We start from the raw sequence: 57,671 nt of genomic DNA, 5'->3' as shown, positions 1-57,671 counted from the left end.
ATACGTCACCTCAGTAACTAAAAGGGAAATACCTGTGGCACCCCCATCAATAAATCTATTGGGCAATAAAAAACTTTCAAGTCCGAAAGCAGCCGCAATTATGCCAAAAAAGATGAACAAACCATCTTTAATCATGGTGTTAGCCACTTTATTTGGCCTTCTCGATTGTAATAATCTTCTTTCTTCTAAAACATCTTTTTCACCTGTATCCATACATATCGCTTTACAGGTTTTCTGGATTGATGGCTAAGCTTTTGAACAGTTTGGCTTTTGTGCTAAAAAACTTGTTCTGAACCTCATTCTGCTTAAGTTCTGCGTCAATAAGCTTACTCTCCCTTGAATTAATCAAAAACAATGAACTTTCACCAAAAGTGAATTTGCGCTCCTCGGCACTTAAAAGGGTATTATAATCTCGAACAATATTAAATATCAAGTCGTTTTGAAGTACGTATGAATCCAGCTCACGATAAATAGCTAAAACCTTGTTCTGAATTTCGACTTGTGCATTATCACGATCAAACTGGGCATCTTGCAATTTAAATTTAGCCAACTTTAAATCGCCACGTTCCTTTCTAAGAAATAACGGAAAACGGAAGTTGATACCACCTTTGTAGTTATCAGTAACCAAGCCATTAATTTGTTCAGGTTGGTCCGTCAAAAAATTATACTCCACGTCAATTATAGGAAGTAGTTTGTTTGCTTTTAAGCGTTTCTCAACCGTTAGGCCATCAATCTTAAAATCTAAAGAGCGTAGTTTAGGATGGTTGTCTAAGGTAAAACTGTCCAATGGCTTACCCATTATCTCTAGCGTTACGTCAATATCATCTTCAACATTTATATCGGGCACTACATTAGCTTGTACCTCAACCGGAACATCATTGATCCACAAAAAGTTAGATAATTCTAAGGTTTTGTTCATCAACCTAACTTTAGCCTGTTCTAGTCCCAATGCTCTATTTTGAACGGCAATCTTTGCTTCTACGGTATCAATTTTTGCAATATCTCCGGCCAAAGCCCTTTGCCTTACGCCTTCAAAACGAGTTTGTGAATTTTCTAAAAAATTGTTGAAAATTTGGGCGTCGTTGTATGCCTGCAACCAATCAAAATAGGCCAATGATGCTTCAAAAAGAATTTTGTTGACCAACAAATCTTGATCCGCCTTAGTTTGCTCCCTAAAGAACTTTGCCTTTCTTAAGGTAGCCATTCGTTCGTTAATCCAAAAACCTTCACCTAGAGCCATGGAAATTCCCGCACTGTACAACCCATCTATGGGGACGGATTCACTTAAATTGAGAAAATCCCCTTGATTTTGCTCAAAATTACCTTTAAGTTCAATTCCAAAATAAGTGGGTATTTTAAAGGTAGCATTCAATCGGTCCCAATATTCTGTCCCTTTTAATTGCTTTCTATCATAATCAACCTCAATTTTAGGATCAAATCCGCCACGGGCTTTCATTAAATTGGCTTGCCCAATAGAGATGGTCAATTGTGCTTGTTTTGCTATGGGGTGGTATTTTTTCACGTACCCCAGATACTCATTAAAATTGAGTACAAGCGTGTCTTGTTGCGCATTACCAATTAAAACAATTAAAAATGCTACTATAAAGAGGAGCCTTTTCTTCATCATTTCTTTTTGGCCTTGGCCATATCGTTAGTGGGTTGATAATAATTTGGCGGGAAACCGTTTAACTGTCTCCAAAGTTCAAACCAAATAGGTACATCTTCTAATAAGGCAATAGTATCTGCACCTGAACCTACTCTTAAATCTTTTGGCCATTCATGATCGTTTGGGTCGGGAGCTAACAATATTCTATATTTTCCATTATCGCTTATAAAGGTTTCTATGGCGACTACTTTGCCTGCATAAGTACCATAAGAAACATTGGGCCAACCGCTGAATATGATTGCGGGCCAACCATCAAACTGTATACGCACCTCTTCTCCTAAATGCACCAGAGGCAGATCAATTGGCTCTACAAATGTCTCAACAGCTAAATCATAGTCAGAAGGCATTATACCTACAAGTCTATCACCTTCTTTAAAGGTTTCCCCTATTCCTCCTTGAATAGCTCGATTGATATAACCATTTTGGGGCGCTCTTATGTAATACAGGTCATTTCTAATGGAGTAATTACTAAATTCATTCTCTAATTTTGTTACCTGCGCTTCAGAATCGAACTGGTTGGATTGCGCCGTAAACATGTCGCTCTGGGCTTTCGAAATCTTATCGGTGTATTCGGCTTGAACCCGATTTATTTCAACTCTCGCATTAATTACATCATTTTTACTAGCCAGCAATTTGTTCTCTTGAGAAATCAATTTGGCCTGCGTCTCTTGCAATTTCAAACGCTTTTCTTCGACGTCGGTAACGGCTTTCAAACCCTCACTTTCAAGCTGGTCAGTACGATTGAACTGTCTTTCGGCTATCATAATATTGGTTTTAGCCGCCTCTAAATCAATACTATCACTTTGTACTTTAAGCTTTGATTGCAAAAGTTTGTTTTTTGCTTGCTCTAACTTCAAGCTTCGCTCATTAGACAAAGCACCGATCTGTGTATTCAATGCCTTCACCTTGCCTTGATAAGAAGTTACCGACATCTCTTTGGCTTTAATCTGCTGACCGGTACGTTCGACCAACCTTGGGTCAAAGTATTCATTCTTGATTTCAGAAATAAATAGTATGGTATCTCCTTTTTTAACATAGTCACCTTCACGTACGTACCATTTTTCAATTCGCCCAGGAATTGGAGATTGTATGGTCTGTGGTCTTTGACCTGGAGTTAAAGTAGTTAAATACCCTTTGCCCGTTATGTTTTGTGTCCATGGTAAAAAAAGCACAATCAATCCAATAATGGAAAAGGCCAATAAAAAACGATTGAACTGCTTAAAATGCCTTTTATGAAAGACTTTCTGCGCAGCTTTGAAACGAGAAAGATCAATTTTCTCGTTCAATTTGTTAGGAGAAATATTAAGCATCTTTATTCGATTTTTCGTTAATTAATTTACCGCTATCCATAGTTATAATTCGCCCGCATCGCTTAGACCATTGTTTATTTTCGCTAACGATAACAAGTGCCCAGCCATTTTCGCTATCGCTCAAAAAGTCCATGATTTCATTCGCCTCATTTGTATTAAACTGATCTAAAGGGTCTTTCAAAACCAAAAGCTTCGGTTTTCTTACAATACTTCTGGCTAAGACAATTTTTTTGGATACTGTAAAAGGAATTTGTTTTCCTTCTGGATAAAGCACCGTTTTTAACCCGTGCGGTTGATCTTTTACAAACTCGGTAAGCTTCGTTTTTTCTAAAGCCCAATACACATCTTCGACAGTAACTGAATCATCACCAAAAGTGATATTATTCAGAATAGTACCTTCAAAAGGGGTTTCTTCACTTAAAGATTGCCCCAAATGCGAGCGATAATAGTTCAAATTAATGCCCGTAAGCGCAACATCATTAACGAAGATTTTTCCCTCATCTGGCTCTAGAATGCCTGCAATGAGTCTTAGTAAAGTAGATTTACCTGAACCACTAGGCCCTTGTAATAATATGGAGCAAGTTGGGGTAATGGTAAGTGAAACATTGTCAATAATCTTTTTATCCCTATCTGGCACATGATATGAAATATCATCTAACTCAACAGTAAATCCTTCATTTTCTTTGAATGGTTTTTCACCGGTCTGTGGTTCTAATTCTTTATCGACCACTTGACCCAATTTCTCTAAAGAAGTCAATAAATCATAAAAGGTTTCTAAGCCAAGAATCAACTTTTCTACAGAGCTAATGACCAATAAAATGATAATCTCAGCAGCTACAAACTGCCCTATATTCATTTCTTGGTTCAAGACCAAAAGGCCTCCTATTAACAAAAGGCCCGCAGTCACCAATACCTTAAAACCTATCATTTGAATGAACTGAAGCACTAAAATCTTAAAATGACTTTCACGGGCATCTAAGTAGTTAGCCACTAGCGTGTCATTCTTATCAATGGCGTGCGTGGTCTTACCAGATAGTTTAAAGCTTATAATTGATCGCGCAATCTCTTGAATCCAATGGGCTACCATATACTTGTTCTTTGACTCATCAAGACTTGTTTCTAATCCTTTTTGAGCAGTAAACTTGAACACAACATATATTAATAATAATAAAAGCAGACCATAAATTATGAAGAACGGATGATAGAAGGAAAGCAACAAAAGTCCAAAAATTATCTGGAGCAAAGCTGCGGGGAAATCAATTAATATCTTAGATAATCCCTTCTGAATCGTAAGCGTGTCAAAAAAACGATTCGCCAGTTCAGGCGGATAATAATTACGAAGCTCACTCATTTTAATTTTAGGAAAACGATATGAAAACTCAAATGATGCTCTTGTAAAGATTTTTTGCTGAACATTTTCAATAATACGTATTTGCATGAGCTGTAAAAGCCCAACGAAAGCAACACCAAGCGTAACCAAAACGACCAGCACGATCCATGAAGTACTTACTTGCGCCCCTTGTATCAAATTGATAATCGCTTGAATACCTAAAGGCAGCGAAAGATTCACCAAACCAGCGAAAATCGCATAATAAAAAACTTGAAAAACATCTTTTTTGTCAAGTGACAACAATCCAATAAGGCGCTGCCATGAGGTTAAAATAGTTTTAGCCATTAGTGTTGGTTTGATTTAGGGTGTTAAAGACCAATTCTGACATGAATTTGCCCGGCGTGTTGGTTTGATTGCAGTCTGTAAGGGTTTGGAAATGATCTTTCAAAAAATGTTGATGTAAAGACCCTTCAAGAATTGTACTTGCCAAACTTGAAGGGTACTTATAATTAGGTTCAACAGCTTTGATCATCTCCTCAAGCCTATTGACCATTCTTTTGTAAATAACAAAATAGCCGTCTTTGTTTTCTTGATCAACTTCTTTGGTTAAGAATGATTTTGAAGATTCATTAATGACAATTTTATTTAATAGCACTTCATTAATATGCGAATACGCATTGTCTTCTTGAATTGTTCTAGTGACTATATCAATTGCACGAGATAATTTTTCAATGGGATCTGATATACTGTTGGTTGCAAAAACCAACTGATACTCTAACCAGCCCCAGTACCAAGAGGTTAAATAGACCAACAACTTATGCTTGTTCTCAAAATATCTGTAGATAGAACTTTCATTAGAACCTATTTTACTGCCCAGTTTTTTAAAAGTGAAACTCTCAAAACCAATTTCATCTATCATTAAAATACTATGCTCCACTATTCGCTTACCCAAATCTGAAGATTCTGGGTCTTTCAAATAGATTTTTTCATTTATGGCAATCTTAATAGTCTGCAGTAACCTTTCCATTCTTTCAAATTTATATTTACAAAACTAATAGTAATACTTTTATATCATAATTGTTTAACTTTCTTTTAACGGGGTAGTACGTCCTATTATGCGAATAAATTATATATTTACTGTTCTAACTTTCAGCCTATGAAGCAATTAACTACGCTAATCTTATTTTTCTTCTATATCTCATCAACAAATGCACAGCAAGATGAATTTCTTAAAAGATTTGATCACTTTAGAGAAAGCCGGGGCAATGTTGAGAGTGGATTGATATTGACGTTACCATATCAAGAAATGGTGCGCCTAGAGAGTAATTTAAATTCCAATTCTGGCTTGGGGCCAACGTTCAATTATTACGGAATCGTGGTAGTAGTGGACCAAATGAATATTTTGCCTAATGGAGAGAAACAGCTAGTGTTACGAAGGGAAGACGGTCTTAATTTTTATGGATATAGGCCCACATTGAAAGCAGTTTTGGCAAAAAATGATTTCGAAACCCAAAATTTAAATACAAATTAAAGAGACATGAAACGTATCTTTTTCATTTTAGTAATACTATGTGCTACCGTTAGAATGCATGCACAGGAAGACTTTAGTGATTTGGTTAAAATAGGCGACCAACTAATCATTTCTAAACCCTCCCAAAACAGGTATCAATTTATTGATATCCCTAGGAAAAACTTTATTATCAAAAGGGGAGGTATAGCAAATATGGGTTCTTTAAAAAATATGATAGTTACAATTACAGAGATTGGTGATAGTGACAATCCTAAAGTTAGGTTTAAAAAGTCAAGCGGCGGTAAATTCTTTTTGGCTTATAGGACCTTAACCGCCAATCTTAATGGTGCTATCAACAGTGGCGAACTAAAAATTCAAAGCACTAGCAACAAAGATTCGCTTGCAAAATAGTTTTGCTCTCCAAAAAACACCTACTCAATTTGGCTATCGCTAGTAGTCAAATATAGGTGGGTGCTTATATAAAACTAATTTATGTTATTATGGTTCTGCACAAAATTTATTCTAATTTTTTATTGATGAGGCTCGCATAAAATGAACCTAAAAAAATTTAATCCCTTTAAACAGCATACAACCAACATCGCTAATGAAGTTATTCAATTAGTCACAGGAACGTTCAGCCCTGCTGAGGCGGCTGACCTATTACTATCACTAATTAATTATAAGATTAAGTTTCATTCCGTACAAATTCCAAACTTACAGAGTGATGAAAGCGCCGTGATTGAGAAATCTGAAAAGAGAATTGAAGAACTAAAAAAGGCAAAGCATAAAATGACACAATTGATTCTAGATGCTCGACAAAAAGGTCAAAACCTTGAAATAAATAGCATCATAGAGATTACGATCAAAGAGTAGTTCTACCCATATTCTTTTTTCGCATATGATTTAAACCAATTGAATTCCGTTTGTATGATACTTTCCTTCTCTTCCTTTAAATATTTTAAAAAAGTCTTCGCTACAGGCGAAAATCGTTTAGATGACATCCAAATAAGGTTCCAATTTGTTTTAATGGGTAAGCCAGGCAGGTTATAAATTTTTAAGCTATCGTTCATCAACTCATTCTTTATGCCAATAAGCGGCATAATGGAGTATCCAAGACCCGCTACCACTGCTTGTTTTACGGCTTCATTTGATGTAAGTTCAACCTTTTTTGAAACCTTAATGTTTTTTGAATTCAAATAGTTCTCCATGGCCATTCGTGTTGCCGAACCGTTCTCCCTAAAAATTAAGGGTGCATTGGCCAGAGATTTTAAACGCCGCTTTTTATCTATTTTCAAACTGTCTTCACTTCCCACCAAATAAAGAATATTTTCCATGAGTTCTACTTTGTCAATATTCAAATGTTTTGGCAGTACAGATACTAATGCAAAATCAACTTCATTATTTTCTAAACTTCTTATGACCGATGCTTTATTGGTAACATCCATCACTAAATCGACCTTAGAATGCTTCGTCATAAAACCAGATAAAAAATAGGGCATTACATATTTACCGGTTGAAACCACAGCAATTTTTAATTGACCCGCTAGGTTACCCCCATATTCTAATGTTTTATAGTTTATCGCATTAATTTCGCTCAATACTTTTTCTGAGGCCAAAGCGATCTCTTTTCCAAATTCCGTTAAATATAATCTCCTACCTACTACTTCGGTCAGGGGGATTGGGAACTGATCTTGAAAATTTCTAAGCTGAATTGATACGGCTGGCTGCGTCAAATGAAGCTCTTCAGAAGCCTTTGTAATACTCTGATTTTGAGCAACTTTTACGAATATTCGAAGCTGGTTCAAAGTATAGTTCATAAATATTATTTATATAATTCATTATAAATATAAATAATTATAAATGAATTAATTAGTTCAACTTTGTCAAAAATTTAGAAATATGTTGTTCAAACTTCCAATCGCACAAAGACTTGCCCAGAAGAAAGAAACCTCAAATCTAAATGACACACTTTACCCAATTTATTTTGTAGTAATGGGATTCATTTTTGGCGGTGTCTTAATGCTATCTGCGTTAAATAATTTTCTCTTTTTTAAATGGCTAACAGTTTCTATGGCCATTGTATTAGGCTTAATGACCATTCATTTAATAGGAAATCAGCAAACAAAAAAATACAAATCATAAAAATAGAACACATGGAAACAATGATTAAAACAGATCAAAAAATTCAATTGGTAGATGGCAGTTTTACTGCATCCGAAGCTTCAGATGTAATTCTTGCACTGCTTGACGAGAAAATAAATTTTCACAAGTTACAACGCATATCATGGTGCGAAGGTAGCTCTGAGGCAGATACCAATTATCCTGATGGTAGAATCCAAGAATTGGAGAACGAAAAAAGAATAACTAAAGAGTTTATAAAAAGTGTAAGAAACGAAGGTAAAAGATTAAGAATCGATGGTGTTCTTAAAATTTCCCTCGAAGAATAGTACATGGATTTACACCTGCTGATTGACAACCTGACCAACCCAGCTTTATTATTTTTCTTTTTAGGAATAATTGCCGTTCAGCTTAAGAGTGATTTAGAAATCCCTCCTAATTCATCAAAATTCATCTCCCTTTACCTCCTTTTTGCTATAGGATTTAAGGGCGGGCTAGAACTCTCACATAGTGACCTGAACATGGAAATCATTTGGTCACTGATTTTTGGGATTGTTCTTGCCATTCTGGTACCTATCTATTCCTACCTCATATTGAGAAGAAGGTTCTCGGTAGAGAATTCAGGAGCTATTGCAGCTGCCTACGGATCTGTTAGTGCGGTAACCTTTGTTACCGCACTTTCTTTTCTAGAGATGGAACAAATTGACTTTGGCGGCCATATGGTAGCGGTAATGGCTTTAATGGAAGCGCCTTCAATTATTGTTGGGGTACTTTTAATGTCTTTTTTCAAGAAAGAAAAGCCCAAGAATGGAGATATTAAAAAAGTACTTCATCATGCCTTGACCAACGGTTCAGTGCTATTAATTCTAGGCAGTCTAACAATTGGCTTTTTAGCAAACGAACAGCAAGCAGAAGGTATTAAACCCTTTACCACCGATATTTTTAAAGGTTTCTTGGCGGTTTTCTTATTGGATATGGGTATTACAAGCGGAAAGAAGCTAAAAGACTTCATTAAAAAAGGAGGGTTCGCTTTAGTATTTGCCCTCGTTGTACCCATCGTAAACGGCATTTTTGTAGGATGGTTCAGTAAGTTTATTACCGAAGTTGAAGGTAACCGCTTTCTATTTGCCATTTTAGCAGCCAGTGCCTCATATATTGCCGTACCTGCGGCAATGCGATTAGCAGCACCCAAAGCAAACCCAAGTTTATATCTGCCAATGGCTTTGGCTATCACATTCCCTTTTAACATCACCTTGGGCATGCCGCTTTATATGTATATTGTACAAAACTTTTAGTAAAATATGCAAAAACATAAATGTGGTTGGTGTGTAGGTGATGAACTCTACGAAGCATACCATGACAATGAATGGGGAGTACCCTTAAAAGATGATGATTCGCTATTCGAATTCTTGGTTCTAGAAACTTTTCAAGCTGGATTAAGTTGGATTACCATTCTTAGGAAACGAGAAAACTTTAGAGCTGCTTTTGACAATTTTGATTACAAGAAAATTGCCAATTACACCCAAGACAAAATAGACTCTTTATTGCAAGATGCGGGCATTATTCGCAATAAATTAAAAGTTAATGCTACGGTATCAAATGCTCGGGCGTTTATGCAGATTCAAAAAGAGTTTGGCAGTTTTAGCAACTATATTTGGGGTTTTGTCGACCATAAATCCATAAAAAACGCTTTTGCAAACTATAAAGACGCCCCGGCCAAAACCGAACTTTCAGACACTTTGAGCAAAGATCTTAAAAAAAGAGGCTTTAAGTTTGTGGGCAGTACCGTGGTATATGCCACCATGCAGGCAATCGGTATGGTCAATGATCATGAAACCGGTTGTTTTAGATATCATCAGGTTTAACACATTTGTATTATATTTTTTCCGTTTAGTAAATCGGCAATCAAACAAAACAATTTTTGTTACTTTAGCAAAAACCACGTTAATCTTCACATATTTTGGGAATTCTTACTATTATTTCGTTTTTAGGGTTTACACTTTTTGTAGCAGTCGTTGCTTGGTATGCAACGCGCAAGACCGATGAAAAATCAGCTGATGGCTATTATCTTGGAGGTCGAAGTCTTGGAGCGATTACCATTGCGGGATCCTTGTTACTGACCAACCTTTCGGCCGAACAGATCGTGGGCCTCAATGGACAAGCATTTGCCGAAGGCCTAATGGTCATGGCATGGGAGACATTGGCAGCCATAGCCATGATTTTCACAGCCATTTATCTCTTGCCAAAATACATGAAGAAGGGAATAACCACAATTCCTGAATTTGTAGAAAAAAGGTTTGACCAACAGACCAAAGCCTTATTATCCGTTCTTTTTCTATTTGCATATGGCATCGTGCTATTGCCGACCATATTATATTCAGGATCATTAGCCTTCAGTACCATGTTCGACCTGCCTAATGTAATGGGTGTTGCGCCATGGACCGTAATCTGGATTTGTGTAATTACCATAGGATTGATTGGAATGGTGTATGCAATTTTTGGAGGGTTAAAAGCGGTTGCTGTTTCCGATTTGATCAACGCCATAGGTCTTTTGATTGGCGGATTATTAATTCCTGTTTTTGGGTTGCTACTAATAGGTGATGGAGACTTGGGAGAAGGCTTGGGAATCTTATGGGATACCAATCCCGAAAAATTTAAACTAAAGGGAGCCGTTGATTCTTCCATTCCATTTGGTACCATTTTTACGGGAATGATGCTGGCCCAAATCTACTATTGGGGTACTAATCAATCTATTTTGCAAAGGGTTTTCGGGGCTAAAAGCCTTAAAGAAGGGCAAAAAGGAATGTTATTGGCCGCCTTTGTGAAATTTGTAATCCCCATTATAGTGGTATTACCTGGTATCATTGCTTGGCATGTTTTTGAGGGGCAATTAGATAATCCCGATCAAGCGTATCCGGCTTTGGTGGCAAAAGTATTGCCAGGAGCTTTTACTGGCTTTTTCGCAGCAGTACTTTTTGGAGCAGTATTGAGTTCTTTTAACAGTTTGCTAAATAGTAGTGCTACTTTGTTCGGTTTTGACTTATATCGAATGTATTTTAAGAAAGATGCATCAGAGCTTGATACCGTAAAAGCAGGTAAAACATTTGGTATCGTATTAGGCCTTATTTCTATGACCATTGCTCCTTTTATTGCTTTCGCCCCCGACGGTTTATTCAGTTATATTCAACAATCATTGGGTAGTTTGAGTGTGCCTATTTTAGCGGTGGTGATGACAGGTGTTTTGACTAAAAAAGTACCTGCTATTGGTGCCAAAGTCGTTATGATCGGTGGTGTACTTTTGTATTTAATAAGCCTACTCTTTTTAGAACCCCATTTTAGAGATACTGCTGTTTCAATCGCCCAATCTCAGGGAATCACGGACCTCAGTGAACTTAGTATAATCAAGGCAGAAGCCTATCCGCATTACTTACATGTCATGGGTATTTTATTTGTCTTCAATGTCATTGTGATGCTTATTTTTGGTAAGATTAAGCCTAAAAAAGTTGTGACCGAAGAAGAGACTACTGATGTTATAGACATTACTCCATGGAAATACGCCTTTATTGTTGGAGCCATTATCTCTGTATTGGTTATAAGCACCTATTTCATATTTTCCTAATTGCTATTTAGATTTCTAAGTTATCAATGAAAAAAACTTGGTGGAAAGAGAGTGTGGTATATCAAATATACCCGCGTTCATTTAAAGATACTACCGGAAACGGTATAGGTGATATTCATGGTATCATCGAAAAGCTTGACCATATCAAATCGCTAGGCGTTGACGTCATCTGGCTATGTCCGGTTTATGAATCGCCCAATGATGACAACGGCTACGATATTAGCCACTACAGAAAAATATCTGATGATTTTGGCGGACAAGAAGCCTTTGATGAGTTATTAGAAAAAACACACCAAAAAGGTCTTAAACTGGTCATGGATTTGGTCGCCAACCATACCTCAGATGAGCATTATTGGTTTACTGAGTCAAAGAAATCAAAATCTAATCCTTATCGCGATTATTACATCTGGAAAGATGGTCAAAATGACGGTCCACCAAACAATTGGGAGTCTTTTTTTAACGGAAGTACTTGGGAGTATGATAGCACGACCGATCAATATTACTTGCACTATTTCACTAAAAAGCAGCCTGACCTTAATTGGGAGAACCCAAAAGTTCGAAAAGAAATCTTTGATGTCGTTGAGTACTGGTTTAAAAAAGGGGTAGATGGATTTCGTATGGATGTGATTTCATTGATTTCAAAACCAGATGGCTACCCTAATTCTGAACATGAAAAGTTTCAGGAAACCATCATCAATTATTATGCAAATGGACCAAAAATTCATCAGTATCTCCATGAGATGAATCAAGAAGTGCTCAGCAAATATGATATCATGACCGTAGGTGAAGGTCCGGGCATTGATTTAGCAAATGGACCTTTATATGTTGATGCATCGCGAGAAGAACTCAATATGGTATTTCATTTTGACCATATGTTCATTGATTGCGGTGTTGGTGGAAAATACGACCCCATACCCATTGATTTTAAGACTTTTAAAACGGTTTTCAATAATTGGGACAAGGCATTAAAAAATAAAGGTTGGGGTAGCATCTTTTTGGGCAGCCATGATTTTAGTAGAATGGTCTCTCGTTTTGGAAACGACCAAGAGTACCGTAAACCTTCTGCCAAACTTTTGGCGACCTTGTTGCTTACGCTAAGGGGAACCGTTTATGTATACCAAGGTGATGAGATAGGGATGACCAATGTCGCTTATGACAGCATTGAAGATTATAACGATGTAGAGACCCTAAATGCTTGGAAGGCAGCTGAAGAAGAAGGCCAAGACATGGAAGAATTTCTCCATATTGTTCATATACAAAGTAGAGACAATGCCCGTACCCCAATGCAATGGAGTTCTGATGCCAATGCGGGTTTTACCGAGGGAATACCATGGCTTAAAACCAACCCTAATCATAAGAACATCAATGTAGCGACCCAAGAAAACGACCCAAATTCCATCTTGAATTATTATCGGGACATGATTGCCTTTAGAAAGGCAAACAAGACCTTTGTCTATGGGGATTATGAATGCTTAGATTTAGATAATCCGTCTATTTACGCCTATAGACGATGGGATAAAGCAAATGAATTTTTGGTGCTTCACAACTTTTCTGATAAGAAAATCCATTGGGGCTACGATTTGAACGAAGACAACTATAAAGTTCTTAAATCTAATATGGCTCAAGGACAACAAGCTAATTTTGAATTGGAAGCTTGGCAGACTAAAATCTTAAAACGGATATAATCGCCCTTAATTCTGTTTTTTCAAAATTTCAATGAAATCTTTACGGGATATTTCTTGAGCTCCTAAACTCTCTAAGTGTTTAGTATGTAATTGGCAATCTATAAGCAAGTAGTTTTGTTCTTTAAATTCGTTCACCATATGTATAAATGCATATTTAGAAGCATTTGAAACCAAACTGAACATACTCTCACCGCAAAAAATGTGGCCTAAATCAATACCGTATAGGCCACCCACCAATTCATCATTTTGCCAAACCTCATAAGACTTTGCAAACCCTTTTTCATGTAGGTTGAGATAGGCCTCTTTCATTTTTGGAGTTATCCAAGTACCCTCTTGCCCCTTTCTTTTTTGTATAGCGCATTGCTCAATAACCTGTTCAAAACAAGTGTTCTTGGTCAATCGAAAATCAGTATCGCGAATCACTTTACGCATACTTTTTGAAACCTTTATTTTTTCAGGAAAAAGTACCATTCTAGGGTCGGGGCTCCACCAAAAAATAAGGGCATCTTCATTAAACCAAGGGAAAATGCCACTTTGGTACGCCAACAGTAAGCGTTCAGGCGATAAATCACCCCCAACAGCAAGTAAACCATCTGAATTCGCATTGGACACAGGCGGAAACTCCAAGCGGTCACCTAAAAAGAATAAAGGATTATTCTTTCCATTGTTTTCCATGGATGCAATTTTTTTATAAAGCTATGTATTTTACGCGAGAAGTTGTTTCAACTAGGGAATTATAGTCGTTGTTGGCAAATCGTTTATTTAAGTTAAAGTAATATATATAGTCATGTTCCAAATAATGTGAAGTATTATTGGCGGTCCGACGGATTTTGATTTGAAATATAGTATTCCCGTTAAGATTCCTAAAATAGAGGCGGCAAAAGACTGATAAAAATTCGGCTCTAACATTCCCTCATTGTAAATAAAATTAGTCAGATGTATTGCTCCAAAAAGAACAGATGTGACTAAAATCGAGATTAGGGGCATATATTTTTCTTGAAGCCCTTTTTGAATATAATGTCTGAAGAAAAATTCCTCGGAAAAAGGAATAATCAACATACCTGCAATCGAGTTCAATTTCATTAACTCGCTAAAATCTAATTGAAATTGAAAAAGATTAATCGGTATTTCTTGGTAATAAAGAATCTTCAGTATTTCCTGAATAAATGGAGCAGATATTCCTAGTAATAAGGCAAAAAGATAAAATTTAAAAAATGTTTTAGAGATTACTAATCCGTGTAATCCGTTAACTCTGTATAGAAAATAGAGGATAATTAATAACTGAGGCAATGAATTGATGAACTTAGACCTTAGAATCAGTTCAAAAATGTCAAAGTGTACGCCAAACAGAACCCATGTACCTATCAATTCCAAAATAACTAAGAATAGAATTGTTTGGAATATCGACTTAGGTATTGTCATATTTAAATACTTTGCAACTGTCTCGGCTATTTTTAGCGCGGGATTTCAAGGCACTTTATTTTCCGTTTATCGATTTTTCAATCTAGTGTATTTACTCTAATATTCTCACTTTTAACAGCATTACTTATAGCTCTAATTCAGCAAAGGTATTGCCATTATTCACATAAGATTTGTCTAAAACTTTCTATTACAGGCGAAGGATTTGCAGATTCTTGAGCATAAATAATCGATTTAACTTGGTCTGATAAGATTTTTGCAGCGTTTTCTTTCCTTATATATTCTCCGAAATCTTCAGAAATAAAAGTCGAAGAATAGGTCAGCACAAGATTGATAACTGGCAAAATTTCTGCAATCAAGTCATTTAGACTTTTATTCTTTGCTTTAGAGTAGTTTGGTGTAAAACCAATTTGGCTCAAATCAACATTTTTGCCTTGAACTACGTCTAGTGTTTTACCAAATACACTAATAAAGAAGTATTTGAATCTTAGGTTTCTTAGTAATACTAACTGTTTTTGTTCAAGTTCAATTATCGAGCTGTCTGATTGTTTTCTCTTTAATTCATTTCTCCTTTCGTCCATTGCTCTAGCAATAATGTATGCGAACAAAAGATGTTTAGCTTTCTTATCTTCAAAAGCTGTGCGATACATTTTATCACTTTCAAATACACCATTTTTACCACCATTTGCTTCTTGAAAATGACCTTCTAATGCAATTGCAGGTTGGGCCACAACTTCAATCCCTAAATGTGAATTATTGTCAAAGCCTCTTTTCAGAGAATAATTATGGCCAAAATTTGAAAACTCTTCTTGAATTCTTTTTTGTTGAGGGTCATTGCTGAACTTATCCCAAGTGGTGATTTTGTTCTGAGTGTTGTTATATTTAACAATTTCGTCAATGGTCTTGTGGTCCGAGCATTCAATCACTCTCGCCAACACCTTAACATTATTAAGGTCAATAGAACCATCGAGTGAACCAATAGAACCTGTAGTTTGAGCTCCGTTTATTATAGAGATTCCTTCAATTTTAACACCAGATTTTTCCTTTGTAATTTTAGTAGTTAGAATTGTAATACCATTATTAAAAACCCAAAAATTTTGAGGTTGTTTCTCTGCTGTTGTTTTTATACCTGAATTAATTTTTTTTCTTCTACTTACACCTAAAAATCCGCGATAATTTGCCGAGAATAGTTCATCTCCGTGGATTAAAAATAAGTCACGAAGCCAATATCCTGGAACGGACATTATACTAGCAGTCCAATTTGGTCCTGTCTCTTGATATTGAATTTTAGCAGGACAGTCTATCGTATCTTGAACAATGATTGACGACTCTTGCACTAAATACAGTCTTTCTGTATTTTCAAGGCCAAGCTCTTTATACAATACTGTAATCTCTAGTTCATTTGGCAAAGAATTAGTTAGGTGCTTGGCAGCTGTATCCAATTCTTTACTTACGTTTACTGATTCTGGTAAATTATGAACATAGAGCAATTCTATCTGGTCGATTTCATTTTCAGAAATTGCTGTTCTGCATTCTTCAATTATTGACTTTAGGTTATCAGGAACTTGGCTTGTATCGCCCGAGATTAACCAAGCAGAAGCAGTATTTAAATCGGATGCTTTATTTGCCGGTGCACTTTCCACAGTTTTACTCGTGTGATATCCTTGTGCAAAAACAATTTTTCTTAGGTCATAATCTAATTTTATGAAATCAATTTTCTTATCGTCGCCACCATCAGTAATTCCTTCTGAACCTAATGTTAATGCAGAAGGATGGTCCATGTATAGGCTCATTACCCAAGCTAAATGTGCATTGCCTACGCCAAATTGGTCAATTATTTCCAGTTGTTTCTTAAATGTATCTAAATGATTCATGCATTTATTTTTTCTGCTTGTGCCCAACTTATTTTATCATAACTAAAATACAGCTTTATTCCTGGTAGATATGCATATTGAGATATTTAGTGTCCCACTTTAGGTTTTGGTTAAAGTTAAATTCTTCTTAGAAAAGAAGCAGACCCAAAATATAAACTATACTACCCACTAGCATAAATAAGAGCGTATATGGAAGAATCTCTTTGGCCTTTAGCTTTGTAATGCCCAGTAAGGGCAATGCCCAGAAAGGTTGCAGCATATTGGTGATTTGATCCCCATAAGAAAGCGCCATAATAGCCTTTGATAAGGGTACGTTGAGCTGCAAAGCAGATTGTAGCACCAATGGCCCCTGAATGGCCCACTGCCCACCCCCACTGGGTACAAATACATTTACAATTCCTGCGCTTAAAAAAGTAAATATCGGCAGGGTGGTTTCGGTACTTATAGAAACAAAAAAATCTGAAATCTGATTGATCATGGCGCTATTGGCCATAATGCCCATAATACCAAAGTATAGTGGAAACTGAATTAAAATTCCGGCAATATCACCAATGGCATCTTCAACAGCGTTTAAAAAACTCTTAAAGCTTCCGTGTAGGAGTATTGCCAAGCCCAACATAAAAAAATTAAGCATATTAGGGGTAATGTTCAGTTGTCGTAGCGCAGGTAAGTATTGCACAAAAAATGCCATCAAAATCAAAACGGCAAAACCTATGGACAGTACTTTTGAATGATCTAATCGTTCCGCCCCCGACAGGTCTTTTTTCTCCAATGGCGTAAAATGATATGCAGGAAGTTCAATTTTTGAAGTTGCAGCCTTTCTACCCAAGTAGTATACCAATACCGAAATAGCGATGACCACTGAACTAAATATCAAAAGATTTGACAAGCTGAATACGGTCGATGAGGTTGAAATGGCGTCGGGTAATCTAGCCAGTAGATTTTCATTGCCAGCCAACAAGCTTTTGATATGACCTGCTTCTGAAGCTTTAATTGGTGCTGAACCACTAATACCCCCATGCCAGACCATAAGCCCAACGTAACCACAAGCACCAATTAATGGGTAATTGATAGGGATAGCCTTTGATTGGGCATATTCCCCAACCTTTCGAGCTAAAATGGCCCCGAAAATGAGGCCTAACCCCCAATTAAAAAACGAAACCAACATGGTGGGCAAGGCAACCAAAACAGCAGCAGTTGAAGTATTCTGAACGAACTTCGTAATACCTAGAATCAAACGTTCCATTGGCTTGCTTAAAACCAAGACATGGCCCAGTACCAAAATCAGCATCATTTGGTAAGCAAAGACCAAAAGACCGTTGTTCCAAATACCGTCTTCCCAATACGAGAGAATGGTAAATAAATGATTGTTTTCCGTTTTGTTTTCAGTAAAGATCAGCGTGAGAACAATGGTCAATACCGTCAGGAGAATCGCAATGGTAAAAGGCGAAGGCAAAAACCTTCTAAATATATTTTCTATAAGCTTTGAAAGCCTCATCCGTTAGAACGGAAGGTCATCATGCTCTTCTTCATTCAAGTTATCAGCTGGCTCAAAGGCTTCCATTGGAGGTACTGGTGGCATACCCTCTGTTGAAGTTTCTTGTTGCAGGTTTTCAATTCTCCACCCTTGAATAGAGTTAAAATACTTGGTCTCGCCTTGAGGGTTCACCCATTCGCGACCGCGCAAATTAATACTGATTTTTACCATTTGGCCTTCACTATAGCTGTTCAACAAATCACATTTGTCTTGCACAAATTCGACCAAAATATGCTGCGGATATTGTTCTTCTGTAGTAATCACCACTTCACGCTTTCTAAAACCATTGTTGCCATAGGTTTTGGTTTCATCTATCATTTTGATTCTTCCTTGAACTTCCATATTTGAGCATTTAATTTAAGGTTCAAAAATACACAAAATCACCAGTTTTCAAACGGTTAAGTAATTCAGGTTTTCAACAATTGTTTGCTTTTTGCGTTATCTTTGATAGCAATACGAATTTTAATGAAATTCAATCCAAAAAAAAGGACTTCGAATGTCATTCTACTGATTTCAGCTTTTGTAATTGTAAGCCTAATCCTTTGGAATACAAATATTTTCTTCGAAAAATTCAAACAAGAAGAACGTTTAAAAATTGAGAATTGGGCAGCGGCGCAAGCGGAGATTGACAATGCCCCCGTAGATGAAGAATTAGGGAATCTACCTGTTCAAATTCTACAAAACAATACTTCTACACCAATGATATTGGTGACTAAAGATGGGTCGATAAAAACGCATAACCTTCTTGTAGATGCTGATTTGGATACGATTCAAATCCGAAAGAAAATCAAAAAATTTAAAAATGAGAATGAACCCATTTTAATGAGGTATAAGGGGGAAGAGCTTGCCACCCTTTATTATGGCAATTCTGAAGTACTCAACAAACTCAAATACTATCCCGTTGCCCTATTACTGATCATATTTCTTTTTGGTACGGTAATTTTCTTCTTTTTTAAAACCAACAAGGCCTCAGAACAAAACAAATTGTGGGCCGGTATGGCAAAAGAAACCGCTCACCAAATAGGTACACCTTTGACCTCGCTTTTGGGTTGGAATGAAATTTTAAAATCAGAGAACATCAATCCGGATATTACAAAAGAGATTGAGAAAGATATTGACCGCTTGCAGACGATTACGGAGCGTTTTTCAAAAGTAGGTTCCGTTCCTGAACTGAAACCCCATGATATTGTCTCTGAAACCGAAAAAGCCTATCAATACCTAAAAAGACGAAGTTCAAAGCTTATTCATTTTTCGTTCAGCTCTGATATTAATGAACTTTCAGTGCTTTTAAATCTACCCTTATACAATTGGAGCATAGAAAATCTCGTTAAGAATGGTATAGATGCTATGAAGGGCAAGGGAAACATTGCCATTCAAATAGAGCAAAGTGGAAATTTTGTGAACGTTATGATTTCTGATACTGGACATGGAATTCTTAAAAGTGATTACCAGACCATCTTTAATCCGGGAGTAACTTCTAAAAAGAGGGGCTGGGGATTAGGTCTTTCACTCGTTAAAAGAATTATTGAAGAATATCATAAAGGAAAGGTGAAAGTACTTTCATCAAGTAAAGAGGGTACGATTATGCAAATTTCATTTAAAGCGGTTGTTTAGTTATGGCAAAGCAAAAAATGGTGGTTATCAAAGAGGCAGATATTACCAATAACTGTCCTGAATGCTTTAACCAAGAGCTAAAACTTTCCTTTTACCAAAAACACACGTATAATCCCTTTTTTCATAAAACTACTGCAGAGGTTACCAATGAAATCAAGTGTAAAAAGTGTTTCTCAATGATTTACCCCGTAAACTGGACTCCAGATATTGAGCGCGTTTATGAATACTACAATAAATTGGTAGAACCTGATAAAACTTCTGTTCGTTTTACCACGCTATTTTTTGTGCTTATTTTGTTATTCGTAGCATTAGTCGCGGGTGCAATCTATATGCATTTTGAAGGTATTATTTAAGCTGCTTTCTTATTAATGCGGCCGTAGTTTCAAACTCTTCTTTGGTCATATTCTCTTTATTTTGAAAAGTAGCATTTGTCATACTTTGAAGCGGAATCAAGTGCACATGCACATGTGGCACTTCTAATCCGATTACAGTGATTCCAACACGTTTGCAATCAATAGCGGTTTCTATGGCTTTTCCAACTTTTCTGCTAAATGCCATAAGCCCTAAATAAGTGTCTTCATCCAAATCAAAAACTTTGTCAACTTCTTTTTTGGGAATACATAAGGTGTGCCCTTTCGCATTGGGGTTAATATCTAAAAAAGCAAAGAAATTTTCATCTTCTGCAATTTTATAGGAAGGAATCTCTCCATTGATAATTTTCGTAAAAATAGTTGCCATGGCCAGTTGGTTGAAATAAAAAATCCCGACTTAAAAGTCAGGATTAAATATACTATTTTTTGGTTCGATAATCGAGATTTAAATGCTCTGAAGCTTGGCCTTAAGCAGTTTACTCCCTAGGATCTTGTAATCTCTAAAATATCAAATTTCAAAGTGCCGTTGGGCACTTTAATTTCAGCTACGTCACCCACAGTTTTTCCTAGCAGACCTTTGCCAATTGGTGAACTCACCGATATTTTCCCAGATTTTAAATCTGCCTCACTTTCAGCTACCAAGGTGTACTTCATTTCCATACCGTTGGTCTGGTTCTTTAACTTTACCGTAGAGAGTACCAATACTTTTGAAGTATCTAATTGTGATTCGTCAATCAATCTGGCATTTGAAAGTATTTCTTCCATTTTTGAAATCTTCATTTCAAGCAAGCCTTGGGCTTCTTTAGCTGCATCATATTCCGCATTCTCAGAAAGGTCACCCTTGTCTCTTGCTTCAGCAATCGCCTGTGAAGCCTTAGGGCGTTCCACATCTCGTAAATGGTCTAATTCTTCTCTTAATTTTTTTAATCCTTCTGGGGTATAGTATGAAACTTTACTCATAATCCTAAAATTTTATGCAAAACGACACTGAAGAAAACCTAAAAATTTTCCCAATGTCTAGTATTTTTTAATCGAAAAATCCTCTGCCGCGACTATAGAATATAGTTTTTAGCGAGGATTTAACGCAAATATATGCATTTTTTAGTGATTTTTGCATGAAATTACCCACATATGAAAGTACGTTTGGCCCTGATTTTATTGGTGTTAAGTCTATCATGCGATAGCGGTGGCACCAATAGAAATCCATTTTTACAGGAAGTAAGTTTTAGGTTTGATTTGAACTTAAACCTTCCACTTTATTCGAACCTTAACAATATTGGAAATCCTGTTTATGTGAGCAATGATGCCGTAGGTACACGAGGTGCTTTTGTAATGAAAACAGGACTGGATACCTTCTTTGCTTTCGAAGCCAGTTGCCCTAATCACGCACCAAACAATTGCTCAACCATGACTATCGATGGTCAAAACGTAGTCTGTTCATGTGAAGGTTTTACTTATAACTTATTTACCGGGCAGCAATTGGACAGGCCAGATGACGGAGCGCGATATTATGATTTGCTTTTTTATAGGGCAGTTCAAAGTGGAAATTCTGTAATTATTTCAAACTAAATTTCCTAATATTTTATCCATCACCCAACTGGTATGAAGACCAGTAGCACCTGTTGATGGATGAATCATCTCCCCTAAAAGATGCTTTTTCATATTAGCCACATGAAATTGATGCAAATGCTTTGGATGTTCAATAAACACTGATTCTTTTCGAGTTTCGCTCAGTAATTGAATAGGTTCTTCATGCAGCACTGAAAAATGAATCTCTCCTTTCGCTCCTATTATTTTGACCTTATCCAAAGGTTGATAGCTCCCAAAATTCCAACTACCTGAACCTGTTATTCCATTTTTATGGATCCAACTACCAGCGACCGTATCCAATGCTGAGTAAAGACCTTGTTGATTTGAAGAAACGCCGGTGGCTTCTTTTATATCGCCTAATAAAAAGGTAAACAAATCCAATCCATGACTCGCTAGATCATCAAAATAGCCCGCTGGGGCAATCTTGGCGTCCGTCCGCCAATTGTATTTTTCACTTTTATCCAACAAACTTGCGGTACGGGTTTTCACCCAGTGAACGTGTCTTAGCTCACCTATTGCCCCTTCATCCAACCATTCTTTTACTTTTAAAAACCGAGGTAAGGACCTGCGGTAATATGCTATAAAAAATGGAAGGTCTTTTTCTTGAAAAGCATTAAAAATTTCTAAACTATCAGCATAACTGGGTGCCATAGGTTTTTCAATACAACAGGGTTTTCCGGCTTCTGCGACTTTTAATCCATAAAACTTGTGCGTATCTGGAGGGGTAGCGATATAGACCGCATCAATATCTGGATTATCAATTACTTCAGAAGCATCGCTAGTGAACAATGGAACCTTATGCCTTTCTGCATAATCCGCTGCCTTCTCTAAGTGTCTGCACATAACGGCAGTTATCTCAAAACCCTCTGTAAGACGATAAGCAGGCCCGCTTTTCACCTCGGTTACGCTACCGCAACCAATTATTCCCCAACGTAAAGGTTGTGATTTAGAAAAATAAAAGGATGCCATACTTTTTTATTTAAAAATACAGCATCCTTAAAAATTATAAGAAACCCGTGGTGCATTTTGAATAAAAGAAGTTTCCAAAATGTCAGTTCGAGTGATTTTTTTTGATAAAAATCGTATCGAGAACTATTTTAAGAGACCAAAATTCTTATTCTCGATACAAATTTTATGCACTAGGTGTAAAATTTACTCGAATTGACAGAATTTTATGAAAGTGCACAACGGATAAAAAAAGATTAAAAGTTAATACTTGCACCAAGCAAGAAATTGATTCCTGCTTGTGGATAAAAGCCAGCACCTTCAACGGTCATAATAGTGCCCGGGTTACTAAAATCATCATCAAAGGTGAAGAAATACCCATTTGATTCAAACTCAGCATCAAAAATATTGTTGACCAAGCCTGAAAAAACAATACTGTCTAAAAATCCGTTACATTTTAATTCATACTGCACATTGAAATCGGTTTGTGAGTAAGCGTCTAAAATAGACCCTTCAGAATCAATGTTCCCCATATATTGTTCGCCAACAAATTTTGATAATAAGATTAATTGCAGTTCCGGCTTAGGGCTATAGGTAAACATATTACCTGCTATAAAACCAGGAGAAAAAGCGATATTGGTATTTCCCAAATCTTGCAAGACACCGTCACGTTGAAAAACAAAATCTTGATTTTTATTGGTGCTAATAGCAATATTAGGTGTTACCCTAAATTTATCCCCCAATTGAATATTGGCATCAATTTCAAGCCCTAAACGGTAACTATCACCGACATTTGCTCTAAGTGGAGCACCTACATCATTCAATTCGCCCGTCAACACCAACTGGTCTTTATAGTTCATATAGTAAACATTTGTATTTACTTGAACAGTAGTTGCAATGTACCTCCATCCTAATTCAAAATCATTGAGTTTTTCTGGTTTAGGATTTCCATTTTCATAATCATTTCTATTTGGTTCACGATTCGCAACCGCATAAGAAAAATAGAAGTTGTTATTACGATTTAAATCAAAGGTCACCCCAGCTTTTGGGTTGAAAAAGTTGAAGGTATCGTCTACTAATCCAGTATCTTCTCCGTTAGCCTCGTACCCTACAGTTCTATATTGTAAGTCTCCATATAATGACCACTTGCCATTCAATTTATAGTTTGCTTTGGTATACATATTGAAATCTGTTTTGGTGGAATTATCATCATAATAACGATCTCTATACTCACTATTACTGGCAAAACGAGCCCAAATAACCTCGCCAAAATGGTCACCTTTATAGGTGTTCCAACCACCACCAACAATAAAGTCTAGTTTATCTTTCTTGTAATTAGCAGAAAAAACCGTTCCATAAAAATCATTGTCCAACCATCTGCGACGAATCAAATCGGTAGTATTTACCAGTTCTCCATCAACATTTAAAGGTTCAAAGCCATACGTTACAAAGTCGTCATCTTCACGAAACTGCTCAAAAAATCCCCGACCACGAGTATAATGTACCGCTAAGTTTGTGCTCCAATAATTTGAAAGCTGCTCATTCCATAATAGCTGAAAATGGTCTTGTTTGTAATTATCTACTTCATTCTCGTAAAATTGGGTATTTCCATTTTCATCAGTATAAATTCCTGATGGGTTGAACTTTCTATCAGTTTCTAAGGTAGCCCTGTCAATACCATACCAGGCTTGATAGGTGATTTCATGACCTCCAAAAAGCAATGCTTTTATCAAGGTATTATCGTCTTTGTATGCGCCTTGTAAAAAATAAGAATCTAAATCTGATCTCGCTCGGTCAATGTATCCATCTGAAGTTATTCTTGACAACCTACCAGAAATCTCAATATGGTCATTCATCAACCCTGTACTAAACTTCACATTATTTCGCAACGTATTGAAACTGCCAAAAGAAGAGGATATTTGAGCAAAAGCATCCTCAGAATATCCATCGGTCAGTAAATTTAAACTTGCTCCAAAAGCACCGGCACCATTAGTAGATGTGCCTACACCTCTTTGTAATTGTAAGCTCTCGGTAGAAGATGCAAAATCGGGCATGTTAACCCAAAATGTGCCTTGCGACTCAGCATCATTATATGGAATTCCATTAATGGTAACGTTCACCCTAGTAGCATCGCTACCCCTCACTCTTATCCCTGTATAACCCACACCTGCACCTGCATCGGAAGTAGTTACTACAGAAGGTAAAAAATTCATTAAAATAGGAATGTCTTGGCCTAAATTTCTAGGTTTGATGTCTTCTTTTGTAAGGTTAGAAAATGTGACAGGCGATTCTTTGGTGACCCTAACCGCAGAAACAAAGACTTCGTCCAGAACCACTTTTTTACCAATTAAAGAATCTGTTGATTGTTGTTGAGCCTGTGAGGCCATTGTTAGACCAAATATGGCCAGCATTGTGAAAATAGTGTACTTCATCCGTAAATAGTTTTACGAATAAAAGGGGCTATTATTCTAAGTTAAAATTGATTTTTGTCTTGCTATTGACAGTTTTCCAAAATTAGGTCAGCCCTTGCGCCGGCTGGCCCCTCGCTAAAAATGTTCAACGGACATTTTCTTAACGCTCGGTCCCTTAGCAGCATTACCTGCCCAGGTTCATTGGGTATAATCTCAGCTTTTTACAGCACCCCTTAGAGATAGGCGCAAATGTAATATGCAAAATAATATAAACCAAAAAAGATCGCAAAATGCAGTCTTTGGATATCTTGGAATAATGGGTTATTTCAATTTAAACCATCTACCGTAAGAATCTATATACACCGTTCTTCTGGTACCGCTTTTCAGAACCATTATCAACTTAAATTGGTTCTTATCATTTTTATAAACCCCTGCCAATTTTGAGGTAGGGTACTGTTTCAATATTTCTTCAATGATAGGAGGCGTCAATTCACTTGAATCAACTTTCTTAAAATCATCTGATATGATTTCAGTAGCGCTGATAAATATGTCCGTTTTAATAGAATTAGCATAACCATCTATAAGAACAACAAATAAAACTATAGCAAACAGGTGATTTTTCATAATGAATTAGAGATAATAATTTACTGGTAATTAATTACGAATTAAACTGACGAACGGACGTCAACAAAGCTTATAATTTTACCCCTAAACAAAAAAAGACTGCGAATGCAGTCTTTTCAATAGGCTTACCAAAAATATTTTGGGGGCAATGCATCTAAAATGCACTTTTCAGTAAGCCATCTTGGATAAAGCATGGTTAGTGTAGCATAGCATCATCCTTCTTTAATATCATTTGTTTTGTTGAAAAGGTTATCCCCATAATCTTACATTAAAAAAAGGACCGAAATCAAATGAAACGGCCCTTTCAACCAAATCAACCAACCAAAAATCTGAGGACTTATAAAGCTGCCTCAGAGTTTTTATTATCTATATTTTCTGAAGTCTTGCTGTCAACAACAGCATCAACTTTTACCGTCTTTTTTTTAATATTTAGACTTCTTTCAATTTCAGTCTCTTCCATTTCATCTGCAAAATGAGCTCCTATTAACAATAACATCACCGTGATTATTCCTATAACTCCTGATCTTACTAATTCACTCATTTTAACTGTCTTTACTAGTAAGACACCACTATTTTTAAAAAGTCACTTAAAAACAAAAAAACCGCCAAAAGGCGGTTTTTTTTTATAGTAGTAAGTTGTTTTATGCTTGGTGGGAAGGTTTCAATAAATCATTTACAGTTTTTACGGGATTAAAGGTAACCAGCGGAACTTCGACAAAAATTGTGTTCCAAAATGCCATGGCACCGTTCCATAGACCTGGAAGTTCCAATGCCTTCAATTCTTTCCCTTCTTTAGTTTTCCCTGTAATAAATCCTTGTTTCGTGTCTACAAAATTCAATAAATCAAATTTTTCACCCTTGTAATTTCGAACTGCACATACTAAATCTACAGGGTTAAAGTGTGTAGAATTCTTTAATATCGCCACTTGTTCAGAATTATTCATATCAATCTGAGCTGATTCAATAATTTGAAGGGATGTATTTCCTTCTTGGTCCTTAATAAAGAAAGGCCCTCCGCCTGGTTCTCCTTCATTTTTAACCATTCCGCAGATTCGAATAGGACGATTGAGTTTCTCTTTTAAAACGGCAATCTTATTATCCTGTTCTAAATCTGTATAATTTGTTGAAAATCTCACATTTAATTGCTGCTCAAGAAATTCTTTGATTTCTTGAACTTCATCCGCAGCCAGGTTCCCTTTATCAAGATGTTTAGCTTTTTCAAAAGTTTCGGCTTGTACTTTCAGTAACAATCCTGCCAACATTTTTTTGCTGTTCGCAACGTCTTCCAGATTGGCATCAATGACTACATTATCAATATTCTTTATAAAAATAATATCCGCATCTTCATCATTCAGGTTTTCGATCAGTGCCCCATGACCTCCTGGTCTAAAAAGAATGGAACCATCGGAATTACGAAAAGGAGTATTATCCAAAGTAACCGCTAAAGTATCTGTGGCAGGTTTTTGATTGGAATAACTTACTTTAAAATCAGTTTTTGTGACTTCAGCTATTCTTGGTGAAGCACTTGCTTCCTCCGCTTTGAACATAGCATCGTGCTGTTCAGAAATCGTAAAATGCAAGTTGGCTTTTCCGTTAGTTTTAGCATAAAGAGCAGCTTCTTTTAAATGCTCTTCAAAAGGGGTTGCAGAATTATTATAGGTATGGAAAGGGAGTAGCCCTTTTGGGTAAAATCCATAGTTTAATCCTTCTTCCGTCAACATTTCTTTTACAAATTGATGCGCTATTTCCCCTTTAGAAGTTCCATCAACTAAAATTCTACCCATAATCAAATTATGAAACGGTAAGTTTTCCATTCCATCAACAAATTGTTTTACCGCTTTATCATTTGTTCTTTCGATATAATCTGATAAACTTTCTTCTTTCGGATGATACGCATCCAAAAAATTGAACATAGCCTTAAACATACGAGAGGCCGCACCGGAAGCTGGAACAAATTTTAACAAGGCAAGTGATTCTCTATTAGCTTCAAAATACTCGACTAAAGCTCTTTGTTCTTCGTCAGAAAATCTCGATATTCCTTCTCCCACAACAGCCGCTTTTTCTAAATCAACAAAGGGAATACCCTCTTTAAAAGTCTCTATTTGGTCCAATACTTTTTCTCTCGAAATTCCTTTTGAATTGAGTTGTTGTAAATCATTTTCAGTAAAGTCGATCATAGTTTTAATAGTTTTTCTATGTGTTGAACAGCTGTTTGTAAACGATGTTGTTTACTGCCACTTAAAATAATAAAATTACGAGAGTATTGCTTTAACGAATCATGAAAATAAGCGAACATTTTCTCTCTCTCGTTTGGTTTATCCCTTAAATCATCAGCTTCCCATGGCGTGTCGATATTTGTAAGTAAGTAAAGGTCATATGAATTCTGCAAAGCATATTTCTCAAGTATTGGGTCGCACTCCCCTATATAATATGCCTCGGAATATACTTTAGTCTCTAATAAATCGGTATCACAAAAAAGAATTTTATTGGCTTTCTTGCTCAACTTGTTTTCTAATCGCATTTGCCCTTCGGCAATGGGCAATAAATCATGTGGTTCGCAGGTTTTTTGTTCTCTATTCCATTTATCTTGAAGGTATTCACGAGCATATTCGGGCACCCAAAGCGTATTGTAATGTGTAGCTAGTTGTTTGGCTAAGGTTGTTTTTCCGGTAGATTCAGGGCCAAACAATACTATTTTAATAAGGTCTGAGGGCTCTTGTCTAAGTTTGTCTTCCATGCTCGGTAACCATAAATGGCAATGATTGTCAATACTGCAAAAAGCAGTGAACTAAAAATAAGACCTTTATACCAATATAAGGGTACAGTTATAATGTCTCCGATAATCCAGTAAATCCAATTTTCTAATTTCTTTTTTGCCATTAGCCACATTCCAACAAAAAAAATTGCGGTAGTAAAAGTATCAACATAAGCTGTCCAAGTATTATACCTATCCGTAACATAGTATATCAGAAAGACAAAAACTAACGCACTTATAAATAGCAAAAAAGACCAATTTTTCTCTTTTATGCTCGTTTTGGTAATAGGAATAAAATGTGTTTTATCAACTTTTCTTGTCCATAAATACCATCCTATAATACACATTACAAAATAATATGCATTGATAAGCATATCTCCTAGGAGCGAATATTTTAAAAGGATATAAACGTAAAGACCAGTTGCTATAAGACCTGTCGGATACACTAAAATATTTTCCCTTTTAGAATACCAAACACTCAATAATGAAAAAACTACACTAATAATTTCTAAGACTATATCAAGAGTCGGCACTCCGTCATACTGAGAAAAAATCCAATCAAAAATGTGGCTCATAATCGCTACGGTCAGATTTTACCAATTTCATATATAACAACCCTTTATCCATTAACTTAAAAGCAATTTCAATTTCAGATTGCAATACTTCCATTACTTTATGATATTCTCCGAAAACTTGTGTACTCAAAGGATTTTCCAAAATGGTAAGTCCTGAAGCTCTAAGCTTTTTTATAAAATTGATGATATGAAGTTCAAAATCATCTTGCAAGGGCGAAAATGTAAGTTCAACTGAAATGTTCATGAATTGGTATTTGGTGTTCAAAAATACTAATCTATATACTTATCTCTCTAAAATGTGCTGAGCATAAACACAGGTAAATCCTTCAAACTCTAAAAAAGCAATTTCATAATTTGACTTTTGACCTTCATATCTTATCTGTGCTGTTGCTTCTAAATCAGAAAAAGAAAAATCTTGCACATCAATATGCTTTAAAAAACTAAGACCAGGTTGGGCGTAAATTTTATACAATGACTCTTTAGCACCCCAAACAATAGTCAACTTTCTAATAATTGCTTCCGAATTGGCCAAGGTTCGGTACTCTTCAATTGGTGTAAACTTATGCGCTATACGTAGTATTTTATCACGTTGTTTTTCAATATCAATACCTACCTCAGCGGTATCACTAATAATTATAGCCGTAAAATTGTTAGAGTGAGTAATGGAAATATGTCTACCATCATGTAAAAAAGGTTTTCCAAATTCATTATAGAAAACATCTTTATCTTCAAAACCAGCCTCCAAAAACAAATGTCTAATGCTTAAAAAAGCACGACGGTGCAATTCAGATTTCATTCCGAACATGCGGTTTTGGCAATTTTCAGTCAACACTACATTCTGAACAAGCTCATTTTCTGATTCCGTTACCTTCCAAATATAAACTTGGATTGTATTAGAAACTGTTATGGTTTTGTAAATAGGCACGGTCGAAAGTTATGTAATTTGTACCTTTGCAGGCGAAATTGCTAGAAAATAAATCAAAAAAAGATTATGAGCACAAAAACGATTCCGTTTGTACCATTTAAAGTTAAAGATATTTCTCTTGCCGACTGGGGAAGAAAAGAAATAGAGCTTGCTGAAGCTGAAATGCCAGGATTGATGGCACTTCGCGAAGAATATAAAGAAGAACAACCTTTAAAAGGATCGCGAATTGCAGGTTGTCTTCACATGACCATTCAAACTGCTGTATTAATCGAAACCCTTGTTGAACTTGGAGCCGATGTAACTTGGAGCTCATGCAACATCTTCTCTACCCAAGATCATGCCGCTGCCGCTATTGCAGCTGCTGGTATTCCAGTATATGCGTGGAAAGGAATGAATGAAGAAGAATTTGATTGGGCCATTGAGCAAACCCTGTTTTTTGGCGAAGACAGAGAACCTCTAAACATGATTCTAGATGATGGCGGTGATTTGACAAATATGGTCTTGGACCGATACCCTGAATTAACTTCAGGTATCAAAGGGCTTTCAGAAGAAACCACTACTGGTGTTCATAGACTTTATGAACGTGTAAAGAATGGTACTTTGCCTATGCCAGCTATAAACGTTAATGATTCAGTTACGAAGTCAAAATTTGATAACAAATACGGTTGTAAGGAGAGTGCCGTAGATGCCATTCGCAGAGCCACGGATACCATGCTTGCGGGGAAAAAAGTTGTTGTTGCAGGTTATGGTGATGTAGGAAAAGGTACAGCCGCTTCTTTTAGAGGGGCCGGAGCCATTGTAACGGTAACTGAAATTGATCCTATTTGTGCTTTACAAGCCTGTATGGATGGTTTTGAGGTAAAAAAGTTGGAATCTGTGGTGCCGAATGCTGATATCGTTATTACAACTACAGGAAATAAAGATATTATTCGTGAAGAGCATTTTAGAGCTTTAAAAGACAAAGCCATTGTCTGTAACATTGGTCATTTTGACAATGAAATTGATATGGCCTGGTTGAATGGAGAATATGGTAATACCAAAGACGAGATTAAACCACAGGTTGACAAGTATACCGTTGAAGGTAAAGATATTATCATATTGGCCGAAGGCCGTTTGGTAAATTTAGGTTGTGCTACCGGTCATCCAAGTTTTGTGATGAGTAACTCTTTTACCAATCAAACTTTAGCTCAAATTGAACTTTGGAAAAACAGCAGCAATTATGAAAATGATGTTTATATGTTGCCCAAGCATTTAGATGAAAAGGTTGCAAAATTACACTTGGCACGACTAGGGGCTGAATTGACCGAGCTAAGACAAGACCAAGCGGCATATATTGGCGTTACAGTTGAAGGACCTTACAAACCTGAGTACTACAGATATTAATGGTCATTTCTATTTTGATAGAAGTCTAGACTTATACTTTATAAAGTAAAAAACCCCTGTTGAAATCAACAGGGGTTTTTAGTTATCGGTTCAAAAACAAATCGCTATTGATTTAACCATACCTTTCTCAAAGTAATTTGAGTTTCAGTAGCATCTGGGTTCTCAACAAGAGTATTCGCCGTGGTGTATGATTGCTCGGTCACGGTCTTAATATTTATTTCTTCTCCATTTCGCAATAATACTACATCAATTTCTTTACCTGGTCTCCAAGTGAAGACTTCACCAAAAACTTGGTTGGCATTTTGTAAATTGATTTCTCCTCCATCTATACTCTTAATAACATCATTTGGTTGAGCTCCTTTATCAGTCCAGAAACTGTTGTTAGACACTTGTTCATTAAAGATAATCGTACCTGCTTCACGGTCCGCCCCTACAATTAAGTTTCCTGCATTTTGAATGTAATTGGTTTCTACCTGTGCCTCTTTAAAATGAAGCCCTACTTTCTTAAAGAAAACATCATAATCAATAGGAGTGGTACCCACAACATGCTTGTTCAGAAACTCCCCTATCTCTAGATACGTCATAGCGGTAATCTCTTGAATTAAGGTATCATCAACAAAAGGCTTATTCTTTCCATATTTATTTGACAATTCTTTCATCAAGGTTAATAGACTTCGATCGCCATCACTTTGTTCACGCATTAGAATATCAATGCACATACCTATCAATGCTCCCTTCATGTAAACATTAGCGTAATTTTCTTTGTATGGGCTCTCTAAGACATTCTCGCTCATTTGTATGAAACTCATAGCATCATCATAATTGGAGCGTGAATTATTTATTTTCTCGGTAGTTCTTGAATAATAGGTTTCTGGGACAATTAGTTTATCATACACCTGAAAATGCTGTGCAAAATATTCAGTGACTCCCTCATATAACCATAGATGCTTACTAAAAGTTGGATTATTGTAATCAAAGTAATGGACATCTTCGGAGTGCACGGACAATGGCGTTACAATATGAAAAAACTCATGAGCTACAACATCTATCATAGCTTCGGCCAAAGCAGCAGCATCCATCTGCTCTGGTAAGACTACCACCGTTGAAGAGTGATGTTCCAAAGCACCAAAGCCTTTTGCAGCATCTTCTTTTGAAGTATCCGATAAATAAAGTAAAACATCATACCTAGGGGTACTGTTCAAATCACCCAAGTAATTCTTTTGTGCCTGCATCATTTCGATCATTGTCTTTTTAATGTCGATAGCCTTATGTACACTATTCGGAGAAAAGACACTTAGCACAATCTTTATATCACCGACCATAAATTCTTCAACCTCAGTCTCACCGTACATCATAGGGTTGTCAGTAACCTCAAAATACCTGTTGGCCTTAAATACAGACTTCTTTGAGGCACCATCTTCACTTTCAGTAAATTGAATTTCTTGCAGCGGAGAGGTGTAGTTAAATGAGCCCGGTGCAGTCACTCCAATATGATAACTATTGTTTTTTAAATTATCAAAATAGCCTATGAACCCATGTAGGTTCAACATTACTTGCTTAGGTTCAATATTTGTACCTGATGGGGAAAAAGGCACTTCTTCTCCGATACCACCTTGAACCTCTTGATCAAATGTATCGTTAACCAAATATGTTATTTTATCAAGGCTCTTTGCATTCGCTATCGACCATGTGTTCGTATCTACTTTAGTGATTTCTATACTATTTCCTTCATAGTCTATAGCTTGTACATTTTCCACATACTTACCAAAATCAGATACTGCGTAGGTACCTTGAACCACTTTTGGCAATCTATAAGTTATAGTATCGGTAACAAATCGGCCTGGGTCAATTGATACACTTATCTTATCGTTATCAATATTGACCAAATCCAAATCTGAAATGATGGGAGTATTTACAGCAAGATCATTCACCGCGACTTTGGTACCGCATGATGCGATTAGCGTGCTAACACTAATACAAAGGATAATTTTTTTTAACATATTTTTAATCTTTTAATACTAATAACGAGTCAATATACGGAGAAAGCCTTATATCATTAAAATTAAAGCGAACGCCATTTATTTATTTTAAGTATTCTGCTGTTTTAAACCGATATTTGCATACTTAATAGGTCAAAAATGAATATCATTTTAACTGGTGCTACGGGAACTTTAGGTTCTCAGGTGCTTTTTTCTTTATTGGAAACCCGACTTCTAGAAATAGAACGATTGTACTTAATCGTGAGAAAGAAGAATAGAACATTGCCAAAAGATAGGGTTAATACCATATTTGAAAGTGAAATTGTGCCAAGTGCTATTAAAAATAACAAAAAAGCGATTTTAGATAAGATTGTCGTCGTTGATGCCAAACAAGTACTTCAACCCATTTCTTTTATAGATAACAATAAGACCTATTATTTTATTCATTCTGCTGGTTATGTAAACCTTTCCATTGATCCCAATAGTAAAGATGAAATATTCAAGGAGAATTTAACTTTTTCAGCGCAAATTTTTGAAGCATACAAGCCACATTTAGAAAAATTCATCTACATAAGTACTGCCTTTTCCATTGGAAAATTAAGCGGTATGCTCGAGAACAACTATGTTGGTGTTGAGCAAAACGAATACCGAAACTATTACGAAGCCTCTAAGCACGCTACTGAAAAATATTTGGTGAAAGCTGGAGAAAAAGCGAATATTCCCATTCAAATATTACGGCCTAGCGTTCTTGGTGGGAACATTATGGATAAACCTAGTTTCTTCATTTCTAAGTATATGGTATTTTATCTTTTTGCTAAGTTTTTCTACCGCAGTAATTCTTCAGAAACAGTTCGTATTCAAGCGAATAAATTCAGCAAACTAAATATCATCCCTACCGATTATGCAGCAAAGGTGATTACTAAAGTTTTTGATACGGCCATTGAACAATTAAATATTGTGAACTCAAAGGGCACCGATATTTTTCACGGTATTTCCAAAATTTTGGAAACCGTAAATTTTAAAAATTTCAAAATGACTCAAGAGTTGTTGGAAACCGCGAGTGAATTTGAAAGCACGCTAGAGCAATTCTACTATGAAACCATAGGTGTTCATCTGACCCCATATTTGACCGCAAAACCTTATGAATGGGACACCACCCTTTTAGAAAGTATTTTACCCATACCAAACTATAATTTAGAAGACTATTTGGTATCAACCATTGAATATGCCAAGACAAATGGATTTAGAAATCAGAGGTGGTAATAACTACATATCCAACCAACGCTTAAAATTTGTTGTCCGTTCTCTTGAAACAATTACTTGCTCTTCTTCTTTAGGTAGCAGTTTTAGCAATAATCGACTATTAAAATAGCTATGTATTTCTACCACTGCTTGTACCGAGACCATAAACTTTCTATTGATTCGAAAAAAGTGAATGGGGTTTAAAATATTCTCTAGCTGGTCTATAGTATATTCAATGGGAAAAGATTGCCCTGCGTGGGTATGTAAGCATATCATTCCGTCATGTGATTTAAAATAGGCAATATCCTCAACATTAAATGACCTAAACTGATTTCCCACTTTCACCATAAAGCGATGTTTGTACTCTTTATGGAACAGTTGTTTTAAATGCTCCAAGTTTTCTGATGTACTACGACCATTATTCGTGACATTCTTTTCAAATTTCTCTAATGCTACTTTTAAATCATTCTTTACAATGGGTTTTAGAAGATAATCTAACCCATTGTACTTAAAACCACGAATAGCAAATTCATTGTAGGCGGTCGTAAAAATTACAGGAGGATGATTTACTAAACCATCTAAAATATCAAAGCCGTAACCATCATTTAATTGAATGTCTAAAAAAATTAAATCGGGCATCAAATTATCAGAAAACCATTGTGAACCACTTTCAACGGAATTAAGACTTGTTACTATTTCAATATCTGGAGCTAATTCTTGGACCAATTTTGATAGTCTTATTGATGCAAATTCTTCATCTTCAATAATGACCGCCCTCATCTTATGAAACTGCTATTAAATTCATTTCCGTCACCCTTTTATCCAGCAAAGGAATAATAACTTCAAAAAAATCAGTTTCTTCACGCACCAGCACCTGTTTATTCGTGTAAAAGGCATATCTCTTTTTTATGTTTTTAATACCCAATTGTGTTGTGTTTTGCTTTAACTCCCTTTTTTGGAAGTTATTTTTAATAGCTAAAGCATCTTCACCAATTGTAGATATTGCGATTTTTAAAGGTTTCTCTTTACTGTATATATTATGTTTTAACGCATTTTCAACCAACATCTGTAAAGACAAAGTAGGTATCAAATACTGTTCTGGATCAACTTTAATGTTCAAGTCTATAACAACCGCTTGTTTATGGCGCACATCCATCATAAAAATAAAAGCATCCATAAAACCCAATTCCTTTTGCAGGTTTACCAAATCATGTTCTCTATTATCTAAGATATAGCGATAGCTACTTGCCAATCGGGTAACAAAATCAGAAGCTAAATCCCTATCCTCATACATCAGAGAAGTTAATGTATTCAGGCTATTGAATAGGAAATGCGGACTTATCTGGTTTTTTAAAGAGGCGTACTGAGATGCCAACATATCTTTTTGTAAATCTTCAAGGCGTTTTTCCAATTCATCATGATGGTTCATTGCATAATGAAACATGTTTGAAAATATGACCGCCATACCAATTAGAATTGCCCTTGAAAAATCTATGGTAAACTGTTGTATTGGAGTATTAGGACAAGTAATTCCCCATGCGTCTTTAAATGGAAACAGTGCCAAATAGTACACTAAAGCGCACATGGGTATCATAATGGACATATTGATACATACAATCTTTAAACTTCGCTTTAGATTAAGCCTACAATACTTCTTATGTCGTTTGAGTAGATAATCATTTATTTCCCAAGTTAACATAAGCAGAAAAAATGCACTTATATAATAAAATAGACTTGTTGATGAAAAAAAACCTTCATATTCCTTCCCGTCATACTCCATGGTCAGTTTCACTGCAAAGTATACAAAATTGACCACCATCCATCGGAAAAAAAACTTACGAATCCTTCTTTTTGTGAAAATATTGCTCATTTCAACTTTAAAGATACATAAGTCTAATTTGCTCAAAAGAGAAGAACTATCAAGTCGTCAAATTTAATGCTGAACCGTTGCATTTGTTATTAAATTGTGTTTCGTGGCTATTTGCCCATAAATACATACTTACAATTCAATTTGACATTTTAAAGAGAAAATCAGCAATACAAATTGGATAGCCATTGATTATATAAAGAGACAATCCATCTTTGAGTAAATCAAAAAAATCATCATGAAAGGAATTGTCTTTGTGTTTTTTGCTTTAATAGGATTGACAACAACAGCCCAAACAGGAATTATAAAGGGAATTGTACTGGACAAACAATCCGAACAACCTTTAGAAGGGGCTACGATTGAATTATTAAATATAGAAGTTGCCACCGGGGTCATTACCGATTTTGATGGTAGGTTCACTATGACAGATGTACCACTTGGAAGAAAGGCCATTCAAATCAGTTATATTGGTTATGAGAGTACTACAATTCCCAATATTGAAGTCACTACTGGTAAAGATGTTTTTATTACAGTAGCCTTATTGGAATCTTTTAATCAATTGGATGAAGTTGTACTTACAAACAATGCAAACCAAGATCGTGCACTAAATAAATTGGCTACGGTTTCTGCTCGACAGTTCGGTGTTGAAGAAGTCACCCGTTTTTCTGGAGGGCGAAGCGATGTAGGCAGGTTGGCGGCAAATTTTGCTGGTGTTTCATCACCAGATGATAGTAGAAACGATATTGTAATTCGTGGAAACTCCCCTACCGGTCTGCTTTGGCGTTTAGAAGGAGTGCCCATACCAAGCCCCAATCATTATTCTACTTTAGGCACCACTGGTGGTCCGGTTTCAGCTTTAAATCCCAATCTTTTAAAAAATTCAGATTTCATAACCTCAGCCTTCCCTGCTGAGTACGGTAATGCTATTGGCGGTGTTTTTGACCTTGGTTTTAGAAAAGGGAATGTTGATGATTACGAATATACCTTACAAACCGGAATCTTTACTGGTGTTGAAGCAATGGCAGAGGGGCCCTTAGGCGAGAATAAAGGTTCTTTTTTGATAGCAGCAAGATATTCTTTAGTCGGCTTATTGGGGGTTGGTGCCGGTGGTACGGCCGCTACCCCAAATTATAATGACGTTTCCTTTAATATAGATTTCGGAAAAGTCAACAATGGAAGTCTATCCATTTTTGGAATTATAGGCAACTCCGACATTGAATTTTTAGGAGATGATATTAACGAAGATGATTTATTCGCGGCTGCAGATGAAAACACCTTTGTAGAATCTCAATTCGGTGTGATGGGACTAAAATACAATCTTAGCCTCAATGATAATTCATATTTGCGCACTATCATTTCAGGGTCCTACTCGGGCAATAATTTCTTGGCAGATCGCTTTATTCAAAAAGACACTCCACAAGAACGCGTAATTAGATATACAGAAGCTGACAATACAGAAGTCCGATTTGCCTTATCTACTTTGTTCAATTCAAAAGTTAGTAGCAAATTCAGTTATAGAACTGGTATTCTAATTGAAAACTATAATATTGAAAGTCTATTGCTAGACAGAAATGAGCAAGCAGATACTAATGGCGATGGAGACCCGGATTTAGTAACTTTTAGAGATACGGATGAAAATTTGAGTCTTCTGCAGCCTTATATTCAAGGGCAGTTTAGAATAACAGAAGATTTGACTTTAAATGCCGGTCTACATTCACAATACAGTACGTTGAACAAACAGTTTGCCCTTGGGCCGAGAGCTGCACTCAACTATATTATTTTGCCCAACCATTCAATTAACTTAGGTTATGGCCTCCACTATCAAAACATTCCTTTGCCATTGCTTTTCTTAAATGAAAATGTGAACGGTGAATTGATACAGACCAATAGAGAGCTAGACTTTGTGGAGAGCACCCATTATGTTCTGGGTTATGATGTGAAACTTGGTAATGCATGGCGCGGCAAAGTAGAAGTATATCGCCAAGATATTGAAAATGCCGCTGTAGAGTCTACACCAAGTAGCTATTCTACATTAATCGAAGGTGCAGATTTTATATTTGATAATGACCGGGTTTCTTTGGTAAATAATGGAGCTGGGTTTAATCAAGGCATAGAGTTCACTCTAGAAAAATTCTTTAGCAATAGCTATTACGGACTATTGACTGGCTCGTTTTTCGAAAGCAAGTATGAGGGTAGTGATGGTATAGAACGTAATAGCCCTTTTAATAATGGCTATGTGGTCAACTTGCTCGCTGGCAAAGAGTTTAAAATAGGGAAAACCGGCAACAACGTACTCTTTTTCGACACACGAGTCACTACTTCGGGAGGGCGCTATTTTACACCCGTTGACCTATTAGCTTCACAAGAAGCTGGTTTTGAAATCCTAAGAGAAGATGAGGCGTTTAGCCAACAATACGATGATTACCTTAGATGGGATGTCAAGTTTGGAATCAAAATCAATAGCAAAAACAAAAAAAGATCTCATCAACTTTATTTTGACTTCCAAAATGTTACCGCCAATGAAAATGTTTTTGTAAGACGTTACAACCGTTTGACCAATCAAGTGGATCAGGTAGATCAAATAGGTTTCTTCCCAGATTTTGGTTACAAATTTCAGTTCTAAACGTCAAACTAGTAGCAATCAAAAGACAGCAATCATGAAAAAAGAGGATAAAAATTTTCAAGAAAAAGATAAAAAATTAAGGAGCACCACCTTTAGTATAAATAGAAAAAAGCAATTGAGGCCTACTTTTATTTGGTGGGGCTGGAAAACCATATAACATTATGAAAAAAGTCGGATTAGGGTTACTGATTATCGTTCTAGTATTTATAGGTGCGTATTTGTTCAACAATCGAGAGTCAAATCCTGATTTTTTGGATGATGAACTCGCTGAAATTGAAAACTATATCTCGAAAAGAGATTCAAAGAATACGGCAGTTTCACAAGCTGATGTAGCGTGGCATTTAGACCATATGCTCAAAACTATAAACAGAATCAGCGAAGCGGTTGAAAAATCAAATCCTGAAGAGTATGTCTATGGTTTCAGTATCCAACAAGTTGTAGTGCATACCTCGGGAATGATACCTAGAGGAGCAGCACAATCACCGCAAAATGTAAGACCACCCCAAGTGATTGTGACCGACAGTATTTATATACAGCTTCAAGAAGCAAAACAGAACATCACCCAATTAAACTCCTTTGATAAGAATGCCTATTTTGACCATCCGGTTTTTAACAAGCTAGATAGAGATCAAACAAGACGGTTTCTTGCCATTCACACCAAACACCATTTAAAGATTATAAAGGATATTTTGGGAGAGTAATGATTCAATTAACGGAATCGCAGTAATCTCATATGAGCTATGCTAATAGTCATTGAACTTAATCTATTCAAGAAAAGATTAAAGAAGAGGTAAAACCCTTTGTACTAGGTAAGATTGATTATCTTTAGAAATACCAAAGCGTAGCAAAAATGAAAAAAATTACAGCCCTATTATTGATTATTGCAGGCTTAGTGAGCATCGCATCCTGTAAGCCTAAAACAGCAAAGACATCCGAAGCCAATGAAACTTCCAAAGAACTTCCCGTTAAGATCATAGGAGAAGAGGTGACATATGCCACTGATTCCACGAACCTCAAGGGATATATCGCCTATGACTCGAACGCAGAAGGAAAGCGACCTGGCATTCTGATTGTTCATGAATGGTGGGGGCACAATGATTATGTACGGCAACGTGCTGATATGCTAGCTGAACTCGGATATACCGCAATCGCAGTGGATATGTACGGTGATGGCAAACAGGCCGATCATCCAGATGATGCAGGAAAATTCGCTATGAGTGTGATGACCAATTTACCGGAAGCTACTGCTCGTTTTGATGCGGCTTTGAATTTGTTAAAGTCCCATGCCTCTGTAGACATTGAAAAAATTGGAGCCATTGGCTATTGTTTTGGGGGAAGCGTCGTATTGACCATGGCCAATTCTGGAGCAGATTTAGATGCTGTAGCGGCATTTCACAGTGGGGTCCAACTTCCTGTAATGCCAAATGATAAGCTTAAGGCTAAGGTTTTAGTATGCAATGGTGCGGAAGACCCTTTCATAAACCCAGAATCTGTAATCTCTTTTAAAACAGCCATGGACTCTATTGGGGCTAGTTATGAATATATTGCCTACCCTGGTGTAAAACATAGTTTTACGAGCAAAGAAGCTGATGCCAATGGAGAGAAGTTTGAAATGCCATTGGCTTATGATGCCGATGCCGATAAAAAATCTTGGACGAGTTTGCAAAAACTCTTTGCAGAAGCGTTCTAATTCTAAAAACAGTTGAGAAAACTAGATACGCTTTGTGAGTTGTCGGTTAGTGATCCGTTAGACCCAGTTTATTTAAATCATAAAAATAAAAGTTCTTTTCATCGTTCATTGCCACAAAAAGTCCGTTTGAAAAAGTATCGTTTAAAGGAATGGTGACTACCTCACAACCGTCAGTTTCAGATGTGGATAAGTTTACCGCTTTTACAAAAGTATTGTCTCTTCTCGAAAAAATATTGAACTCTCCTTTTTGTTGGTTGGAAACAATGAGATAGCCTTCTCCGTTGGAGTAATTGGCTATGGCAATACCTTCAATATCTTCTAAGAAATGTTCGCCACCAAAACAAGAGATTTCCATATCTCCTTTACTTGGTTCTGCATAATACTTCTTGATACAAACTCCTTCATCAGAATAATAGACAAAGCCTTCTTCGTCATCTACGGCAATAGCCTCAATTTCTTTTTGTCCACTAAACGAGCCAAATTTTCGTACTAACTTGGTTTGTATACCTAAGCTATCTGATTGCAATGCATATTGATATAAATATCCATTTTGAGGCCCTGTCTTCCTACCAACAATGGCATAAATGGTCGAGTCTTTAGGAGATTTATATAAGCCAATGCCCATAGGCAGGTTATGTCCAAACGCCCTGGCATCTTCAAAAACCGCAAAACCTCCTTTATCCAATGGTTTCATTTCTGGTATCGAGAACATTCTAATCTGCTGCTTTTCCCTTTCTGTAAAAACTAGAATATCAGTGCTTGTAGAGTCTGTAAGTCGAAATCCGTATTCTATATCCACATTATTGGGTCGTTGGATATTTCTAATGGTTTTTTCTTCAATAATTTTCCCCTTTAAATCAAAAGCATAAATCGCTCCATTGGTTTCTTTATCCGTACCAAAAATGATGCTTTTAGATGCATCTTCAGGGTTAACCCATATGGCAGGGTCATCGGTATCGTTTAACGTAAATTCAGTAATGACATCTGGTGCAATTGGCGGCAGTGTACTTTTTGAAGTGCATGATGCTAAGGCAGCTATAAAAATTAAAATTAAGCTATATTTTGTTCTGGTCATCTTTTATAATTTTAAGACAAAAGCCGCCCAAAGGCGGCCTTAAAGACAGTATTGTGATCGGCTACTTTCTAAATAAATCGTATTTCAAGCCAAAAGTAAAACGTAAACTATAAAATTCAACTTGCTGTGTTCTTTCACTGATTCCCTGAAAATAACGTAAAGGCTGATTGGTTATATTATTTAAATCGGCATACAACCTTAATTTATTATTTATGGCATAGCTAGCATTAAAATCTAGGAAGAATTGTGTATCGTAATACCTATCTTCAAAGTCATTGCCACCTATTTCATCAATATAAGAATCAGAGAAATTAGCAGACAATCTTGCACTAAATTTCTTGTCTGCATAGCCTAAAGAACCATTGAACATATTTGGAGCCGTATTTGGCAAATCTAGGTCGGTTCGCTCATCTCCATCTTCGTTACGTATGCCGTTGGCACTTGATGTCAAATATGTATAGTTCAAGTAAATGCTAAAGTTTTTTGCAAAGCCTGGCAGAAAATCCAATTGTCTTTGAAAAGCAAATTCTGCTCCGAAAATTGTTGCAGAATCTCCATTCAAAGGTTGAAACAAATCAAAACCTTCAGTATCGGGACCGAAAGAATTGTCTGGGGTTTCCGAAATAAAAGTATATACAAAATCAGTTATGTCTTTATAAAACAACCCTCCAGATATTATCCCAACGCTTTTAAAATAATGTTCTGCCATCAAATCAAAGTTCATTGATGTTGTTGGGTCTAGTTCAGGGTTTCCAATAAAAATTTCATCATCACCGTTCACCACATCTAAAAATGGAGTTAAATCCACATAATTTGGCCGTGCCAAAGTATTTGTCCAAGCAAAACGTAAAATAGTGTTGCTTGAAAAGTCGTATTTTAAGTGAACCCCTGGAAGTATATTAGTATAAGAGCTCTCTTCTGTGATTTCGCCTACTACATTCTCTTCATCTTCAATTTGATTACCTGTTGCAGTAATGTTTGTGTTTTCTATTCTAAGACCAGCTAAGAGACTCAGCTTATCGGAAAGCTTTTGGTTGGTCATGGCATAAGCAGCCCAAACATTTTCTTCTACGTTAAAATTATCCCTTAAAAATTCATCAGGTACCGAATCACCTGCATTGTCATTCAAATCAAGACCCCCTAGCCAAACTTCATCGGGGTATAGACCCGCTTCGTATTGACTACCTGCTAAATAATCGGGGTCAGTATAACTTTTAGCAGGAACATCGGCCAAGGTTGGAAATTGATCTTCCAAATCAAATTCAAAAAAGTTGTTGTCCCTGAATTTCTTCTTAAAACGACCTCTGGCCCCAAACTTAACGATACCATCGCCATTGCCAAAAAAGTCCGTTGGCAACTCAAAATTCAAGAAAAAATTGATGTCTTCTTCTTCAGTATACTGAGTTTCATTGGTGATTTCATCAAATTCAAAACTGCCCAAATCATCAGCATCAGAGGCATTTTCTGCGGTCATTATTGGAAATTCTGGGTCAGTGTTGTTATTCAATACGGAATACTCTGCTACATATTGCGCATAACGCTCATCTAACCGTTCTTCGGAGGCTTTGGCATAAGCAGCCATCCAATTCATTTTTAAACTGCCAAACAAGTGATTTCCACCAAGAGTGTAATTCTGCATACGTTGATCTTCCAAACGTCTATTTTGAATTCGGTCGCTATCAAGCCCACCCTTGGTCTCGCGAGCAATTTCAGCAGGAAAACGCGTCGGCACCCCGTTGGTAATGGTAAAATCATCTATACCAATATCCTCAGCATCCAATATTTCTTGAGCCAGCACAAAACGGTTTTCACGATCATCACGCCAATTGTACATGGTCTTCAAATAAATAGTATTATCCGCGTTAAAATTATAATCAAAATTGGCGGCAAAACTTCTACGAATACGCTGTACCAAATAGGTGCGTTGTTCAGTTACGTTAGTGTAAGGATCTACATCAACTTCATCAATTATGTCTTCACCATCAACGTCTTGTGCTCCTGTATTGAATTCAAATTCATCAGTCCATTCCGCTTCTACATTATCAGAACCAAAGTCATTGTCATTAACAGATGCAGAAACCATCCAGCCGAATTTTCTATCTTTAGTGCGGTCACCAACTAAAAAAGATCCATTTAAGATTCTTCGGTCCGTAATAAAGTTAATTCCAGAACCAGCAGTAGCCGAAAGCCTAAAACCTTGGGGTGCTGTTCTGGTAACTAAATTAACAGATCCGCCAAGAGCATCAGCATCCATGTCTGGTGTTACTGCTTTATTTACTTCAATGGTTTGAATCATGTCAGAAGGAATTAAATCCATCTGAATATTTCTGTTATCTCCTTCTGCAGAAGGAATTCTACTGCCATTTAAAGTAACTGAATTTAGTTGTGGGGAAAGACCGCGTACAATAATATTACGTGCCTCCCCTTGATCTACTTGCATGGTTATACCAGGAATCCGCTTTACAGCATCTCCAATATTTGCATCAGGAAATTTACCAATTTGATCTGTGGAAACCACATTGGTAATGTTCAAATTAGTTTTTTGGGTATTCAATGCCTTTGCTGTTCCGCTTATTCCATAGGCTGAAACCTCAACTCCCTCCAATGCCACACTTTCAGGATTAAGCGTAATATCAACCACAAATGTTTCTCCTGAGCTGACCGTTACTTCTTGTTCTATAGTAGCATATCCTAGATAGGAGATTTCTAAAGTATATGTACTTTCTGGAACGGATACAATAGTGAAGCGACCATCAAAATCTGTTATTGCCCCTTTTGAAATTGAGGAAATAAAAACACTGGCACCTGGCACATAAATACCATTTTCATCTGATATCGTACCTTGAATATTGCCAGTTTGAGCTTTTAGCGTTGTAAAGCCGAGGATTAAAAACAGCGTTACAAAAAGAGGTTTTAATAAGTTGATTGATTTCATTTTAGTTTTAAAATTAGTTTGACTCAAAACTATAATTATCAATTCGTTAGAAGTTAATTTTAAAGGAAACAAAAGGGAAACAAAACTGGTTTTAACAGTAAACAAGAAGGCAACAATTACACTAATTTTACATTGCAATAACAATTGCAAAAAATTAGGGCATAAAATTAGAGTTCGACCATAAAATTTACTAATTCTTTCTTCTGGTCAATTCGCAATTTTTTTCTGAGTCGGTATCGTGCTACTCTAACACTATCTGGGGTCACCCTTAATATTGACGATATTTCTTTTGAGGATAGATTTAAACGCAATAACATACCCAAACGCATTTCTGCTGGCGAAAGATTACTTTGTGATAAGGCTGATAGTTTTTTAATGAAATCGGGGTGGATTTCTTTGAAAAAATTAGTGAACTCATCCCATTCCTTCTCTTGTTGTAGATTAAAATCAATTTCTTTGACCAATTCCTTTATTTTATGACCGGTATCCATATGCTTTCGTGAAGCAATATTTCGCAGCGTTTTCGATAAATCAAATAAAATTTTATTTTTCTGGGATAAATGCAAGCTATATCGCGATAAAGCAGCAGTTTTTAATTTGATTTCATCTTGAAGGTTTTCTTCTTCAATTGCCTTTTTATCAAGTTCAGCCTTGAGCATCCTTTGTTTATACCCCTGTATTTTTCGCTCAGCTTTTCGTTTTCTACTGCTATAATGATATAAAAAGCCTAAAACTACCATTACGGCAAATAGAGTAATCCATAATAACTTTTGATTTGCTTTACTTACTTTATTTTGCTCTTTTAAAAGTTGTATCTGTGCTTCTTTTTTATTGGTTTCATAAACAGTTTGAAGCACATTGACCTGATTTGTGTTCTGAACCTTAAGCAATTCATCATTGAACTCTTCTGACTTTAATAAATATTCATGCGCTTTTTTATAATCTCCATATTTGGCATAAGTTTTCGACAAATCCTTATGAGCACTTTCTAACTGATGGTAATCTTTAATTTTTTGAGCTATTGCTAATGCCTTTTCTGTGAAAAAAAATGCTTCTTCCAAATTTCCGCTCTTTCTAAATACATCTCCGAGGTTATTCAGCACATTGGCTTCTTCTTTATTATTCCGATTTTTAAAATGATTGTAAGATTTAAGAAAATATTTATGTGATTGTTCGTAGTTGTCTAAATCTTCATAAATACTGCCGATATTTTCATTAACTGCGGCTAAACCATTTTGATCGTTAAGTTTCTCAAACAGAATTAAACTTTCTTTTTGGAATTTCAAGGCTTTTTGATATTCTGCTTTTTTCTCAAAACATGCGCCTAACAATCCTTTTGAAACAGCTTGACCTCTTAAGTAGTTTAGATTATTAGCTGAATTGATTCCTTCTTCAAAGGATTTAATAGCCATGTCAAACTTCTTTAAAGAAAAATGCACTTTGCCAATATTGTTCTTGAATATCACATAAAATGTATCTCTTTCTTTAGATTCAACAAGTTTCAACCCCTTATTATATTGGTCAATTGCTTCAGAATACACTCCAGAATAATGATAAAATTCTCCAAGATTAAGATAGCTTAGAAGGATTTTTGTGCTAGAAGATTCCCTTTTAGCTTCTACAAGTTTAGACTTTAGAATAAAAAATGTAGAATCTGTCTTACGGACATAAGGCAATTCTTCATTACTATCTTGAGCTATTGAATTTAAGGGAAAGATTAATGAATAAAGAAAAAAGCTTGTCAGTCCTAAATATTTCAATTGCATATTAAAATGTAATAGAAAGGCTTAAGGACAACTTTTAAAAGTAAAATTATATTATCAATAGGTTATCAAAACATTAAAAAACAAAAACCCTCGTCAAATGACGAGGGTTTATATACTTTAAGAGGTAAGCTATTATGCCTTAAAAGGCTCAATGGAAACATAAGATTTTCCACCAACTTTCTTTTCAAACTTTACAATACCATCAACTTTGGCATGTAATGTATGATCTTTACCAGCATAAACATTCTCACCAGGATTGTGTTTAGTACCTCTCTGTCTAACTAGAATGTTACCAGCAATAGCTGCTTGACCACCAAAAATCTTAACACCTAATCGTTTCGATTCTGATTCTCTACCGTTTTTTGAACTACCTACACCTTTTTTATGTGCCATGATATAAAGTTTTAGTTCTTATTTTATTTTTTCAAAGCTTCAATAAGCTCTGCTTTTTTCATTGATGAAATTCCAGTAATACCAGCCGCTTTAGCCAAATCTTTTAATTCAGCAACGGTTTTTTTACTAAAATCTTCTGTTGCTTTTGGAGCAGCTTCCTTTTTTATTGCTGGGGCTGATTTTGGAGCTGCCTCTTTCTTCGGAGCAGCTTCTTTTTTTGGAGCTTCAGCTTTTGCCTTCGCTGGAGAAGCTTTCTTAGCGCCCTTGGCTACAATGCTTTCCACAACAATTTCAGTCAAAGACTGTCTATGACCATTCTTTTTTCTGTAACCTTTACGTCTTTTCTTATGAAAGACGATTACTTTATCACCTCTAAGGTGCTTAACGACTTTGGCTTCAACAGCCGCACCGTCTATGACCGGGGCGCCAATAGTAACGCTACCATTATCATCTAAAAGAAGTACTTTGTCAAAAGTAACCTTTTTGCCTTCTTCTGTCTGTAAACGGTGAACGTACACTTTTTGGTCTTTTGCAACTTTAAACTGCTGCCCTGCCATCTCTACAATTGCGTACATAATGATTTAATTAGATTATTTACAACTGCCATTTTCTCAAATAGCGGGTGCAAATATACTGCTAAATCCTTAATCTACAAGAACTTTTTGGCCATTTCAAAACAATTATTTTTTTAGGTTGTTTGACGACTTAAAAAGTTGCATGAATGTTAAGGTTAATACAATCGAAGTAGCTATGCCCATTATGGCTACGGTAAAAAAGACTATTCCCTCAAAATTTGTGTAATCTTTTGCCCAAACTTCTGACAATTCTCCTAAAAAAGAACTATTCAGTTCTGTTGCATAAAGTGCAAAAAATATGGTGAAAAGTATTGTTGCGACCACGCCAGTGGTAATCCCTGCTTTAAAGCCACTACCATAACTAAATTTACTTCCTTCTTTAATTTTTGTGTATTTCAGGGTTTCATATATTCCGAATCCAGTAATAATTCCATTAAAAAGACTAAAGAAAACATTGGTGTGCTTGCCCAACAAAGCCAGAATTAAAAAATAGGCAATAAGAACGGCCGCAGTAACCAACCCAAATCGAATAGGCAGTGTTAAATTATTCATATCCAATATTTTATAGTGGACATTTAAGATAAAAAAATATTTAACACGATACTGTTAATAGGCCCACTCTTTTAAACATAAGTGCCATTATGAAGCTTTGAGCTTCACTTTTTTATTGACCAAATACACTCCCAGCAAAATTAGCAAAGAGGCCAATAGTTGTTGAATAGTGAATTTTTCCTCATCTAAAACACCCCAAAAAATTCCAACTATGGGAATGAGATAGGTAACGGAAACGGAAAATACAGCAGATGATATTTGAACCAATCTATTGAACATCACTTTGGCAATACAAGTACCAATAACACATAAAACGACTATATATCCCAAAGAGCTCCAAAAGAAATCACCCGAGGTGACTTCGGTACTAAAAAATCCGGAAAAAGGCAAGACTACCAGCGCTGGAACAATTATGGAGGCGAAATTGCCAACGGCTATACCCATTGGGGTAACATTTTGCAACTTGCTTTTAATAATGTTCGCGTTACAAGCATAGCAAATGGTGGCAACTATTACAAAACCAGCATACCAATAGTTATGATTTGGATTTACTCCTTTACCGAAGAAAATTAAAAATCCAGCTCCTAATAATCCAACCAAGACCCCAATAAGCTGGTTTTTTGTAAATGAGACTCCGAACGCAAAGAGTCCTACAAACAAAGTAAATAGGGGAACCAATGAATTTAAAATTGCGGCAATACTACTATCAATTTCAGTTTCAGCATACGCAAACAAAAACATGGGAAAAAAGCTTCCAATAAAACCTGATATGGCCACCCATTTCCACTCCTCTTTTGTTATTAATCTTAAAGATTTAAATCCTATCAAAAAAAGAAAGAAACCTGCAATAATTATTCGTGCTGAACCTAATTGAATTGGAGTAAAACCTTCCAACCCTTTTTTAATAAGGATATAAGATGTACCCCAGATGATCGATAGTACAAAAAGGTAAATCCATTTTCTATTTTGTTCGTTCAAAATCTTTCTAATTGAAATGCGAAAATCGGGTTTTTAATTCATCTTTGTTTTTTAATTTTATAAATACAAAATCAAAAAAATGAGAATACTTATTTATGTGCTGGTAGTATGCTTTTTGCTTTCTTGTAAAGACAAAAAAGATGTCAAAGAGGGTCCATCTCAGATGGAACAAGTAATGATGGTTCATGACGAAGTGATGCCTAAAATGGGAACACTTTCTAAGCTTGTTGCCGAATTAAAGGCAAAAGTTGATACTACCGAAACCGGTATGCAATACGAAACTTCTATGAAAGACTTGCAAGATGCGAACAAGTCTATGATGGATTGGATGATGGACTTTGGCGATCGCTTTGATTCTGATGAAATATTAAATGGCAAAGAATTAACTGACCAAAAGCTGGAATGGTTGAATGAGGAGCAAGAAAAAGTTAATGCTCTAAAAGAGCAGATTAATTCTAGTATTGAAAAGGCCGAAGCTCTTTTAAGTCAATAGTTTAATTTTTCCACTCTAAACTTTCCATAATCTTACGAATATCGTTTTGCAAATACACTGCCGCTGGTAGAATCGAGTCATAATTTGGCCTAGCATAAAAGTAAAGCGACCCAGTCACAAAATGATTAAGACTATCAGTTGCATAAAATTGAGATTGTGAAGCAGCATTACCTGTTATTTCATAAAACATTCCATAAACCTTTTTGTCTTCATTAATAAAAGGCTGTTCTACAATATTATCTGCTTTTACCGCATGTTCGTAAGACAATTTTTGTGCATCTGTTAAAAGAGTTTCCAAATTAGTATTAACTGATTTATACGTTAAATAAATTGACCCTTTCATTAATGGGTAATCAATCGTATAGCCATTATCATTTTGTCTTTTAAGTATAGCAGTTTGATTGAGATCAAAAACAAAATTTTTAGTGACTGATTGATTATAATTAGCATTAGGAAAATCAAGTCGCAACATGGCTTTTGGCTTGGGTAATACCTCATCTTTACAGCCCACGAACACAAAGAACAAAAATAAAATGATTACACTATACTTCATGGGGCAGTTTTACTTTAATTTGTTTTAAACGTTTTTTATCAAGACTTTCCACCGTAAATACGAAATCATTGAAAATCACTTTTTCTCCTCTTTTGGGGAAACTTCCTGAGATTTCTAACACAAATCCGGCAATAGTTTCAGATTCTCCTTTATTGTTTTCAAATTCTTCTTCATCCTCCAATTTTATAACTCGGTAAAAGTCCTTAAGTGTGGTTTTTCCTTCAAAAACATATGTCTGGTCATCTAACTTCGAAAAAATTAGGTCCTCATCATCAAATTCATCACTAATATCACCTACAATTTCTTCAATAACATCTTCCAATGTTACAATACCCGAGGTACCGCCATATTCATCTACTACAATGGCAAGGTGTTTTTTCTGCTCTTGAAACTCCAATAACAAATCATCTAACTTCTTGTTCTCTGGCACAAAATATGGCTCACGAATCAAGGACATCCAGTTAAATGATCTTCTATCTATGTATGACAATAAGTCTTTAACGTACAGCACTCCAAGCACATTATCCATACTCTCAGAAAAAACAGGTATTCTAGAGTATCCATTCTTTTTAATTTCTTGAATAACTTCAGGGAATTTCATCTCTTCATTCAAGGCAAAAATATCAATACGAGGTCTCATGACCTGTTTCGTATCAGTATTACCAAATGATACTATACCCTCTAATATTTTTTGCTCTTCCTTAGTAGTATCACCTTCTGAAGTCAATTCTAAAGCTTGTGATAAATGATCCACTCCAAAATTCGATTTCTGTCTTCCAAGCTTTTCCTGTAAAAAAAGGGTCGCTGATCGCATGGGTAAACTTAACGGAGTGAAAATCATATCTAAAATTCGAAGCGGTAGTACCATAAAATGGGAAAATTGAACTCGATTTCGGTTCGCATAGATTTTAGGAAGGATCTCACCAAACATCAAAATTAAGAATGTTGCAACTACCACTTCAAGAACAAATCTAACTGAAACTACTCCAAAAATTGTCTGGTCAATTGAAGAAAACAAAGTGTCGCCAATAGAACTGAACAGTAAAACAATGCCAATATTAATGGCATTATTGGCAATCAATATTGTAGCTAAAAGCTTTTTAGGTTTAGCTAACAATTTTATTATCAGCTTACCTTTTACTGTATCTTCTTCTTCAATTTGGTTCAAATTGGTTTGCGAAATCCCAAAAAGTGCCACTTCAGCGCCAGAAATCAAGGCCGAACAAATCAAAAGCACTACTAGTACTAGCACTTTTACGATAAAAATTCCATTAAATGCAAGTATAGTCAACGATAGACTAAAGGGGTCAGGGTCCAATGCCTTACTATTTAATTTTGATGCTTAAAAAGGTAAATCATCATCCTGTTCCGTATTGGCAACAGGCGTTGTGTCTTGAGGGGGCACCGACGGTTTTTGCACTGCTTGTTGACTAGATTGACCTGTCGAAACATTGGTGCCTGCTTCATTTTTATTTGTCAAAAAGGTAAAGTCTTGCACATGTACTTCGGTAGAATAACGTGTATTTCCATCCTCCCCTTGCCACTGTCTGTTCTTCAATCGCCCTTCTACATATACCTTATCGCCTTTATTTAAATACTTCTCACAAATTTCGGCAGCCTTATTTCTTACAATAACATTATGCCAGTCCGTATTGGTTACTTTTTCACCGGTCTGTTTATTCGTATAGGTCTCATTAGTTGCGATAGGAAACCTACCAATACAACCTCCACCCTCAAAATAGTGCATTTTAACTTCATCTCCCAAATGCCCAATCAGCATCACTTTATTTACTGTTCCACTCATAGTAAATCAAAAGTACTAAAATTTAAAACTTCTAATGAAATCTGCAATTAAAACTGGAACGGGATACTGCTCAAGAGTATCATTTGAAATTCCGTTGGATAACATATCATTGCTCTGCACAATCCAAAATTTGGTATGTAAGTGCTGGTGTGAGAGTTTATGAATAATAGGTTTTTCATTAAACTCAGAAATTTCAAAGCCCTTTAAACTAGAAAACACTTTGGCTACTTTTACCTTAATCACATCAAGGCCAACCTGAGTGTCAGTTTCTATTAAAGGAAACTGATAAAGGTTTTGCCAAATTCCTTTTCCAGTACGTTGCTCTAAAATGGTATTTTTATTTGAATCGATTACCACCAAATAGTTGAAATATTTTTGCTTGACCTTGGTCTTTTTCAATTTAACCGGTAGTTCATGTACTTTGTTTTTAGCCAAAGCAACACAACCCTCGCTTAAAGGGCAATGTAAGCAATATGGTTTTTTTGGGGCGCATTGTATGGCACCAAACTCCATAATGCCCTGATTATAGTCTCGAATGTTCGTATGCATTACCTCCCATGCTAAATTTTTGAAATACTTTACTCCTTCAGATGAGTTAATGGGAAGATCAATACCGAAGTATCTAGATAACACACGATACACATTACCATCAACCACGGGCTCAGGTTCATCAAAACAAATAGATGCAATAGCGCTTGCCGTGTAATCACCAATCCCCCTAAGCTTAATAAGCTCTTTATAAGTACTCGGAAACTTCCCGTCAAACTCGTTCACAACAATTTTCGCAGTAGCGTGCATATTGCGCGCACGAGAATAATAACCCAGCCCCTGCCATAGTTTAAGTACTTTTTCTTCGCTTGCCGCTGCCATATCCTTTACTGTAGGAAATTCTTTAATGAACTTCTCATAGTACGGTAACCCTTGAGCTACTCTGGTTTGCTGTAACATAACTTCAGACAACCAAATGTTATATGGATTTTTTGTGCGCCTCCATGGAAGAACTCTCTTATTTTCAGCATACCACGTTAAAATTTTTTCAGAAAAAACCATGAAGGAAAATACTATCGGGTTAAAGAAACAGTTTATATACTTAAAATTTAGGGCTTTATGCAAAACATTTATATATTTGCAAGCCTAAAAAAAACGAAAATATAAATACGAAATGACGAAAGCGGATATTGTATCTAAAATCTCAGAAAAACTGGGTATTGAAAAAGGAGACGTACAAGCAACTGTAGAATCTTTTATGGAGGAGGTAAAAACGTCCTTAGAGAATGGTGATAATGTTTATTTAAGAGGTTTTGGCAGCTTTATTATCAAAACAAGAGCTGAAAAGACGGGAAGAAATATTTCAAAGAATACAACCATCAAAATTCCTGCGCACAATATTCCTGCATTTAAGCCTGCTAAGGTTTTTGTAGAGGGAGTAAAAAGTAACGTACAGGTAAAATAATTTACTAACGAAAAAGCAACGCAAATATGCCGAGTGGAAAAAAGAGAAAAAGACATAAGGTAGCTACTCACAAGCGTAAAAAGCGCCGTAGAGCTAACCGACACAAGAAAAAGTAGTCAGCCGACTACTTTTTCATTTTAATACGTTCTTTGACATTACGGTTTATAAAAATTAGTACTTGATCGGTCGAGTGACCGAACAATATATATGTTTAATCAATCCGCTTTCTAATTAAAGAAACGGATAAAAATCGAAACAGGTGAATAGAGAATTAATCGTAAGGTCTAGTTCTGAAGCCGTCGATTTTGCCTTATTAAAAGATGGAAAACTTATTGAACTTCACAAAGAAGAGGATAACAATAGCTTTTCGGTAGGGGATATTTTCCTCGCCAAAATCAGAAAACCCGTTACGGGCCTAAATGCAGCCTTCGTAAATGTTGGTTATGAGAAAGATGCTTTTCTGCATTATCATGACCTTGGCCCACAGCTAGCTTCTATGCTAAAGTTCATTAAGCAAGCAAGAACAGGAAAACTCAGAGATTTTTCCTTAAAAGATTTTCCATTTGAAAAAGATATTGATAAGAATGGCTCGATAAACGAAGTTATCAAAGCCAATCAATCGTTATTAGTACAAATAGTAAAAGAACCTATCTCAACCAAAGGACCAAGAATAAGCTCTGAGCTTTCAATAGCTGGACGTTACTTGGTTATGGTACCTTTTTCTGATCGCGTTTCAGTTTCTCAAAAAATTGAAAGCAATGAAGAAAAAAGTAGGCTCAAAAGACTTGTAAAAAGTATAAAACCAAAAGGATTTGGGGTTATAATTCGTACTGTAGCGGAAGGCAAAAAAGTCGCAGAGCTTGACAAAGATCTCCAAAACTTGCTGAATAAATGGACAGCAATGTGCAAGACTTTGCATAAAGCCGAACACCCATCAAAAGTATTGGTAGAGCTCAACAGGGCCTCTTCCATTTTAAGGGATGTTTTCAACGACTCCTTTACCGGAATTCATGTTGATGACGAAGAGCTTTATAACAATATCAAAGACTATGTGCACGAAATAGCTCCACAAAAGGAATCTATTGTGAAGCAATACAATGGTTCTGCCCCTATATTTGAAAAATTCGGAATTGAACGACAAATAAAAACCTCATTCGGCAAAACTGCCACAATGAGCAAGGGCGCTTATCTTGTTATTGAACATACCGAAGCTTTGCATGTAATTGATGTAAATAGTGGTAACCGCTCCAATAAAGCTAAAAATCAAGAAGACACTGCATTAGAAGTAAACATGCTTGCAGCTGCTGAGATTGCCAGGCAATTACGTTTACGTGACATGGGGGGTATTATAGTAATTGACTTTATTGATATGACACGGGGTGATCATCGTCGTAAACTATTTGACCATCTTAGGAATGAGATGAAGGATGATCGAGCGAAACACAAAATCTTACCTCCAAGTAAGTTTGGTTTGGTGCAGATTACCCGACAAAGGGTTCGCCCGGAGATGAATATCAAAACAAGTGAAGAGAACCCCAATGGTTCTGGTGCAGAAGTTGAAGCACCAATAGTTTTACTTGATAAAATCAATTTTGATTTGGAGCGAATCATAAAAGGACCAAATAAGAATAAGAGTATTGTATTGAACATACATCCTTTTATAGCAGCTTATTTGACCAAGGGAGCTCCATCCATTCGTCAAAAATGGTTTTTGGAATATAAAAAATGGGTTAAAATTCAGCCTAGAGATGCCTATACGTATTTAGAATATAGATTCAAAGACAAAGAGGGCAAGACTTTAAAATGATAAAAAGCGACTCCATTACTGGGGTCGCTTTTTTGTTTTATATCCTTTGATATTTTGTACTTTACCAGCATGGAAACCAAGCCTAAGACTTGTAAAAACTGTAATGAGAAGCTTCGAAAAGACGATAGGTATTGCAGCAATTGTGGAGCCAAGATCGTATACAACCGAATTACTTTAAAACGCATACTGTCTGATGCGGCCGAAACCGTATTTGGCTGGGATAATAAGTATTTTTATACCCTTCGTTCTTTGGTACTAAAACCTCATATCGTTCTTGAGGATTATGTTTCTGGAGTGCGAAAAAGGTACGTACATCCTTTTACTTTCTTAATAATAGGGGCGACTTTGACCCTATTAACCTTTACTTTTTTTTTGGACCAATTCATGGGTAATCTAGAAGCATTCAACATACGCTTGGTTGAGCGCTATAACGGAATGGGGGTGAAAGATTTAGACTTAGATCGTGTTGATAAAGTACAGGCAGAAATTCTGAAATATTTTAATATTGTTACTCTACTACTCATTCCCTTGTATTCCATATTTACTTATACCATTTATCGCAAAACCTTTAATTATGCGGAACATCTAGTTTTCAATGCTTTCGTTCAAGGTACCGGTTTCATTTTTGCTATCGTTTTCTTTTATCTAAGCCTAATTACCCACCCCATGGTATATTCCCTTACCACCCTGGCCATTTGGTTTATTCACGCCTATATTTTTGGAAAACTATTCCGGTTAAACGTAGGCATGTCATTTTTAAAGCTGATTCTCTTTAACATCATGTCGGCTGTCTCCTTAATAGTTATAGTTGGCGTTATGGTTCTGATAGGGATTCTAATTGCCTATTTAAAATAATCTCCCATGCATTCAAAAGCCTATTCCATAATAGAAGCCACAAAAAAGTTGGAAAGGTACTGTGCCTATCAAGACCGTTGCCATAAAGAGGTTATAGATAAATTAAAAGGGATGCGAATGATTCCCGAGGCTATAGATCAGATTGTCATCCATTTAATCCAAAAAAACTATTTAAATGAAGAGCGTTTCGCCAAAAGTTTTGCCAGAGGAAAGTTCAATATTAAAAAATGGGGTAAAAATCGCATCATAAATGAATTGAAACTTCGTCAAATCTCAAGGTTCAATATAGCCACCGCACTAAAAGAAATTGACACACAAACTTATGATGACACTTTAGATGTTCTTGCAAAAAAAAGACTAGCTCAACTAACGGAATCCGACATTCAAAAAAAAAGAAAGAAGCTTGCAGATTATTTGTTATACAGGGGCTGGGAAAGTGATTTGGTTTATAGGAAACTCCGAGAACTTATTCCAAATACTTAGACCTCAACCGTCTGCTCATCTGCTAAATTAATATTAGAGCCTTCAAAGCTCAAGTTTCTATTGGTTTTGATAATTGCCCTTTCATTCTTCCAATCAATCCACTTTTGACCTTTAATCCTGCGCATCATATTGTCAAAATAGCGCATGATAATTAAGTTATAAACCGCTTTTCCAAAATTCTTTGGTTTTCTGGCAATTGCCCGTAAACTCATTGAAAAACCAGGAGTAATATATCTCATATGATGCCAATACCCTTCTGGAATATAAATAACATTACCATGTTTCAATTTGGTGCTATAACCTTTAGCAAGTTTTAAAGCTGGCCATTTGTTCAAATCAGGATTTGAAAAATCAATATCTTCTCGTACTATTAATGAATGTGGAATTTTATACAAGTACTTTGTTTCAGACTGCGGAAAGAGAATACATTCTTTTTCTCCTTCAAAATGAAAATGGAAAATATTGGCCAAATCTATATCATAATGCATAAAGGTATGCGAACCTTTACCTCCAAAAAATAACATTGGCAACCCCTTCATTAAACTTAGTCCGAAGTCTGGGTAATTATAATCCTTTTGCAGTTGCGGAATTTCTTTTAAGACATTCCATAAAAAAATCCGAAACTTAGTAGGCTTACTTTTTAGTAAGTCCACGTAATCCGCCATTTTCATTTTGGCATGTGGTTCATTAAAACCTTCATCATGAGCGACAGGGCGATCATCATACAATGGAACTTCCTTGTCGCCTGCAATCTCTTTCATATAATCCAAACTCCATTTTGAATACGCAGGCCAATCTTCAATAAATCGCTCAATTACTACGGGCTTTTGCGGCTTGAAATAATCTCGAATAAACTTTTCTTTAGAAAGCGTTTTAAGGTGTGGTATTTGCTCTAGGTTAAGTCCCAAATTTTAGAAATTTAGAAAATCTAAGGTAGTGAACGAATTGCAAATGGGGAATAAGCAATTAATCCTTTAATTATTTCGCATTTTGTTTTGCCAATTCATTACGCTCTATTTTATGTCCAGGTCGAGACCATTTTGGTTTCTCACCTAATGGCTGATATTGCGAATCTTTGGCTTCTACAGTTGCTGGTTGTGATACTTTTGTAAAAGGTTTTTGCGGATTTAATCCTAATAATTTAAACATCTCCATATCTTCATTCACGTCAGGATTTGGAGTGGTCAATAACTTATCACCAGCAAAAATAGAATTCGCTCCAGCAAAGAAACACATCGCCTGCCCTTCTCTAGTCATTTGGGTTCTACCTGCTGAAAGTCGCACTTG

General features: G+C 36.1%; 60 protein-coding genes (2 of these 60 only partly in view). 22 read left to right on the top strand and 38 right to left on the bottom strand.

What is annotated here, in order from left to right; genetic code table 11:
* The 5 genes from RM706_RS06305 to RM706_RS06285 all read right to left on the bottom strand — a co-directional run.
* Window positions 1–135, bottom strand: partial view of a YitT family protein gene (locus tag RM706_RS06305; RefSeq protein ID WP_311350460.1) — the beginning only. The gene continues 705 nt to the left of window position 1, outside the view; the window shows 135 of its 840 coding nt (coding positions 1–135); it begins with the start codon at window positions 133–135; its stop codon lies off the left edge, out of view.
* 88 nt (window positions 136–223) lie between these two features.
* The gene (locus RM706_RS06300; protein ID WP_311350181.1) at window positions 224–1,624 is read right to left on the bottom strand and encodes a TolC family protein; all 1,401 of its coding nucleotides are present in this window, start codon (window positions 1,622–1,624) and stop codon (window positions 224–226) included.
* Complete coding sequence (locus tag RM706_RS06295; RefSeq protein WP_311350180.1) at window positions 1,624–2,976, bottom strand: HlyD family secretion protein; 1,353 nt, start codon at window positions 2,974–2,976, stop codon at window positions 1,624–1,626. Before RM706_RS06295 ends, RM706_RS06300 begins: the two co-directional genes overlap by 1 nt.
* A complete protein-coding gene (locus RM706_RS06290) occupies window positions 2,969–4,651 on the bottom strand; it encodes a peptidase domain-containing ABC transporter (RefSeq protein ID WP_311350179.1) in 1,683 nt (560 codons plus the stop codon). Before RM706_RS06290 ends, RM706_RS06295 begins: the two co-directional genes overlap by 8 nt.
* Window positions 4,644–5,333, bottom strand: coding sequence for a TetR/AcrR family transcriptional regulator (locus RM706_RS06285; protein WP_311350178.1), 690 nt, complete (start codon window positions 5,331–5,333; stop codon window positions 4,644–4,646). The genes RM706_RS06290 and RM706_RS06285 overlap by 8 nt, the downstream gene beginning before the upstream one ends.
* Window positions 5,334–5,462: 129 nt before the next feature.
* Here RM706_RS06285 and RM706_RS06280 point away from each other — a divergent pair, with 129 nt between their 5' ends.
* The 3 genes from RM706_RS06280 (at window position 5,463) to RM706_RS06270 (ending at window position 6,689) form a co-directional block, all read left to right on the top strand.
* Window positions 5,463–5,837 (top strand): hypothetical protein, encoded by a 375-nt coding sequence (locus RM706_RS06280; RefSeq protein WP_311350177.1) that lies wholly within the window; start codon window positions 5,463–5,465, stop codon window positions 5,835–5,837.
* 6 nt (window positions 5,838–5,843) lie between these two features.
* A complete protein-coding gene (locus RM706_RS06275; protein WP_311350176.1) occupies window positions 5,844–6,227 on the top strand; it encodes a hypothetical protein in 384 nt (127 codons plus the stop codon).
* Between the two features lie 141 nt (window positions 6,228–6,368).
* Entirely contained in the window at window positions 6,369–6,689 is a 321-nt protein-coding gene (locus RM706_RS06270) for a hypothetical protein (RefSeq protein WP_311350175.1), read from the top strand.
* 2 nt (window positions 6,690–6,691) lie between these two features.
* On the opposite strand, the gene RM706_RS06265 is transcribed toward RM706_RS06270, so the two are convergent.
* Window positions 6,692–7,633 (bottom strand): LysR family transcriptional regulator, encoded by a 942-nt coding sequence (locus RM706_RS06265; protein WP_311350174.1) that lies wholly within the window; start codon window positions 7,631–7,633, stop codon window positions 6,692–6,694.
* 82 nt (window positions 7,634–7,715) lie between these two features.
* Here RM706_RS06265 and RM706_RS06260 point away from each other — a divergent pair, with 82 nt between their 5' ends.
* The 6 genes from RM706_RS06260 (at window position 7,716) to RM706_RS06235 (ending at window position 13,238) form a co-directional block, all read left to right on the top strand.
* Complete coding sequence (locus RM706_RS06260) at window positions 7,716–7,958, top strand: hypothetical protein (protein WP_311350173.1); 243 nt, start codon at window positions 7,716–7,718, stop codon at window positions 7,956–7,958.
* An 11-nt stretch (window positions 7,959–7,969) separates the two neighbouring features.
* Window positions 7,970–8,263 (top strand): hypothetical protein, encoded by a 294-nt coding sequence (locus RM706_RS06255; protein ID WP_311350172.1) that lies wholly within the window; start codon window positions 7,970–7,972, stop codon window positions 8,261–8,263.
* A 3-nt stretch (window positions 8,264–8,266) separates the two neighbouring features.
* Complete coding sequence (locus RM706_RS06250; protein ID WP_311350171.1) at window positions 8,267–9,229, top strand: sodium-dependent bicarbonate transport family permease; 963 nt, start codon at window positions 8,267–8,269, stop codon at window positions 9,227–9,229.
* 6 nt (window positions 9,230–9,235) lie between these two features.
* Window positions 9,236–9,799 (top strand): DNA-3-methyladenine glycosylase I, encoded by a 564-nt coding sequence (locus RM706_RS06245; protein ID WP_311350170.1) that lies wholly within the window; start codon window positions 9,236–9,238, stop codon window positions 9,797–9,799.
* Between the two features lie 101 nt (window positions 9,800–9,900).
* A complete protein-coding gene (locus RM706_RS06240; protein WP_311350459.1) occupies window positions 9,901–11,553 on the top strand; it encodes a solute:sodium symporter family transporter in 1,653 nt (550 codons plus the stop codon).
* Between the two features lie 26 nt (window positions 11,554–11,579).
* A complete protein-coding gene (locus RM706_RS06235; RefSeq protein ID WP_311350169.1) occupies window positions 11,580–13,238 on the top strand; it encodes a glycoside hydrolase family 13 protein in 1,659 nt (552 codons plus the stop codon).
* Window positions 13,239–13,244: 6 nt separating this feature from the next.
* Here the strand turns inward: RM706_RS06235 and aat are convergent, their stop codons facing one another.
* From aat to RM706_RS06210, 5 genes are all read right to left on the bottom strand, one after another.
* Window positions 13,245–13,913, bottom strand: coding sequence for a leucyl/phenylalanyl-tRNA--protein transferase (aat, locus tag RM706_RS06230; protein ID WP_311350168.1), 669 nt, complete (start codon window positions 13,911–13,913; stop codon window positions 13,245–13,247).
* An 87-nt stretch (window positions 13,914–14,000) separates the two neighbouring features.
* Window positions 14,001–14,660 (bottom strand): CPBP family intramembrane glutamic endopeptidase, encoded by a 660-nt coding sequence (locus RM706_RS06225; protein WP_311350167.1) that lies wholly within the window; start codon window positions 14,658–14,660, stop codon window positions 14,001–14,003.
* Window positions 14,661–14,815: 155 nt separating this feature from the next.
* Complete coding sequence (locus RM706_RS06220) at window positions 14,816–16,531, bottom strand: AIPR family protein (protein WP_311350166.1); 1,716 nt, start codon at window positions 16,529–16,531, stop codon at window positions 14,816–14,818.
* A 127-nt stretch (window positions 16,532–16,658) separates the two neighbouring features.
* Window positions 16,659–18,029: a short-chain fatty acid transporter gene (locus RM706_RS06215; protein ID WP_311350165.1), complete on the bottom strand. Its 1,371-nt coding sequence runs from the start codon at window positions 18,027–18,029 to the stop codon at window positions 16,659–16,661.
* Window positions 18,030–18,032: 3 nt separating this feature from the next.
* On the bottom strand, window positions 18,033–18,410 hold the full coding sequence (locus RM706_RS06210; RefSeq protein ID WP_311350164.1) for a DUF3127 domain-containing protein: 378 nt from the start codon (window positions 18,408–18,410) through the stop codon (window positions 18,033–18,035).
* A 123-nt stretch (window positions 18,411–18,533) separates the two neighbouring features.
* Between RM706_RS06210 and RM706_RS06205 the strand changes: the two genes are divergently transcribed.
* Window positions 18,534–19,682 carry an ATP-binding protein gene (locus RM706_RS06205; protein WP_311350163.1) on the top strand — a complete coding sequence of 383 codons (1,149 nt, stop codon included), beginning with the start codon at window positions 18,534–18,536 and terminating at the stop codon, window positions 19,680–19,682.
* Window positions 19,683–19,684: 2 nt separating this feature from the next.
* Window positions 19,685–20,035, top strand: coding sequence for a hypothetical protein (locus RM706_RS06200; RefSeq protein ID WP_311350162.1), 351 nt, complete (start codon window positions 19,685–19,687; stop codon window positions 20,033–20,035).
* Here the strand turns inward: RM706_RS06200 and RM706_RS06195 are convergent.
* Together RM706_RS06195 and greA are read right to left on the bottom strand one after the other, a co-directional pair.
* Complete coding sequence (locus RM706_RS06195; RefSeq protein ID WP_311350161.1) at window positions 20,028–20,420, bottom strand: HIT family protein; 393 nt, start codon at window positions 20,418–20,420, stop codon at window positions 20,028–20,030. The genes RM706_RS06200 and RM706_RS06195 overlap by 8 nt on opposite strands.
* 116 nt (window positions 20,421–20,536) lie before the next feature.
* A complete protein-coding gene (gene greA / locus RM706_RS06190) occupies window positions 20,537–21,013 on the bottom strand; it encodes a transcription elongation factor GreA (RefSeq protein ID WP_311350160.1) in 477 nt (158 codons plus the stop codon).
* A gap of 171 nt (window positions 21,014–21,184) precedes the next feature.
* On the opposite strand from greA, the gene RM706_RS06185 reads away from it, so the two are divergent.
* On the top strand, window positions 21,185–21,622 hold the full coding sequence (locus RM706_RS06185; RefSeq protein WP_311350159.1) for a Rieske (2Fe-2S) protein: 438 nt from the start codon (window positions 21,185–21,187) through the stop codon (window positions 21,620–21,622).
* Here the strand turns inward: RM706_RS06185 and RM706_RS06180 are convergent.
* The 9 genes from RM706_RS06180 to RM706_RS06140 all read right to left on the bottom strand — a co-directional run bounded on the left by RM706_RS06180 (window position 21,614) and on the right by RM706_RS06140 (window position 29,878).
* Window positions 21,614–22,612: a Gfo/Idh/MocA family protein gene (locus tag RM706_RS06180; RefSeq protein ID WP_311350158.1), complete on the bottom strand. Its 999-nt coding sequence runs from the start codon at window positions 22,610–22,612 to the stop codon at window positions 21,614–21,616. The two genes, RM706_RS06185 and RM706_RS06180, sit on opposite strands and share 9 nt — an antisense overlap.
* 233 nt (window positions 22,613–22,845) lie before the next feature.
* Window positions 22,846–25,020, bottom strand: a complete 2,175-nt coding sequence (locus RM706_RS06175) for a TonB-dependent receptor (RefSeq protein ID WP_311350157.1) — start codon at window positions 25,018–25,020, stop codon at window positions 22,846–22,848.
* Between the two features lie 300 nt (window positions 25,021–25,320).
* Window positions 25,321–25,623: a hypothetical protein gene (locus RM706_RS06170; protein ID WP_311350156.1), complete on the bottom strand. Its 303-nt coding sequence runs from the start codon at window positions 25,621–25,623 to the stop codon at window positions 25,321–25,323.
* Window positions 25,624–25,960: 337 nt separating this feature from the next.
* Window positions 25,961–26,164: a hypothetical protein gene (locus RM706_RS06165; RefSeq protein ID WP_311350155.1), complete on the bottom strand. Its 204-nt coding sequence runs from the start codon at window positions 26,162–26,164 to the stop codon at window positions 25,961–25,963.
* Between the two features lie 100 nt (window positions 26,165–26,264).
* Window positions 26,265–27,800: a DUF4301 family protein gene (locus RM706_RS06160; RefSeq protein ID WP_311350154.1), complete on the bottom strand. Its 1,536-nt coding sequence runs from the start codon at window positions 27,798–27,800 to the stop codon at window positions 26,265–26,267.
* Window positions 27,797–28,360, bottom strand: coding sequence for an AAA family ATPase (locus RM706_RS06155; protein ID WP_311350153.1), 564 nt, complete (start codon window positions 28,358–28,360; stop codon window positions 27,797–27,799). The genes RM706_RS06160 and RM706_RS06155 overlap by 4 nt, the downstream gene beginning before the upstream one ends.
* Entirely contained in the window at window positions 28,315–28,953 is a 639-nt protein-coding gene (gene pnuC, locus RM706_RS06150; RefSeq protein WP_311350152.1) for a nicotinamide riboside transporter PnuC, read from the bottom strand. Before pnuC ends, RM706_RS06155 begins: the two co-directional genes overlap by 46 nt.
* Window positions 28,937–29,197 carry a hypothetical protein gene (locus RM706_RS06145; RefSeq protein WP_311350151.1) on the bottom strand — a complete coding sequence of 87 codons (261 nt, stop codon included), beginning with the start codon at window positions 29,195–29,197 and terminating at the stop codon, window positions 28,937–28,939. The genes pnuC and RM706_RS06145 overlap by 17 nt, the downstream gene beginning before the upstream one ends.
* Before the next feature lie 39 nt (window positions 29,198–29,236).
* A complete protein-coding gene (locus tag RM706_RS06140; protein WP_311350150.1) occupies window positions 29,237–29,878 on the bottom strand; it encodes a 4'-phosphopantetheinyl transferase family protein in 642 nt (213 codons plus the stop codon).
* A 66-nt stretch (window positions 29,879–29,944) separates the two neighbouring features.
* Between RM706_RS06140 and ahcY the strand changes: the two genes are divergently transcribed.
* Complete coding sequence (gene ahcY / locus RM706_RS06135) at window positions 29,945–31,261, top strand: adenosylhomocysteinase (RefSeq protein ID WP_311350149.1); 1,317 nt, start codon at window positions 29,945–29,947, stop codon at window positions 31,259–31,261.
* A 104-nt stretch (window positions 31,262–31,365) separates the two neighbouring features.
* Here the strand turns inward: ahcY and RM706_RS06130 are convergent, their stop codons facing one another.
* On the bottom strand, window positions 31,366–33,261 hold the full coding sequence (locus RM706_RS06130; protein WP_311350148.1) for a M61 family metallopeptidase: 1,896 nt from the start codon (window positions 33,259–33,261) through the stop codon (window positions 31,366–31,368).
* Between the two features lie 138 nt (window positions 33,262–33,399).
* On the opposite strand from RM706_RS06130, the gene RM706_RS06125 reads away from it, so the two are divergent.
* Window positions 33,400–34,503 (top strand): SDR family oxidoreductase, encoded by a 1,104-nt coding sequence (locus tag RM706_RS06125; protein ID WP_311350147.1) that lies wholly within the window; start codon window positions 33,400–33,402, stop codon window positions 34,501–34,503.
* A gap of 3 nt (window positions 34,504–34,506) precedes the next feature.
* Here RM706_RS06125 and RM706_RS06120 read toward each other — a convergent pair whose 3' ends face one another.
* Window positions 34,507–35,262: a LytR/AlgR family response regulator transcription factor gene (locus tag RM706_RS06120; RefSeq protein WP_311350146.1), complete on the bottom strand. Its 756-nt coding sequence runs from the start codon at window positions 35,260–35,262 to the stop codon at window positions 34,507–34,509.
* Window position 35,263: 1 nt separating this feature from the next.
* Window positions 35,264–36,352 (bottom strand): sensor histidine kinase, encoded by a 1,089-nt coding sequence (locus tag RM706_RS06115; protein WP_311350145.1) that lies wholly within the window; start codon window positions 36,350–36,352, stop codon window positions 35,264–35,266.
* Between the two features lie 235 nt (window positions 36,353–36,587).
* On the opposite strand from RM706_RS06115, the gene RM706_RS06110 reads away from it, so the two are divergent.
* The 3 genes from RM706_RS06110 to RM706_RS06100 all read left to right on the top strand — a co-directional run bounded on the left by RM706_RS06110 (window position 36,588) and on the right by RM706_RS06100 (window position 40,662).
* Window positions 36,588–38,972: a TonB-dependent receptor gene (locus tag RM706_RS06110; protein ID WP_311350144.1), complete on the top strand. Its 2,385-nt coding sequence runs from the start codon at window positions 36,588–36,590 to the stop codon at window positions 38,970–38,972.
* Window positions 38,973–39,133: 161 nt separating this feature from the next.
* Window positions 39,134–39,673: a DUF1569 domain-containing protein gene (locus RM706_RS06105; protein ID WP_311350143.1), complete on the top strand. Its 540-nt coding sequence runs from the start codon at window positions 39,134–39,136 to the stop codon at window positions 39,671–39,673.
* A gap of 149 nt (window positions 39,674–39,822) precedes the next feature.
* Entirely contained in the window at window positions 39,823–40,662 is an 840-nt protein-coding gene (locus tag RM706_RS06100; protein ID WP_311350142.1) for a dienelactone hydrolase family protein, read from the top strand.
* Between the two features lie 46 nt (window positions 40,663–40,708).
* On the opposite strand, the gene RM706_RS06095 is transcribed toward RM706_RS06100, so the two are convergent.
* The 7 genes from RM706_RS06095 to RM706_RS06065 form a co-directional block, all read right to left on the bottom strand.
* Window positions 40,709–41,737 carry a phytase gene (locus RM706_RS06095; protein WP_311350141.1) on the bottom strand — a complete coding sequence of 343 codons (1,029 nt, stop codon included), beginning with the start codon at window positions 41,735–41,737 and terminating at the stop codon, window positions 40,709–40,711.
* Between the two features lie 61 nt (window positions 41,738–41,798).
* Window positions 41,799–44,672: a TonB-dependent receptor gene (locus RM706_RS06090; RefSeq protein ID WP_311350140.1), complete on the bottom strand. Its 2,874-nt coding sequence runs from the start codon at window positions 44,670–44,672 to the stop codon at window positions 41,799–41,801.
* A 167-nt stretch (window positions 44,673–44,839) separates the two neighbouring features.
* A complete protein-coding gene (locus RM706_RS06085; protein WP_311350139.1) occupies window positions 44,840–46,438 on the bottom strand; it encodes a tetratricopeptide repeat protein in 1,599 nt (532 codons plus the stop codon).
* 132 nt (window positions 46,439–46,570) lie between these two features.
* Window positions 46,571–46,831: a 50S ribosomal protein L27 gene (gene rpmA, locus RM706_RS06080; protein ID WP_311350138.1), complete on the bottom strand. Its 261-nt coding sequence runs from the start codon at window positions 46,829–46,831 to the stop codon at window positions 46,571–46,573.
* A 23-nt stretch (window positions 46,832–46,854) separates the two neighbouring features.
* Window positions 46,855–47,406, bottom strand: coding sequence for a 50S ribosomal protein L21 (gene rplU / locus RM706_RS06075; protein ID WP_311350137.1), 552 nt, complete (start codon window positions 47,404–47,406; stop codon window positions 46,855–46,857).
* A 105-nt stretch (window positions 47,407–47,511) separates the two neighbouring features.
* Window positions 47,512–47,958: a DUF4199 domain-containing protein gene (locus tag RM706_RS06070; protein ID WP_311350136.1), complete on the bottom strand. Its 447-nt coding sequence runs from the start codon at window positions 47,956–47,958 to the stop codon at window positions 47,512–47,514.
* A gap of 87 nt (window positions 47,959–48,045) precedes the next feature.
* Window positions 48,046–48,936, bottom strand: coding sequence for a DMT family transporter (locus tag RM706_RS06065; RefSeq protein ID WP_311350135.1), 891 nt, complete (start codon window positions 48,934–48,936; stop codon window positions 48,046–48,048).
* A 79-nt stretch (window positions 48,937–49,015) separates the two neighbouring features.
* Here RM706_RS06065 and RM706_RS06060 point away from each other — a divergent pair, with 79 nt between their 5' ends.
* Window positions 49,016–49,429 (top strand): hypothetical protein, encoded by a 414-nt coding sequence (locus RM706_RS06060; RefSeq protein WP_311350134.1) that lies wholly within the window; start codon window positions 49,016–49,018, stop codon window positions 49,427–49,429.
* A gap of 1 nt (window position 49,430) precedes the next feature.
* Here the strand turns inward: RM706_RS06060 and gldD are convergent, their stop codons facing one another.
* The 4 genes from gldD to mutY are packed head-to-tail and all read right to left on the bottom strand — an operon-like array spanning window position 49,431 to window position 52,836.
* Window positions 49,431–49,982 carry a gliding motility lipoprotein GldD gene (gene gldD, locus RM706_RS06055; protein WP_311350133.1) on the bottom strand — a complete coding sequence of 184 codons (552 nt, stop codon included), beginning with the start codon at window positions 49,980–49,982 and terminating at the stop codon, window positions 49,431–49,433.
* Entirely contained in the window at window positions 49,972–51,300 is a 1,329-nt protein-coding gene (locus RM706_RS06050; protein WP_311350132.1) for a gliding motility-associated protein GldE, read from the bottom strand. Before RM706_RS06050 ends, gldD begins: the two co-directional genes overlap by 11 nt.
* 24 nt (window positions 51,301–51,324) lie before the next feature.
* Window positions 51,325–51,786 (bottom strand): single-stranded DNA-binding protein, encoded by a 462-nt coding sequence (locus tag RM706_RS06045; RefSeq protein WP_311350131.1) that lies wholly within the window; start codon window positions 51,784–51,786, stop codon window positions 51,325–51,327.
* Window positions 51,787–51,801: 15 nt separating this feature from the next.
* Window positions 51,802–52,836 carry an A/G-specific adenine glycosylase gene (gene mutY / locus RM706_RS06040; RefSeq protein ID WP_311350130.1) on the bottom strand — a complete coding sequence of 345 codons (1,035 nt, stop codon included), beginning with the start codon at window positions 52,834–52,836 and terminating at the stop codon, window positions 51,802–51,804.
* 112 nt (window positions 52,837–52,948) lie between these two features.
* On the opposite strand from mutY, the gene RM706_RS06035 reads away from it, so the two are divergent.
* The 4 genes from RM706_RS06035 (at window position 52,949) to RM706_RS06020 (ending at window position 56,384) form a co-directional block, all read left to right on the top strand.
* Entirely contained in the window at window positions 52,949–53,239 is a 291-nt protein-coding gene (locus tag RM706_RS06035) for an HU family DNA-binding protein (RefSeq protein WP_010516435.1), read from the top strand.
* A 259-nt stretch (window positions 53,240–53,498) separates the two neighbouring features.
* Entirely contained in the window at window positions 53,499–55,046 is a 1,548-nt protein-coding gene (locus RM706_RS06030; RefSeq protein ID WP_311350129.1) for an Rne/Rng family ribonuclease, read from the top strand.
* A 69-nt stretch (window positions 55,047–55,115) separates the two neighbouring features.
* Window positions 55,116–55,901, top strand: coding sequence for a DUF3667 domain-containing protein (locus tag RM706_RS06025; protein WP_311350128.1), 786 nt, complete (start codon window positions 55,116–55,118; stop codon window positions 55,899–55,901).
* Between the two features lie 6 nt (window positions 55,902–55,907).
* A complete protein-coding gene (locus RM706_RS06020) occupies window positions 55,908–56,384 on the top strand; it encodes a regulatory protein RecX (RefSeq protein WP_311350127.1) in 477 nt (158 codons plus the stop codon).
* On the opposite strand, the gene RM706_RS06015 is transcribed toward RM706_RS06020, so the two are convergent.
* Window positions 56,381–57,292 (bottom strand): cupin-like domain-containing protein, encoded by a 912-nt coding sequence (locus RM706_RS06015; protein WP_311350126.1) that lies wholly within the window; start codon window positions 57,290–57,292, stop codon window positions 56,381–56,383. The genes RM706_RS06020 and RM706_RS06015 overlap by 4 nt on opposite strands.
* 70 nt (window positions 57,293–57,362) lie before the next feature.
* A protein-coding gene (gene bioB, locus RM706_RS06010) for a biotin synthase BioB (protein WP_311350125.1) crosses the window boundary here: on the bottom strand, window positions 57,363–57,671 show its end. The gene runs 777 nt beyond the window's last position; 309 of the gene's 1,086 nt are visible here — the last part of the coding sequence; its start codon lies beyond the right edge, outside the window; its stop codon occupies window positions 57,363–57,365.

Source organism: Croceitalea rosinachiae (genome assembly GCF_031846445.1).
Lineage (GTDB): Bacteria > Bacteroidota > Bacteroidia > Flavobacteriales > Flavobacteriaceae > Croceitalea > Croceitalea rosinachiae.
Note: the sequence above shows the minus strand (reverse complement) of the source record. Positions and strands in the feature narration are given on the sequence as shown.

Excerpts from the sequence above, each read along its gene's own strand:
- RM706_RS06085 (WP_311350139.1), bottom strand. The coding sequence starts at position 46,438 with ATGCAATTGAAATATTTAGGACTGACAAGCTTTTTTCTTTATTCATTA.
- RM706_RS06270 (WP_311350175.1), top strand. The coding sequence starts at position 6,369 with ATGAACCTAAAAAAATTTAATCCCTTTAAACAGCATACAACCAACATC.
- RM706_RS06215 (WP_311350165.1), bottom strand. The coding sequence starts at position 18,029 with ATGAGGCTTTCAAAGCTTATAGAAAATATATTTAGAAGGTTTTTGCCT.
- RM706_RS06300 (WP_311350181.1), bottom strand. The coding sequence starts at position 1,624 with ATGAAGAAAAGGCTCCTCTTTATAGTAGCATTTTTAATTGTTTTAATT.
- RM706_RS06175 (WP_311350157.1), bottom strand. The coding sequence starts at position 25,020 with ATGAAGTACACTATTTTCACAATGCTGGCCATATTTGGTCTAACAATG.
- RM706_RS06255 (WP_311350172.1), top strand. The coding sequence starts at position 7,970 with ATGGAAACAATGATTAAAACAGATCAAAAAATTCAATTGGTAGATGGC.
- rplU (WP_311350137.1), bottom strand. The coding sequence starts at position 47,406 with ATGTACGCAATTGTAGAGATGGCAGGGCAGCAGTTTAAAGTTGCAAAA.
- RM706_RS06125 (WP_311350147.1), top strand. The coding sequence starts at position 33,400 with ATGAATATCATTTTAACTGGTGCTACGGGAACTTTAGGTTCTCAGGTG.
- ahcY (WP_311350149.1), top strand. The coding sequence starts at position 29,945 with ATGAGCACAAAAACGATTCCGTTTGTACCATTTAAAGTTAAAGATATT.
- RM706_RS06275 (WP_311350176.1), top strand. The coding sequence starts at position 5,844 with ATGAAACGTATCTTTTTCATTTTAGTAATACTATGTGCTACCGTTAGA.
- RM706_RS06120 (WP_311350146.1), bottom strand. The coding sequence starts at position 35,262 with ATGAGGGCGGTCATTATTGAAGATGAAGAATTTGCATCAATAAGACTA.
- RM706_RS06295 (WP_311350180.1), bottom strand. The coding sequence starts at position 2,976 with ATGCTTAATATTTCTCCTAACAAATTGAACGAGAAAATTGATCTTTCT.
- RM706_RS06265 (WP_311350174.1), bottom strand. The coding sequence starts at position 7,633 with ATGAACTATACTTTGAACCAGCTTCGAATATTCGTAAAAGTTGCTCAA.
- RM706_RS06185 (WP_311350159.1), top strand. The coding sequence starts at position 21,185 with ATGAAAGTACGTTTGGCCCTGATTTTATTGGTGTTAAGTCTATCATGC.
- gldD (WP_311350133.1), bottom strand. The coding sequence starts at position 49,982 with ATGAAGTATAGTGTAATCATTTTATTTTTGTTCTTTGTGTTCGTGGGC.
- mutY (WP_311350130.1), bottom strand. The coding sequence starts at position 52,836 with ATGGTTTTTTCTGAAAAAATTTTAACGTGGTATGCTGAAAATAAGAGA.
- RM706_RS06105 (WP_311350143.1), top strand. The coding sequence starts at position 39,134 with ATGAAAAAAGTCGGATTAGGGTTACTGATTATCGTTCTAGTATTTATA.
- RM706_RS06035 (WP_010516435.1), top strand. The coding sequence starts at position 52,949 with ATGACGAAAGCGGATATTGTATCTAAAATCTCAGAAAAACTGGGTATT.
- RM706_RS06205 (WP_311350163.1), top strand. The coding sequence starts at position 18,534 with ATGAAATTCAATCCAAAAAAAAGGACTTCGAATGTCATTCTACTGATT.
- RM706_RS06160 (WP_311350154.1), bottom strand. The coding sequence starts at position 27,800 with ATGATCGACTTTACTGAAAATGATTTACAACAACTCAATTCAAAAGGA.
- RM706_RS06235 (WP_311350169.1), top strand. The coding sequence starts at position 11,580 with ATGAAAAAAACTTGGTGGAAAGAGAGTGTGGTATATCAAATATACCCG.
- rpmA (WP_311350138.1), bottom strand. The coding sequence starts at position 46,831 with ATGGCACATAAAAAAGGTGTAGGTAGTTCAAAAAACGGTAGAGAATCA.
- RM706_RS06200 (WP_311350162.1), top strand. The coding sequence starts at position 19,685 with ATGGCAAAGCAAAAAATGGTGGTTATCAAAGAGGCAGATATTACCAAT.
- RM706_RS06145 (WP_311350151.1), bottom strand. The coding sequence starts at position 29,197 with ATGAACATTTCAGTTGAACTTACATTTTCGCCCTTGCAAGATGATTTT.
- RM706_RS06045 (WP_311350131.1), bottom strand. The coding sequence starts at position 51,786 with ATGAGTGGAACAGTAAATAAAGTGATGCTGATTGGGCATTTGGGAGAT.
- RM706_RS06250 (WP_311350171.1), top strand. The coding sequence starts at position 8,267 with ATGGATTTACACCTGCTGATTGACAACCTGACCAACCCAGCTTTATTA.
- RM706_RS06020 (WP_311350127.1), top strand. The coding sequence starts at position 55,908 with ATGCATTCAAAAGCCTATTCCATAATAGAAGCCACAAAAAAGTTGGAA.
- RM706_RS06070 (WP_311350136.1), bottom strand. The coding sequence starts at position 47,958 with ATGAATAATTTAACACTGCCTATTCGATTTGGGTTGGTTACTGCGGCC.
- RM706_RS06165 (WP_311350155.1), bottom strand. The coding sequence starts at position 26,164 with ATGAGTGAATTAGTAAGATCAGGAGTTATAGGAATAATCACGGTGATG.
- RM706_RS06210 (WP_311350164.1), bottom strand. The coding sequence starts at position 18,410 with ATGGAAGTTCAAGGAAGAATCAAAATGATAGATGAAACCAAAACCTAT.
- pnuC (WP_311350152.1), bottom strand. The coding sequence starts at position 28,953 with ATGAGCCACATTTTTGATTGGATTTTTTCTCAGTATGACGGAGTGCCG.
- RM706_RS06025 (WP_311350128.1), top strand. The coding sequence starts at position 55,116 with ATGGAAACCAAGCCTAAGACTTGTAAAAACTGTAATGAGAAGCTTCGA.
- RM706_RS06095 (WP_311350141.1), bottom strand. The coding sequence starts at position 41,737 with ATGACCAGAACAAAATATAGCTTAATTTTAATTTTTATAGCTGCCTTA.
- RM706_RS06130 (WP_311350148.1), bottom strand. The coding sequence starts at position 33,261 with ATGTTAAAAAAAATTATCCTTTGTATTAGTGTTAGCACGCTAATCGCA.
- RM706_RS06225 (WP_311350167.1), bottom strand. The coding sequence starts at position 14,660 with ATGACAATACCTAAGTCGATATTCCAAACAATTCTATTCTTAGTTATT.
- aat (WP_311350168.1), bottom strand. The coding sequence starts at position 13,913 with ATGGAAAACAATGGAAAGAATAATCCTTTATTCTTTTTAGGTGACCGC.
- RM706_RS06260 (WP_311350173.1), top strand. The coding sequence starts at position 7,716 with ATGTTGTTCAAACTTCCAATCGCACAAAGACTTGCCCAGAAGAAAGAA.
- RM706_RS06195 (WP_311350161.1), bottom strand. The coding sequence starts at position 20,420 with ATGGCAACTATTTTTACGAAAATTATCAATGGAGAGATTCCTTCCTAT.
- RM706_RS06110 (WP_311350144.1), top strand. The coding sequence starts at position 36,588 with ATGAAAGGAATTGTCTTTGTGTTTTTTGCTTTAATAGGATTGACAACA.
- RM706_RS06155 (WP_311350153.1), bottom strand. The coding sequence starts at position 28,360 with ATGGAAGACAAACTTAGACAAGAGCCCTCAGACCTTATTAAAATAGTA.
- RM706_RS06060 (WP_311350134.1), top strand. The coding sequence starts at position 49,016 with ATGAGAATACTTATTTATGTGCTGGTAGTATGCTTTTTGCTTTCTTGT.
- RM706_RS06100 (WP_311350142.1), top strand. The coding sequence starts at position 39,823 with ATGAAAAAAATTACAGCCCTATTATTGATTATTGCAGGCTTAGTGAGC.
- RM706_RS06290 (WP_311350179.1), bottom strand. The coding sequence starts at position 4,651 with ATGGCTAAAACTATTTTAACCTCATGGCAGCGCCTTATTGGATTGTTG.
- RM706_RS06220 (WP_311350166.1), bottom strand. The coding sequence starts at position 16,531 with ATGAATCATTTAGATACATTTAAGAAACAACTGGAAATAATTGACCAA.
- greA (WP_311350160.1), bottom strand. The coding sequence starts at position 21,013 with ATGAGTAAAGTTTCATACTATACCCCAGAAGGATTAAAAAAATTAAGA.
- RM706_RS06090 (WP_311350140.1), bottom strand. The coding sequence starts at position 44,672 with ATGAAATCAATCAACTTATTAAAACCTCTTTTTGTAACGCTGTTTTTA.
- RM706_RS06115 (WP_311350145.1), bottom strand. The coding sequence starts at position 36,352 with ATGAGCAATATTTTCACAAAAAGAAGGATTCGTAAGTTTTTTTTCCGA.
- RM706_RS06245 (WP_311350170.1), top strand. The coding sequence starts at position 9,236 with ATGCAAAAACATAAATGTGGTTGGTGTGTAGGTGATGAACTCTACGAA.
- RM706_RS06280 (WP_311350177.1), top strand. The coding sequence starts at position 5,463 with ATGAAGCAATTAACTACGCTAATCTTATTTTTCTTCTATATCTCATCA.
- RM706_RS06180 (WP_311350158.1), bottom strand. The coding sequence starts at position 22,612 with ATGGCATCCTTTTATTTTTCTAAATCACAACCTTTACGTTGGGGAATA.
- RM706_RS06170 (WP_311350156.1), bottom strand. The coding sequence starts at position 25,623 with ATGAAAAATCACCTGTTTGCTATAGTTTTATTTGTTGTTCTTATAGAT.
- RM706_RS06285 (WP_311350178.1), bottom strand. The coding sequence starts at position 5,333 with ATGGAAAGGTTACTGCAGACTATTAAGATTGCCATAAATGAAAAAATC.